The organism is Streptomyces sp. NPDC027663 (genome assembly GCF_055566415.1).
Window position 1 is genome coordinate 711151 of record NZ_JBVHSK010000002.1, and the last position, 54231, is coordinate 765381.

Genomic DNA, 54231 nt, shown 5'->3' on the forward strand with positions numbered 1-54231 from the left:
CAATGCCGTGCGGCGCGTCGCCCGTACCGGCCCGGTTCGGGCCCTGAAAGAGGCGCCCTACAGGTAGTCCTCGAGCCGTCCCACCGTCAGGCCCTGCTCCTGCGTGGTTCTCAGCACCCGTACCGTGCGCTCCCGCAGCGGCAGGCCCGGCGACTCGTCGGGGCCCACCAGGACGATGTCGCCGGGGCGGAGGTGGTGGGGGCCGTGGCGGTAGGTGAGGCCGTCGGGGGTGAGGGCCGCGCGCCAGAGGACGACCGCCGTGATGCCGCAGTCGGCCGCCGCGCGCAGGGTGGTGCGGTCGTACGAGCCGTACGGCGGGCGGAAGAGGCGGGGGCGGGCGCCGAGGCGGCCCCGGAGGCGGTCCTGCTGGCCGCAGATCCCGGCGCGCTGCCCGGTGTACGGCAGTCCGGCCGGCGCCCGGTGGCCGACGGTGTGGTTCTGGATGCCGGCGCCGAGGGCGCGCAGGCGGGCGAAGTGGCCGTGGCCGGGGCCGGCGACGCTGTCGGCGAGGAACAGGGTGACGGGCAGGCGGAGTTCGCGGACCATGTCGACGAAGCGGGGGTCGCGTTCGGCGCCGTCGTCGTAGGTGAGGAAGACGACCCGGTCGCGGGTGGGGACGCGGTCGACCACCGGGGGCAGGCCGTGGGCTCCCGGATGCACGGCGAGCGGCCGGGCGGGGTGCAGCGGGGAGCGGGCGAGCGGTTCGGTCAGGCCCCAGTGGCGGTAGCTGCGGTCGCGGGCAGGGTGCTGTGGGCGTACCCCTTCGGCGGCCTTCTTGCCGAGGCGTTCGATGGGGTCGACGGACTGGGCGCAGCCCGTGAGGAGCAGGGCCGAGGCGAGTACCACGGCCGTGCCCCGCACGCGCCTCACAGGTAGTCCTCCAGGCGGGCCACGGCGTAGCCCTCGCGCGTGACCTTGTCCAGGAAGCGCCGCATGTCGTCCACCATCGTGCCGTCCCAGTCGTCCCGGCCGCGGAAGTGGGTGAGGACGATGTCCCCGGGGTGCAGTTTGCGGTCCCAGTCGCGGTACTCCCAGTGGTCGACGAAGACCTCCTCGTCCCAGATCGGCGCGTATGTGATCCCGCAGGCCTTGGCGGCGCGCAGGGTGTCGCCGTTGTAGTTGCCGTACGGCGGCCGGAAGACGGTGGGCGCCTTGCCGAACTGCTCCTTCATGACGGCCTGCATGCCGCAGATCTCGTCCTTCTGCTCCTCGTAGGACAGGCCGGGCAGGTAGGGATGGGTCATGGTGTGGTTGTTCAGGGTGACGCCCTGCGCCTGCATCCTGCGGAAGTAGTCGTAGTCGTCCTTGACCAGGTAGTTGCTGAGGAAGGCCGAGTACGGGATCTTCAGCTCGTTCATCATGCGCAGGAACGCCGGGTCCTTCTCGGCGCCGTCGTCGATGGTGAGGAAGACGACCTTCTTCCTGGTGGGGACGGTGGTGAAGACCGGCGGGAGGTCTTCCTCCTCCTGGCCGTCGACCTCGAAGCCGTCCCGGGGGGTGATCACCGGCTTCTTCGCCGGCGGGGCCGGAGGTGTGAGCGGGACGCCGTCCAGGCCCCAGCGCCGGGCGGCGGCGACCAGCCGGGCGTGTTCGGCGGCCCGGCGGGCCTGCGGGTCCAGGGGGCGGTCGGGGCCGCCCTGGCCGGCGGCCGGGCCGGTGCCGCCGGAGCAGCCGGAGAGCAGGGTGGAAGCGGCCAGCGCGAGGGCTGCGGAGCCCGCGACCGCCTTCGCGATCCGCGCCCGCTTTTTGTCATTTTGTACTACTGCTCGCATGGTGCCGGATCCTCCCAGGCCCCGGCCCGCATCCCGGGCCGACACCGCCGCCGGAGGCGCACCATCCACCGACTGGCCCACAATGGCCCGGTGAACGACCTCGCCCTGCTCCTCACCCCCGAAGGCCGTGCCCTCCTCGACGAGGTGCGCGGCACGGCCCCGGCCGACGAACTCGCCGTCGCCACCCGGCTGCGCCGCGACCACCCGGCCGAGCTGGTGTCGGCCGCACTCGGCCAGGCCCGGCTGCGGCAGCGGGCGGCGGCGAAGTTCGGGGACGAGGACGCGGGACGGATGTTCTTCACGCCGAACGGGGTCGAGCAGTCCACGCGGGCCGGCGTGGCCGCGTACCGGGCACGGCGGTTCCGCGAGCTGGGCGTTGCCTCCGTCGCCGACCTGTGCTGCGGGATCGGCGGGGACGCGATCGCGCTCGCGCGGGCCGGGATCCGGGTGCTGGCCGTGGACCGGGACCCGCTGACGGCGGCGACGGCGCGGGCGAACGCCGAGGCTCTGGGGCTGGCCGGTCTGATCGAGGTGCGGGAGGCGGACGTCATGGACGTCGACGTCACCGGCTATGACGCCGTGTTCGTGGACCCGGCGCGCCGGGGCGGACGGTCAGGGGGGTCCGCGCGAAGCGCGTCGGTGAGGGGTGGCGGTCGGACGACGAGCGGGCGCATCTTCGATCCGGAGGCCTACTCGCCGCCGCTGTCCTGGGCGGTCGCAACGGCTCTCGGGGCACCCCACGCCGCCCTGAAGATCGCCCCGGGCATCCCGCACGAGACGGTCCCGGCCGAGGCCGAGGCCGAGTGGATCTCCGACGGCGGTGATGTGAAGGAGGCGGTGCTGTGGTTCGGGACCGGGACGCCGGGTGCCGTGCGGGCCACGCTGCTGCCCGGCCCGCGCACGCTGCCCGGCCGCGGGCTGCCCGACCCCGCGGTGCGACCGGTGGGACGGTACTTGTACGAGCCGGACGGAGCCGTGATCCGCGCGCACCTGGTCGCGGAGGTGGCCGAGGAGGTCGGCGGCGGGCTCCTGGACCCGACCATCGCGTACGTCACCGCCGACGAGCTGCGGCCCACGCCGTACGCCACGGCCTACGAGATCACCGACCGGCTTCCCTTCAACGTCAAGAAGCTCAGGGCCCTGCTGCGGGAGCGCGAGGTCGGCATCCTGACCGTGAAGAAGCGCGGGTCGGCGGTCGAGCCGGAGGAGCTGCGCCGGAAGGTCAAGCCGCAGGGCCCGAACGCGGCCACCGTGTTCCTCACCCGGGTGGCCGGGGCCCCGACGATGCTCATCGGGGGCCCGGTGCAGGCTCCGGCCGGAGCGTCTGCGCTCTGCTGAGCAGCAGTTCCCGCTCCTTGTCGTTGCGCGCCAGTGCGGCCGCCCGGAGGAACTCCGCGCGGGCCTCGGCGGTCCGCCCGAGCCGGGCCAGCAGATCGCCGCGGACGCTGGGCAGCAGGTGGTAGTCGCGCAGGGCCGGAGCACCGGCCACGGCGTCCACCAGCTTCAGGCCCTCCTCCGGGCCGTCGGCCATCGAGACGGCGACCGCACGGTTCAGCTCGACCACCGGCGACGGCGCACGGAGCGCCAGCAGGCCGTACAGCGTGGCGATGGCGCGCCAGTCCGTCTCCTCGTACGTGTACGCGCGCGCGTGGCAGCCGGCGATGGCCGCCTGGAGGACGTACGGGCCCGGCGGACCGGACGGGGATCCCCCACGACCGGGCGAGGCCGAGGGCTTGGCGGAGGCGGCCCCGGCGCGGTCGAGCGCGCGGACTCCGCGCGCGATGAGCATGCGGTTCCAGCGGCGCCGGTCCTGGTCCTGCAGCAGCACCGGTGAGCCGTCGGGGCCGGTGCGGGCGGCGATGCGGGAGGCCTGGAACTCCAGCAGCGCGGTCAGGCCGTGCACCTCGGGCTCCTGCGGCATCAGCGCGGACAGCACGCGGGCCAGCCGCAGGGCGTCCTCGCACAGGCCGGGGCGCAGCCAGTCGTCGCCCGCGGTCGCCGCGTACCCCTCGTTGAAGATCAGGTAGATGACGTCCAGGACGGAGCCGAGGCGGGCTTGGCGGTCGGGCCCGTGCGGCACCTCGAAGGCGATGTTCTTCGTCGCCAGGGTGCGTTTGGCGCGGACGATGCGCTGGGCGATCGTCGGCTCCGGCACCAGGTGGGCGCGGGCGATCTCGGCCGTGGTCAGACCGCCGAGCAGGCGCAGGGTGAGTGCGGTGCGGGCCTCGGCGGACAGCACCGGATGGCAGGTGGTGAAGACGAGCCTGAGCAGGTCGTCGTCGATGTCGTCCGGGTCGGCGGGCTCCTCCGGCGGGGCCGTCGTCTCCAGGTCGCGGCCGATCTCGGCGAGTTTGCGGGCGTAGGTCTCGCGGCGCCGGATCAGGTCGACGGCCCGGTGCCGGGCGGTGGCCATGAGCCAGGCGCCGGGGTTGTCGGGCACGCCGTCGCGGGGCCACCGCTCCAGGGCGGCGACCAGGGCGTCCTGCGCCAGTTCCTCGGCGATGCCGACGTCCCGGACGATCCGGGTGACGCCGGCGATCACGCGGGGCGACTCCAGGCGGAAAACGGTCTCGATCGCGTGTGCTGCCGTGGGCTGCGGTGGCATGGGCTGCGGTTCCACAGCCCACATGCAACACCCCGCGCGTGGCTACGCCAAGGCGACTCAGCCCTCCACGATCTCCCGCAGCTCACAGGCGACGTGCCACTCCGGGCCGTGGATCTTCAAGAAGCGCTGGGTCCACTCCAGCGCCTCGGCCCTGTCCTTGCACTGCATGAGTGCGTAGCCGCCGATGACCTCCTTGGACTCGGTGAACGGCCCGTCGGTGACGGAGGTCTTCTCGCCGTCCCAGTTCACCCGGGCGGCCTCGGCGGACGGGGTCAGCCCGGCGGTGTCGAGCAGGACGCCGGCCTTGGTCATCTCCTCGATCAGCTCACCCATCCGTTGCATCAGCTCCGCGCTGGGACCCTCGGCGGGGGCGGCGGACTCGTCGATGCGCACGAGCGACAGATAGCGGGGCATGGTGACTCCTTCGGAAGGGCGGCGGGACCGTTCCCCCGCCGCTCACCCCTACGTCGAACGGCGAGGGCACGGATCGACACGTCCGCGGAAAAATCTCCGGGACTTTTTTCCGGCCCTCGCCGGCGCCCCCGCTACCTCAGCTCGAAGCCGAACGACGCCTTCGCGTACGGCGCCTGCACCGCCTTCCCGCCGAAGGTCAGGGCCGCGTCCGTGGTCAGGCCCGACGGGCGTCCGCGCAGCACCCACACGGCGCCGTTGCCGCCGTCCTCGCCGGGAGCGTCGGCGACCAGGTCGGCGTGGCCGTTGCCGTTGATGTCGAGCAGCCGGACGACGTACCCGAAGGAGTCGTACTGCTCCGCGGTGCCGGGTACGCCCCTGGTGTTCTGGCCGAACGCCTGGGCGCCGGTGCCGGTCAGCCCGGAGCGGCTGCCGCGCAGCACGTCGACCACGCCCTCGCCGTTCTCGTCGGGCGCACCGACCGCCAGGTCGTCGATGCCGTCGCCGGTGATGTCCCCGACCGCGACCGACTGGCCGAACTTGTCGGTTCCCTCCCTGCTGCCGGGGACGCCGGGCGTGTCCTGCGTGACCTGCTTCCAGGTGTCCTGGCCGCCCAGCCCGGTGGCGCGGCCGTACATCACCCAGACCGAGTTGTCGTCCTGGTACCCGGTGACGAGATCGTCGTACCCGTCGCCGTTGAGGTCGCCGATCGCCGCCGCGCCGTCGCCGCCCGGGTGGTAGTCGTTGACGCGGGTCAGGCCGGCGGGGCCGCTCAGGTAGAGGACGCTGCAGTCGTTGCCGTCGCCGCAGTAGCCGGTCAGCACCAGGTCGGCGCGGCCGTCACGGTTGATGTCGCCGGTGTCGCCGTCGCGGATGTCGATGTACTGGAGATGGTCGGGGTCGAACGGGGTCCGCGCGGCCGGGGTGCCGGTGCGCTTCAGCGGGCCCTTCCACATGGTGGCGGTGGTGCCGGCCGGATCGTCGCCCCCGCCGAAGCCGGCGTCGAACAGGGCGAGGTCGAGCCGCCCGTCGCCGTCGAAGTCGGCTGTCTGGGTGTCGGTGGCCGGGACCGGCGTACCGCCGGCCAGCCCGCGCGGGCCGCCCCAGACCACGACCCCGCCGGCCCGCGCCGACGCGCTGCCGACGACGAGGTCCGCGTAACCGTCCCCGTCCAGGTCGCCCTTCGAGATCTGCAGCCCGAAGGCCTGCCCCCTGTCGGGGGAGCCGGGGATGCCGGTGGTGGCCCGGCTGAGGGTCGTGCGGTGGCCGGTGGACAGTCCGTGCGGGCCGCCGTACATCACGGTGACGTAGCCCGCCCTGGCCTGGCCGCCGACCGTGCCGTTCGGGGCCCCGACGGCCAGGTCGGCGTAGCCGTCGCCGTTGAAGTCGTCATGGACGGGTGCGCTCTTCGGCGGGGTGGCGGACGCGGCCGGGACGGCCAGGCCGAGAGCGGTCAGGCCCAGAGCCAGCGGGAGCGGCCAACGGACGTGCGAACGCGAGCGGAACAACGGAATACCCCCTGGTGTACAGCGAATCGGTCACCGCAGCAGACCGGCGGATCACCCGGAAGGTTGTACGGATCAGCGCAGGGGACGCCCGGAGTGCGCGCGCCTCCGGTTCCTGGGCGTTCACCCGGTCGGGGGCGGAGGGTGTCGTGACGACCGGCATGGTCACGGTCTTCACCCGGTCCACGGCCAGGCCCTTCGGCCTCCGGCCGAGACCGGGTGCCTCAACGCGAACACCCCGCCTCCGGAAACCCGGGGGCGGGGTGTCGAAACGGAGCGCCGGGCAGGCCTTGCACCTGCATCTCCCCGCAGGAAGCGGGACGTCTTTCCTTGGACCACCAACGCACTGCGTCCGGGCCGGGGTTCCGGCCGTTCGCTGTGTGATGATCATAGCGCAGACAGGGGGTGTTTCCGCAAGCTCAGTGGCCGGGCACCGCCTCGAACCGCCACCGGTGGACGGCCCGTGTCACCAACTCCGTGTCCGGCTCGGGCAGTTCGGGCAGTTCGGCGTCGTACGGCGCGTCCCACCACGTGATGACCAGCACCCGGTCCTGCGGCGCGCGGAAGGTCTCGCGCCGCAACGGCTCGGGGCCGAGCGGCTGCCGGCGGGCCCAGGCCAGCAGTTCCCCGCCCCGGCCCTCGGCCGCCCGGGCCTCCCACATCAGGGCGACGGTCACGAGTAGAGGTTCTCCTTGCTGACCTCGTGCACATGGTCGTGGTCGTGCCCGGGGACATGAGGGTCCGTCACCGGCAGGGAGGAGTCGGCGGACAGGTCCCAGCTGGAGGCGGCCCGGTTACGGGCGACCATCTCGGCGCCGAGGGCCGCGACCATCGCGCCGTTGTCCGTGCACAGCTTGGGGCGGGGCACCCGCAGCCGGATGCCGGCGGCCTCGCAGCGCTCCTGGGCGAGGGCCCGCAGCCGGGAGTTGGCGGCCACCCCGCCGCCGATCATCAGGTGGTCCACGCCCTCGTCCTTGCAGGCACGGACGGCCTTGCGGGTGAGCACGTCGACGACGGCCTCCTGGAAGGAAGCGGCCACGTCACGGACCGGGACCTCCTCACCGGCCGCGCGCCTGGCCTCGATCCAGCGGGCCACGGCGGTCTTCAGACCGGAGAAGGAGAAGTCGTACACCGGGTCGCGGGGGCCGGTCAGGCCGCGCGGGAAGGCGATCGCCTCCCGGTCGCCCTCCCGCGCGTACCGGTCGATGACCGGGCCGCCGGGGAAGCCCAGGTTCAGCACGCGGGCGATCTTGTCGAAGGCCTCGCCGGCCGCGTCGTCGATGGTCGAACCCATCGGGCGGACGTCGGAGGTGATGTCCTCCGACAGCAGCAGGGACGAGTGGCCGCCGGAGACCAGCAGGGCCATCGTCGGCTCGGGCAGCGGGCCGTGCTCCAGCTGGTCGACGCAGATGTGGGAGGCGAGGTGGTTGACGCCGTACAGGGGCTTGCCGAGGGCGTAGGCGTACGCCTTGGCCGCCGAGACGCCGACGAGCAGGGCGCCCGCGAGGCCGGGACCGGCGGTCACCGCGATGCCGTCCAGGTCCTTGGCGCTGATCCCCGCCTCCTTCAGCGCGCGGTCGATGGTCGGGACCATCGCCTCCAGGTGCGCCCGGGACGCCACCTCCGGCACGACGCCGCCGAAGCGGGCGTGCTCGTCGACGCTGGAGGCGACGGCGTCGGCCAGCAGGGTGGTGCCGCGGACGATGCCGACGCCGGTCTCGTCGCAGGAGGTCTCGATGCCGAGTACGAGAGGCTCGTCGCGTGAGTCAGTCATTGCTCTCGGTTCCTTGTACTGATGAGGCACCCGGTGCGGATCCGCTGTCGGATGCGACGGTCAGGCGCATCACCAGGGCGTCCACGTTGCCCGGCTGGTAGTAGCCGCGCCTGAATCCGATGGGGGCGAAGCCGAAACGCTCGTAGAGCTTCTGGGCGCGGATGTTGTCGACCCGGCATTCGAGCATCACCTCGTGGCACTCGAACGCGGTGGCGGCCCGCAGCAGCTCGGTCAGCAGACGGGCGCCGAGACCGGTGCCCTGGTGGGCGCGGGCCACGGCGATCGTCTGCACGTCGGCCAGCTCGCCGGAGGAGGCGAGGCCCGCATAACCGACGATCCGGCCGTCGGACTCGGCCACCAGATAGCGCCGGGTGGCCCCGGGACCCCGGGCGTGGGCGAGTTCGGACCAGAACATGCCCCGGGACCAGGCGTCCTCGGGGAACAGGTCCTTCTCCAGCTCCAGGACCGGGTCGATGTCCCACCAGCGCATCTCGCGCATTCGGGGGGTTGCCGGCTGTGTCACTTGGGGGTGACCACCTTGTAGTTCTTGGGGACCTGGGCGTCCGGCCGGCGCAGGTACTGCGGCCGGGGCGCCGGGAGTTCCTCACCCGCGGCCAGTTTCCCGGCGGCGAGCGAGGCGAGGGCGGCTGCGGACACGTGCTCGGGCTCGTGGGCGCCCGGGAACGTGTCGGGGTAGAGCAGCGCGCCCGCGCCGACCGCCGGGAGCCCTGCCACCCGCTCGGCGATGTCGGCGGGACGGTCGACGGCCGGGTTGGTGAGCCGGGTGCGGGAGTCGGCGTACGTCGCCCAGTAGACCTCCTTGCGCCGGGCGTCGGTCGCCACGACGAAGGGGCCCTTCTCGATGTCGGCGGCGTAGGCGAGGCCGTCCAGCGTGCACACGCCGTGCACGGGGACGCCGAGCGCGAGGCCGAAGGTGTCGGCCGTCATCAGGCCGACGCGCAGGCCGGTGTAGGGGCCGGGGCCGGTGCCGACGACGATGCCGGTGACCGCCGCCAGCTTCAGGCCGGCCTCGGCCAGGACCCGGTCGACGGCCGGCAGCAGCAGCTCTCCGTGCCGGCGCGCGTCCACCTGGCTCGACGAGGCGATGACGTCCGTGCCGTCGTGCAGGGCGACGGTGACGGCGGGTGTTGCGGTATCCAGAGCGAGCAAGAGCACGCGAACAGCCTACGGCGCCCGCGGCTCGCGCACGGCCGTCCGGGTCCGACGGTCACCGACTGCTACGGTCTGTACGAAGTACGACATATCCCCCGGAGCAGAGGTGGGCGCAGGTGGCAGGGACCAGCTCGGGAATCGTGGCCGGCCTCACCACGGCGGCCCTCGGAGCGGTCGGTTTCCTCGCCTACCAGGCACAGGCGACCGTTCCGGCGGGTCTGGGCGGCCGGCCCTCGGCGAGCGCCTCCGCCTCGGCGGCAGCGAAGAAGGCACCCCGGGACCGGCGCCACCCGACCGCGCTGCCGGCGGGTTCCGGTACGGGTGAACGGGTCGTGTACTCGGTGGACGACGACCGGGTGTGGCTGGTCTCCGCGGGAAACCGGGTGCAGCGCACCTTCACGGTGCACCCGGGATCCGTGGATCCGCCGCTCGGCCTGTACTGGGTCACCTCGCGGTCGAACACGGCCACCGGGACCGACGGCATCCCCGTCGAGCACGTGGTGCGCTTCACCAGCATCGAGGGGGTGGCGATCGGGTTCAGCGCGGCGGTGGGCGACGGCACGGGCACGATGGCCGACCCAAGTGTGAAGACGGGCGGCATCCGGGAGACCCGCACGGACGGGAACGCGACGTGGCAGTTCGCGACGATCGGCGTGCCGGTGGTCGTGATCCGCTGAACGCCCCGCTACGCGTTCGCGCGCGCCCCTTCCGGGCGCCGGCTCGCGGCTTCCGGGACCCGCGGGGGCCGGGAGACGGCGTCGGCCGCCGCGCACGACGCCAGCAGATCACGCACGGACACCCCGGCGGGCTTGGCGGGCCCGGGCCGGTCCGTGGGGCGGGCAGCGGTCATGGACGCCTCCTGAGCTGCGGGGGCGGGCGTAGTTAGGCATGCCTAACTACGGGCTGGGTACCCATGTCACCACGCCCGGGACGTCCTGCGCAATATGTTGCCGACGGCTTGTCGGAAAGTACCGGCGCTCAGCCGGCCAGCGTCTCCAGGGCCGCGTCGGACCAGCGCTCGCCCAGCCCGGTCACGGTCACGTGCCGCACCTCGTCCGTGGTGTCGCCGACGGCACGGTGGATGACGACCTGGAGCCGCTCCTCGGTCAGCTCCTCGACCTTGCCCTCGCCCCACTCCACGACGATCACCGAGTCGGGCAGCGAGACGTCGAGGTCCAGGTCCTCCATCTCGTCCAGGCCGCCGGAGAGCCGGTAGGCGTCCACGTGGACCAGGGGCGGCCCGTCGCCGAGCGAGGGGTGCACGCGGGCGATCACGAAGGTGGGCGAGGTGACCGCGCCGCGCACGCCCAGGCCCTCGCCGAGCCCGCGGGTCAGCGTGGTCTTGCCCGCGCCGAGTTCCCCGCTGAGCATCACCAGGTCTCCTGCGCGGAGCAGCTTCGCCAGCCGGCGGCCCAGCTCGCGCATCTGCTCGGGCGAGGTGATCGTCAGCCGGGTGTCAGCGGGGTGGTGCACTGCTGCGGGTGCTGCTGGTCGTTCCATAGCCACTTACGGTAGCCCCTGCGGGCACCGCACCCGCGCGGGTGAGCAGGTCGGCGAGGCGGTCGGTGACCACTTCCGGATGTTCCAGCATCACCAGGTGCCCGGCGTCCGGCACGAGCACCAGCTCGGCGTCGGGCAGCAGGTCGGCGATGGCCTCACTGTGCTCGCTGGGCGTGACCAGGTCCCGTACGCCGGCCAGCACGAGCACGGGCATGTCGCGGAAGCAGGAGAGCGCCTCGGTCTTGTCGTGGTCGGTGAAGGCCGGGTAGAACTCGGCGACCACGTCGATCGGTGTCGACTCGATCATCCGCTCGGCGAACCGCTCCACCGCCGGGTCGACGTCCCGCCCCGCGAACGAGTACCGCTTGATGATCCCGGCGAACAGGTCGGCGGTGGCCCGGCGCCCCTTCTCCACCAGCTCCGCCTGCTGCCCGAGCGCCTTCAGCACTCCGGGGAGGATCCGGCGCACCGCGTTGACGCCGGCCACCGGAAGGCCGAAGTTCACCTCGCCGAGCCGCCCGGACGACGTCCCCACGAACGCGGTGGCGACGACCCGGTCCCGGATCAGCTCGGGGAACTCGGCGGCGAGCGCCATCACGGTCATCCCGCCCATCGAGTGGCCCACCAGCACGATCGGCCCGTCCGGTACGGCGGCGTCGAGCACGGCCTTCAGATCGCGGCCGAGCTGGTCGATGGCGAGGGGCACCCGGTCCCGGGTCTGCGCCACGCCCCGCCCGGACCGGCCGTGGCTGCGCTGGTCCCAGTGCACGGTCCGCACGACCCCGCGCAGGGCCGCCCGCTGGAAGTGCCAGGAGTCCTGGCTGAGGCAGTAGCCGTGGCAGAAGACGACGGTCACCGGGGCGGGCGCCTTGCGGCCGAAGAGCCGGCGCCGGCGCGGCGAGAGGTTCGGCCCCGGATCGGGCTCGGCCTCGTCGACCTCGTAGTACAGCTCGGTGCCGTCGTCGGCGCAGGCCTTGCCGGGGGTGCCGCGCAGGGTGCCGTACGGCCCTGCCGAGTCCAGCGCCAGCCGGGCCCTGCGGCGCATGCCCCGCCCCACCGTCATCCGCTCGACGGCGACGCCGGCCGCCGCGCCCGCGGCGAGCACGCCTATCGCGGCACCGGCGATGCCGGTCGCCCTGCGCCAGCTCCCGGCCGCCCCCGCAGCGGAGACGGCGGCCGCCGAGGCGACGACGTCCGCCACGGCCTCCGCGCTGCTCTCGCTCACGTACCGCTCCTCTTCGCCGTACTGCAGTTCGCCTGGTGGGTGAAACGCATGGTGCCGCTGTGCTGTTGCGTGACGGATGTGACAGGTGATCCGGGTTGCCGTTCTCGAACGGCTTATCCGAGTTCTTTCCCGTTCACATAGACGCGAGGAACGCGCGTTCCGATGCGCGTGACGATTTCGTACGCGATCGTGCCGGAGGCCTGCGCCCAGTCCTCGGCGGTGGGCTCACCCCGGTCACCGGGTCCGAACAGCACCGCCTCGGTGCCCACCGGGGGCTCGTCGCCGCCCAGGTCCACCACGAACTGGTCCATGGCGACCCGGCCGGCGACCGTCCGCCACTTGCCGTCGACCAGCACCGGGCCGGTGCCGGAGGCGTGCCTCGGGATGCCGTCCGCGTAGCCGACCGGGATCAGGCCGAGGGTGGTCTCGCCGGGGGTGACGTAGTGATGGCCGTAGCTGACGCCGTGCCCGCCGGGGACGTGCTTGACCAGGGCCAGCGAGGCACTGAGCGTCATCACCGGGCGCAGCCCGAAGTCCGCCGGGGTGCCGACCTCCGGGCTCGGCGAGATGCCGTACACGGCGATGCCAGGGCGGACCAGGTCGAAGTACGTCTCCGGCAGGGTGAGGGTGGCCGGCGAGTTGGCGATGTGCCGCACCTCGGGCCGGGCACCCCGCTCCTCGGCGTACGCCACCATCTCGCGGAACCGGTCGAGCTGGGCGGTGATGGACGGGTGCCCCGGCTCGTCGGCGCACGCGAAGTGCGACCACAGGCCGGTGACCCGGACCAGCCCCTCGGCCTCGGCGCGCAGGGCCTCGCCGACCAGCTCGGCCCAGTCCGCGCCGGGCTGGCAGCCGTTGCGGCCCAGACCGGTGTCCGCCTTGAGCTGCACACGGGCGACCCGGCCGGCCTCGCGGGCGGCCGCGGTGACCTCCCGCAGGGCCCACATCCCGCTCAGTGACACGTCGATGCCGGCCTCGATCGCCTGCCGCCAGGGGCCGCCCGGCACCCAGAGCCAGCACAGCATGGGCCCGGGCAGCCCGGCCGCACGCAGCGCGAGGGCCTCGTCGGGCGTGGCCGTGCCGAGCCAGCTCGCGCCGGCCTCGAGCGCGGCGCGAGCACACGGCACCGCCCCGTGGCCGTACGCGTCGGACTTGACGACGGCCATCACGGCGGCACCCTTCGCCCGGGCGCGCAGGGTCCGCACGTTGGCACGCAGGGCACCGAGGTCGATCTCGGCGCGGGCGCGCAGGGCGGCGTTCGGCACAGCTGCAGTCTCACTCATCGCGCCCCCAGTCTCTCAGAGGCCGCCGACAGCCCTCCGGCGCCGCCCCCTGCACTCCCTCAGGTGCCCGGCCGGCGCCCCCATACGTACACCTTGTCGCCTTTCTTCAGCACGCTCCAGAGCTTGCGTGCGTCACCGAGCTTGAGGTTGACGCAGCCCATGGAGCCGACGGTGGTGTGGATGCTGCCGTAGACGGCGTGGAAGGCCTGGCCGCCGTCGAAGAACTGGGCGTACGGCATGGGCTGGTTGTACAGCGTCGACCAGTGGTTCTTGTGCCGCCAGTAGACGGTGTGCCAGCCCTTCCTGGTGACGTACCCCTTCCGTCCGCTGCGCATCGCGACGGGCCCGAACACCACCTTGCCGCCCTTCTGCACCCAGGTGAGCTGCCGGCCGAGATCGACGCAGGCGACCCGGTACGACTTCACCGGGCACTTCCCGGCCGCGTTCGGATTCTTCCTGGCGGACAGCAGCATCATGGTCGACCAGGTGACGGGGCCCGCGAAGCCGGAGGCGGGCTTGATCTTGTACTTGACCTGGAACGCCCGGATCGCCTTGCAGTCGGAGGCGGACTGCTTCCCGTCCACCGTCAGCTTCAGCCACCGTTCCACCTGGCTCTGGTAGGGGCCGGTCAGCTTGCTGCACGTCACCTTGGCGACGGCGTCCGCCAACGGCACGTACTCGATGAGGTCGTACGTCCCCGGCGGCGCGTCCCTGGGCTCAACGGCGTCCTCCGCCTTGCCGGGTGTGTACACCTCGGGCGGCAGCGCCTGGTCCGGGGTGTCGATCTGCCAGGGCTGGGCCGGGCCGGGGGGCACTCCGGGGACGAGATCGGAGAGGGGGACGGGAGACACCGGGGAATCGGGGGTCCCGGGAGCCGGGTCCCTGGGGGCGGGCGTCGCGGCTCCGGCGGCAGCTGCGGCGACACCGCCCACCGGAAAGACGGTCACCGCGGCGAGCACCACCGCGAGGCTCCGGCGAGCAACAACTCTGCTGATCATGCGATCAGCCAAACGCGGGGGGTATGCGGAAACGGGGTGGCGCGCGGGATGGGTCACCCATGGGGTGGAGGGGATGGGCCAGGGCGGAGCCGTCACGGCGAACCACCCCACAGCCCCGGCCCCCACACAGCCCACATCACAGCAACCCCCAGGGGCGCGGGGAACCGCGCGACCAGCCACCGCCGACCCGCACCCGGATCACAGCCGACACGAGACACAGCCCCCCACAGCCCACACCACGGCAATCCCCCAGGGGCGCGGGGAACCGCGCGACCAGCCACCGCCGACCCGCACCCGGGCCACGGCCGTGCCGCCAACGGCGGGACGCGAGGCCCGTCGGCCCCCTCACCCCCGCGTGTCCCTCCAGGCCTCGGGAATCCGTGCCGCCACGTCATGCGCGCCCGCCGGCGAGCCCGCCGCGGCGAACCGGCCCGCCAGGCCGTGCAGATACGCGCCCACGCTCCCCGCGTCCACCGCACTCAGCCCCGCCGCCAGCAACGACCCCGCCAGCCCGGACAGCACGTCCCCGCTCCCGGCCGTCGCCAGCCACGGCGTCCCCGTGGCGTTCACCCGCACCGCCCCGCCCTCGAAGCCGGCGACCAGCGTCGTCGAGCCCTTCAGCAGCACCGTCGCCCGGTACACCGCCGCCAGCTCCCGCACCGCGGCCAGCCGGGCTTCCTCGACCTCCTCGCGCCGCACGCCCAGCAGCGCAGCGGCCTCACCCGCGTGCGGGGTCATCAGTGTCGGCGCCGTACGCCCCCGGACCGCGTCCCGTGACGCCAGCCGCAGCCCGTCCGCGTCCAGCAGCACCGGCACGTCCGTCCCGAGCACCTCCGCCACGGTCGCCGCGTCGTCCCCGGCCCCCGGCCCGGCCACCCAGGCCTGCACGCGCCCGGCCCCGGCAGGTCCGGCGTCGGAGACCAGGGTCTCCGGGAAGCGCGCGACGACGGCCTGCGCGGCCGGCCCGACGTACCGCACGGCCCCCGCTCCGCCCCGCAGCGCCCCGGACACCGCCAGCACGGCGGCCCCCGGATACCGTGCCGACCCGGCGGCGATCCCGACGACCCCCCGCCGGTACTTGTCGCTCTCCGCCGCCGGCACCGGCAACAGCCGGGCCACGTCCGCGTGTTGCAGCGCCTCCAGTTCGGCGGTCCCGGCGGGCGGCTCCAGGCCGATGTCGACGAGCCGTACGACCCCGGCGTACTCCCGTGCGGGATCGACCAGCAGCCCCGGTTTGTACGTGCCGAAGGTGACGGTCAGGTCGGCCCGCAGCGCCGCACCCCGCACCTCGCCGGTGTCCGCGTCGACGCCGCTGGGGAGGTCGACGGCCACGACCGCGGCCCGGGAAGCCTCCACCGTCCCGGCGAGCCGTTCGGCACCGGGGCGCAGGCCGCCTTTGCCTCCGATGCCCACGATGCCGTCGACCACCAGGTCGGCCCGCTCGATCAGGGCCTCGGCGCGGTCCGTGGCCGCTGCCGTGCCGCCCGCCCGGCGCAGCGCCCGCAGGCCCCCGGCATGGGCCCGTTCCGGCGTCAGGAGGACGGCCGTCACGCCGGCCCCCCGCCGGGCCAGCCGCGCGCCCGCATACAGGGCGTCCCCGCCGTTGTCCCCGCTGCCGACGAGCAGCACCACCCGGCTGCCGTACACCCGGCCGAGCAGTTCGGCACAGGCGGCGGCCAGCCCGGCGGCGGCCCGCTGCATCAGCGCGCCCTCCGGCAGCCGCGCCATCAGCGCCCGCTCGGCCGCCCTTACTGTCTCCACGCTGTACGCAGTACGCATGGCACCGAGTCTGCCCCGGAACCCCCACCGCCCACACCCGGGCCGCCGGCGGGCCGGTCAGCCCTCGGCGATCACCACGGCCGAGGCGACACCCGCGTCATGACTCAGCGACACATGCCAGGACCGCACGCCCAGTTCCGAGGCGCGCGCGGCCACGGTCCCGGTCACCCGCAGCCGTGGCTGCCCGCTGTCCTCCACGTACACCTCGGCATCGGTCCAGTACAGCCCCGGCGGTGCCCCCAGGGCCTTCGCCAGCGCCTCCTTCGCGGCGAACCGGACCGCCAGCGAGGCGATGCCCCGCCGGTCCCCGCTGGGCAGCAGCAGCTCGCTCTCCAGGAAGAGCCGGTCGGCCAGTCCGGGCGTCCGCTCCAGGGACTCGCGGAACCGGTCGATCTCGGCGACGTCGATGCCCACCCCGATGATGCTCATGCCGAGCACCCTACGACCGGCACCGAGCAGGGATCAGGCGACACCACGTCGCCTACGCTTCCGGCATGACCTCTTCGGGTACCTACCTCTCCGGCCTGTTCTCCCTCGACGACCGGGTCGCCCTGGTGACCGGTGGAAGTTCCGGTATCGGGCGGGCCGTGGCGGGCGCGCTGGCGCGGGCCGGGGCGAGCGTCGTGGTCGTGGCGCGGAGGAAGGAGGAACTGGCGGAGACAGTCGCGGAGTTGACAGCCGACGGGTGCCGGGCGGCCTGGGTGAGCGGGGACCTGAGCAGCCGTGCGGGGGTGCGCACGGCGGCCGAGGAGGCCGCGGCCGTCTTCGGGGAGCCCGACATCCTCGTCAACTCCGCCGGGGTCAACCTCCGGCCGCCGCTCACCGAGTTGGGCGAGGACGTGTGGGACACCACCATGGCGGTGAACCTGGAGGCGCCCTTCCTTCTGGGGCAGCGGTTCGGACCGGGCATGGCCGAGCGGGGCTTCGGCCGGATCATCCACATCACCTCCCAGCAGGCGCACCGGGCGTTCGTGCAGAGCGGCGCGTACGGCGTCTCGAAGGGGGCGCTGGAGTCCCTGGCCCGCTCCCAGGCCGAGGCCTGGTCACCGTACGGCGTCACCTGCAACACGCTCGTGCCGGGTTTCGTGATGACCCCGCTCAACGCACGGCTGTCGTCCGACCCCGAGCGGGTGGCGGCCCTGGCCGCGCGCACGATGACCGGCCGCAACGGTCTGGCCGAGGACTTCGCGGGCGCGGCGGTGTTCCTGGCGAGCCGCGCCTCCGGCTACGTCACGGGCCAGTCGATCCATGTGGACGGCGGCTTCTCCGTCCACTGAACACCTTTCGCTGCGGCAACCCGAGATCAAGGCGAACTCCCGTTCGCAGTAGTCTTCCTGACGACCGGCGACCATTGCGCAACGGTCGCCATCGCACACAACGGGAGGACACAGCTTTGAAGTTCAGGTCTCTGGGTACTGCGCTCACCACCGCGGCCCTGATCGGTACGGCCCTCACCGGAGCCGTCGCCACGGCCGGCACCGCCGCCGCGGCGTCCCTGCCGCACGACTGCAGCAAGGCGCTCGTCAACGTTCCGGCCAAGGAAACCGTCAACGTGCGCACCTCGCCGAAGACGACGGCCACGGCGGTCGGCATCTGGGGCAAGGGCAAGAAGGGCACGGTCTGCAACGACGGCAAGGCCTACAAGGGCGGCTCGTACAAGGCCTGCGGCAAGAAGAGCAACCTGTGGTACTACGGCGGCGACAAGAAGATGGGCTGGGTCCCGAAGACCTGCATCAACTGGTGACCGTCTGACCGTCTGACCGGTGACCGAGGGGCGAACGGCATCCGGCCGTTCGCCCCTCGGTCTCATTCCACCGTCACCGACTTGGCCAGGTTCCGGGGCTGGTCCACCTCGTTGCCCCGTGCCGTCGCCAGCTCGCAGGCGAAGACCTGGAGCGGCACCGTGGCCACCAGCGGCTGCAGCAGCGTCGGCGTGGCCGGGATCCGGATCAGATGGTCGGCGTACGGCACGACCGTCTCGTCGCCCTCCTCGGCGATCACGATGGTGCGCGCGCCCCGGGCGCGGATCTCCTGGATGTTGGAGACGATCTTGTCGTGCAGGACCGACCGGCCGCGCGCGGACGGTACGACGACGACCACCGGCACGTCGTCCTCGATCAGCGCGATCGGCCCGTGCTTCAGCTCGCCCGCGGCGAAGCCCTCGGCGTGCATGTAGGCCAGTTCCTTCAGCTTCAGGGCGCCTTCGAGGGCGACCGGGTAGCCCACGTGCCGGCCGAGGAACAGCACCGTGTCCTTGGACGCCAGCGTCCGCGCCAGTGCCCGCACCGGCTCCATGGTCTCCAGGACCCGCTCGACCTCGACCGAGATGCGGGACAGGTCCTTGATGACCGCCTGGATCTCGTCGCCCCACTTGGTGCCGCGCACCTGGCCCAGGTACAGGGCCACCAGGTAGCACGCCACCAGCTGGGTCAGGAACGCCTTCGTGGAGGCGACGGCGACCTCGGGGCCCGCGTGCGTGTACAGCACCGCGTCCGACTCGCGGGGGATCGTCGAGCCGTTGGTGTTGCAGATCGCCAGCACCTTGGAGCCCTGCTCGCGGGCGTGCCGCAGCGCCATCAGGGTGTCCATGGTCTCGCCGGACTGGGAGATGGCGATCACCAGGGAGCGGCCGTCCAGGATCGGGTCCCGGTACCGGAACTCGCTCGCCAGCTCCACCTCGCACGGGATCCGCGTCCAGTGCTCGATGGCGTACTTGGCGATCAGACCGGCGTGGAAGGCCGTACCGCAGGCGACGATGACGACCTTGTCGATCTCACGCAGCTCGGAGGGGCTGATCCGCACCTCGTCCAGGGTCAGCGAGCCGGACGGGTCGATGCGCCCGAGGAGGGTGTCGGCGACCGCCTTGGGCTGCTCGGCGATCTCCTTGAGCATGAAGTAGTCGTAGCCGCCCTTCTCGGCCGCCGACGCGTCCCAGTCCACGTGGTACGAGCGGACCTCGGCCGGGCGGCCGTCGAAGCCGGTCACCGTGACGCCGTCGCGGCGCAGCTCCACCACCTGGTCCTGGCCCAGCTCGATCGCGGAGCGCGTGTGCTCGATGAACGCGGCGACGTCGGAGGCCAGGAACGCCTCGCCCTCGCCGACACCCACCACCAGCGGCGAGTTGCGCCGGGCACCGACCACCACGTCCGGCTCGTCGGCGTGCACCGCGACCAGGGTGAACGCACCCTCCAGCCGCCGGCACACCAGCCGCATCGCCTCCGCGAGGTCGGCGGTCACCGAGAACTCCTCGGCCAGCAGATGCGCGACGACCTCGGTGTCCGTCTCGGAGGTCAGCTCATGCCCCCGCTCGGCCAGCTCCGCGCGCAGCACCGCGAAGTTCTCGATGATGCCGTTGTGGACCACCGCGACCCGGCCCGCGTTGTCCAGGTGCGGGTGCGCGTTGGCGTCCGTGGGGCCACCGTGCGTGGCCCAGCGGGTGTGGCCGATGCCGGTCGAGCCCGCCGGGAGCGGCCGGTCGACCAGCTCCTTCTCCAGGTTCACCAGCTTCCCGGCCCGCTTCGCGGCGGCCAGCCCGCCGTCCGCCGGCACGGCGACGCCCGCCGAGTCGTAACCCCGGTACTCCAGCCTCTTCAGCCCGGCCATCACGACATCGAGCGCCGACTGCGACCCTACGTATCCCACGATTCCGCACATGGGCGGCAGCCTACGGGCAGGCGCCGACCGAAAACGGCCTCCCTGTGCCCGAAATCGGAAATTCCCACCGCCGTACGAAGCTCCCCCCGCGGCGGGCCGGCCCGCACGCGTGACGGACCCCACCCGCCGTCGCGTTCAAACTCCGTTAACAATGGACTGTGATCTCACCGGTCTCCTCGATGCCCCGGAGCGCCCACCGGCAAAGGCCGGAGGCGACTCCCTACGTCGATCTCACCCGCGCCGAGTGGAGTGCGCTGCGGGACAAGACACCGCTGCCGCTCACCGCCGAGGAGGTGGAGAAGCTCCGCGGTCTCGGCGACGTCATCGACCTGGACGAGGTGCGGGACATCTACCTCCCGCTCTCCCGGCTCCTCAACCTCTACGTCGGCGCCACGGACGGCCTCAGAGGCGCGCTGAACACCTTCCTGGGCGAACAGGGCTCCCAGTCCGGCACCCCGTTCGTCATAGGGGTCGCCGGCTCGGTCGCCGTCGGCAAGTCCACGGTCGCCCGCCTCCTGCAGGCCCTGCTCTCCCGCTGGCCCGAACACCCGCGCGTCGAGCTGGTGACCACCGACGGATTCCTGCTGCCGACCCGGGAGTTGGAGGCGCGCGGCCTGATGTCGCGCAAAGGATTCCCCGAGTCCTACGACCGCCGGGCCCTCACCCGCTTCGTCGCCGACATCAAGGCCGGCAAGGGCGAGGTGACGGCCCCCGTCTACTCCCACCTCATCTACGACATCGTGCCGGACGAGCGGCTCACCGTCCGCCGTCCCGACATCCTGATCGTCGAGGGCCTGAACGTGCTCCAGCCCGCCCTCCCGGGCAAGGACGGCCGCACCCGGGTCGGTCTCGCCGACTACTTCGACTTCAGCGTGTACGTCGACGCGAGCGGCGAGGACATCGAGCGCTGGTACCTCAACCGCTTCAAGAAGCTGCGCCAGACGGCCTTCCAGAACCCGAACTCGTACTTCCGCAAGTACACGCAGGTCTCCGAGGACGAGGCCCTGGACTACGCCCGCACCCTGTGGCGGACGATCAACAAGCCCAACCTGGTCGAGAACATCGCCCCGACCCGCGGCCGGGCCACGCTCATCCTGCGCAAGGGCCCGGACCACAAGGTGCAGCGCCTCAGGCTCCGCAAGCTGTAGGCGCGCCTGTTAGAAAGGCGCCATGCTGCATCTGCGCCTGATCACACCGGCGGACACGACCGACGACGCCGTCCGCCTGATCGAGAAGACGGTCGGTACGGCCCACCTGGTGGTGCTCCCGGGCGCCGCACGCAACCCCGTCGGGGACGTCGTGCTGTGCGACGTGGCGCGTGAGGCGGGTAACGAACTGATCGGCGGGCTGCGCCGGTTGGGCCTGGACGAGACCGGCTCGATCGCCGTGGAGGACATCGACCTCTCACTGTCCCGGCGGGCCGACAAGGCCGAGGAGGAGGCGCCGGGCGAGGGCGCGGACGCGGTGCTGTGGGAGGGTCTCACCGAGGCCACTCACGAGGAGTCGACGCTGACGGTCACCTACCTCGCCTTCATCACGCTGGCCACGATGATCGCCGCCTGCGGCGTCGTCCTGGACAACGCGATCCTGATCGTGGGCGCGATGGCGGTGGGCCCGGAGTTCGGACCGCTGGCCGGCATCTGCACGGCCCTCGTACGGCGCCACCCACGCCTGGCATGGCGCTCGCTGATCGCCCTGCTGGTGGGCTTCGCGGTGGCGATGGCGGTGACGGTCGGCTTCAGCCTGTTCATGGACGCCATCGGGCTGTTCCACCGGTCCCAGCTGGACGGCGAGCGGCCCAACACGGCGTTCGTGTACACGCCGGACGCCTTCTCGCTCATCGTGGCCGTGCTGGCCGGCATCGCCGGCACCCTGTCCCTGACCTCGGCGAAGTCGGGCGCACTGGTGGGCGTGGCCATCTCGGTGACCACGGTCCCGGCTGCCGCGAACGCCGCCGTGGCCCTGGCCTACGGCGACACCCCCCAGACGATCGGCTCGACGAACCAACTCCTGCTGAACCTCTTGGGCATCGTCCTGGCGGGCTCCCTCACCCTGCTGGCGCAGAAGTGGTTCTGGACGAAGCAGAAGGAGCGTCTGTCCTAGGGCGGCGCGGCCGGCCTCAAGAGGCGCGGGACTGTCTCCATGAACGGCTCCGCCGCGCAGGCGCGATCAACCACCTACGACCCGCGGCCGTGAGGCACAGCCCCCGCCCCCGGACCCGCCGCTATCCCAGCGCGGACTTGACCGCGTCGGCCAGCCGTCCGGCCACCGTCCGCGCCTGCTCGATGTCCGCGGCCTCGACCATGACCCGCACCAGCGGCTCGGTGCCGGAAGGCCGCAGCAGCACCCGTCCGGTCTCCCCCAGCTCCCGCTCGGCCTCGGCCACCGCGGCGGCGAGGTCGGCCGACGTCTTCACCCGGGACCTGTCCACGTCAGGAACGTTGATCAGGACCTGCGGCAGCCGCTCCATGACGGACGCCAGCTCCCGCAGCGTACGGCCGGTCTGCGCGACCCGTGCCGCCAGCAGCAGGCCGGTCAGGGTGCCGTCACCGGTGGTCGCGTGGTCGAGGATGATGACGTGCCCGGACTGCTCGCCACCGAGGGCGAAGCCGTGCGCCTTCATCTCCTCCAGGACGTACCGGTCACCGACGGCGGTCTGCACGAGCCGGATGCCCTCGCGCTCCATGGCCAGCTTGAAGCCGAGGTTGGACATCACCGTGGCGACCACGGTCCCGGATCGCAGCTCGGAGCGCTCCCGCATGGCCAGCGCGAGCACGGCGAGGACCTGGTCGCCGTCGATCTCGTCGCCGGTGTGGTCCACGGCCAGGCAGCGGTCGGCGTCGCCGTCGTGCGCGATGCCGAGGTCCGCGCCGTGCGCGACGACCGCGGCCTTGAGCTTGTCCAAGTGGGTCGAGCCGCAGCCGTCGTTGATGTTGAGCCCGTCCGGCTCGGCACCGATCGTGACGACCTCTGCACCCGCCCGGGAGAAAGCCTCCGGTGAGACCCCCGAGGCCGCGCCGTGCGCTTCGTCCAGGACGATCTTCAGCCCGTCGAGCCGGTTGGGGAGCACCGACAGCAGATGGCCCACGTACTGCTCGAAGCCCTCGTCGTAGGAGCGCACCCGCCCGACGCCGGCACCCGTCGGCCGCTCCCAGGGCTCACCGTGGCGGTGCGACTCGTAGACCGCCTCGATCTGGTCCTCCAGCTCGTCGGCGAGTTTGTGGCCGCCGCGGGCGAAGAACTTGATGCCGTTGTCCGGCATGGCGTTGTGGCTGGCGGAGAGCATCACGCCGAGGTCGGCGCCGAGTGCGCCGGTGAGGTGCGCCACCGCGGGCGTCGGCAGCACGCCGACCCGCAGGACGTCGACGCCCGCGCTGGCCAGCCCGGCCACCACCGCTGCTTCCAGGAACTCCCCCGACGCGCGCGGGTCCCGTCCGACCACCGCCGTCGGCTTGTGGCCCTCGAAGGTGCCCGCCTCGGCCAGCACGTGCGCCGCGGCGACGGAGAGGCCGAGCGCCATCTCGGCCGTCAGATCCGCATTGGCGACACCGCGCACGCCGTCCGTGCCGAAGAGTCGTCCCACTTGTCCTCCTGAGGAAGCGTCGGTGTCGGAAGCGGAGGGGCGCTGCGTCGGGTGGCAGGCGCTCCGGTATCCGATCACACAAGCCTTTGAGCGTCTTGTGTCGTTATACGCCCTTGGCTGGGATAAGCGAACGCCCCGGGGGCACATGTGGCGTGCCGCCGGGGCGTTCGGAGTACGTGGGGCCGAAGCCCGTACCACGTACGAGCAGGCAGCGAAGCTTAGCGCTTGCTGTACTGCGGAGCCTTGCGGGCCTTCTTCAGACCGGCCTTCTTGCGCTCGACCGCACGGTCGTCGCGCTTGAGGAAGCCGGCCTTCTTGAGCGGGCCGCGGTTGTTGTCGACGTCGGCCTCGTTCAGCGCACGGGCGACACCCAGACGGAGCGCACCGGCCTGACCGGAGACACCGCCACCCGCGATGCGGGCGATGACGTCGTAACGGCCCTCGAGCTCGAGCACCTTGAAGGGCTCGTTGACTTCCTGCTGGTGCACCTTGTTCGGGAAGTAGTCCTCGAGGGTGCGGCCGTTGATCTTCCACTTGCCGGTGCCCGGAACGATCCGGACGCGGGCGATGGCGTTCTTGCGGCGGCCCAGGCCGGCGGCCGGCTGGGGCTCGCCGAAGCGGGAGGCCAGGGACTCCGAGGTGTACTCGCCCTCGACGGGGACCTCGGACTCGGTGGTGTAGCTGTCGATGTCAAGCTCTTCGAGCGGCTGCTCGGCAGTGGTCTCGGCCACGGTTCTCCTCAGATTCTCTTCGGTCTTAGGGGGTGGCCGGACTTACTGCGCGACCTGGGTGATCTCGAACGGCACCGGCTGCTGGGCAGCGTGCGGGTGCTGGTCACCCTTGTAGACCTTCAGCTTCGAGAGCATCTGACGGCCCAGGGAGTTCTTGGGGAGCATGCCCTTGACGGCCTTCTCGATGGCCTTCTCGGGGTTCTTGTCCAGCAGCTCGTCGTAGCGGACGGAGCGCAGACCACCCGGGTAACCGGAGTGGCGGTACGCCATCTTCTGGGTCCGCTTGTTGCCGGACAGGTGCACCTTGTCGGCGTTGATGATGATGACGAAGTCACCAGCGTCGACGTGCGGCGCGTAGATCGGCTTGTGCTTGCCCCGGAGGAGGGTCGCTGCAGTGGTGGCGAGACGACCCAGGACGACGTCCTGAGCGTCGATGACGTGCCACTGGCGCGTCACATCGCCGGGCTTGGGGCTGTACGTACGCACGGTTCGTAGCCTTCGCTTCGAGTGAATGGTCCTGAACAGGTCACCGAAACGATCACGACAGCCCTTGACCCACGGCGGCGACGCATACCGCGTACGTGGGATCGCTGGTCATCGGCCCGGTGGACCGGTGTAAGGGCCCGTCCCGTGAGAATGAGCAAGCCAATACACAACGAAGAAGTAGGTTACCGGGCGGCCCCCGACCGGGTCAAAACGAGGCGGGCCGACCGATGGACTCCGCATCACCTGTCCCCCGTCTAAGATGCGCCCCATGAGTTACGGGCAGGGGGGACCCCAGTCTCAGTGGGATCCCTGGAAACCGAATTCCCAGCAGCCGTGGAACGGCGGGTCCGACGACGGGACCCCGGACTGGGCCGCGCTCGCCGAGGCCTCGGAGACGCGGAACAAGCGCCGCAGACTGCTGTTCATAGCCGGCGGCGCGCTCGCCACGATCGCGATAGGCACCGCGGTCGCCATGGCGGTCGTCTCCGCGGACGGCGGCGACCCCGAGGCGGGCCCCAGCAACCTGCCCGCCAGCGCCTCGCTGCCGGGCTCCGGCACCGCGACCCCGTCCTTCGCGCCCACCAGCGCGCCGCCGCCGCTGGACCCCAAGGACTTCATCTCCAGCGCCAAGAAGGACACCGCCCCGCTGAGCCCCGGCACCTTGTTCCCGGGCACCCGGCTGACCGTGGGGGGCACGGTGTACAAGAAGGGCGCCACGGCCGACACCGAGAGCTGCGCGACCGCCGCCGGCGGCAGCCTGCCGAAGGTGCTCACCGCCAACGGCTGCACCCGCCTGCTGCGCGCCACCTACACCAAGGGCGACGGCATCGCGATCACGGTCGGCGTCGCCGTCTTCGACACCGCGGCCCAGGCCACGAAGGCCAAGGCGCAGACCGACGACCGGAGCATCGTGCGCTCCCTGTCCGGCAAGGGCGTCAAGCCCTTCTGCGACGGGGCGTTCTGCCGCTCGACGCGAAACGCCTACGGCCGCTACGCCTACTTCACGGTCGCCGGCTTCACCAACGGCAAGGACGTCACCAACAAGGACACTCCGGTCTTCCGCGCCGGCAACGACCTCGCCCAGTTCGCCGTCAACCAGATCCACCGCCGCGGCCAGGCCCAGGCGTCGGCCGCGGCGAACCGGTAACCGGGCTGGCGCCGCTTCAGCCGCAGCCGCAGCGGCACCACCGCCGACTCCAGCTGGGTGCGCAGCGTCATCTTCGAGACACCCTCCGTGCGCTCGGCGAAGCGGATCGGGATCTCGACGGCCCGGTGCCCGGCCCCCACGGCCTTGTACTTCAGCTCCACCTGGAAGCTGTAGCCCGCGCTGTCCAGGGACGACAGGTCCACGTCCCGCAGGGTCGATGCCGACCAGAGGTTGAAGCCGGCGGTGATGTCGCGGATGTCGTCGGCTTCAGGAGGTCTTGACCCAGATCCGGTACGCGCCGGTGCCGCCGGAGCTGAGCCGGAACGGAATGCTGCCGACCATCCGGTAATGACCGCTGGCGGTGACCTGGCGCTCGAGGTAGGCGTCCAGGTCCGGTGTGCCGACACCGTCCAGGACGACCAGGTCGAACCAACCGTCCTTCAGGGCGAGGCGGTAGCCCTCCCTGCCGTGATGGACGACGCCCTTCCGGTCGGCGTAGCCGATGCCGTAGGTGGAGGTCCACTGCGAGTGGTCGGTCCTGTCCCGGAGGTAGTAGACGGGCACCTCGTACGTCTCGCCGAGGTAGTGGCCCTTCGGCTTCATGTGCGGCTCGATCGCCTTCACCATCGCCGAGGAGTCGGGCCACAGCCCGTAGCGCCACTCCGACTGCGAGACACCGAGACACAGCGCGGCGACCCAGAGCATGATGCCGAGCTGCGGATAGCGGAAGTGCTTGCCGACCAGACGGATCACGCCGATGCCCGCCATCGGCGCGGCGAACAGCAGACCGAAGTCGAGGTGCTTGTAGAGCGAGACCGAGGTGTGCAGGTGGATCTGGTACGCCGGGGCCAGCAGCGCGGTGCCGGTCAGCGTGATGCCGAGCAGGGTGCGCCAGCGCCAGCCGGGTCCGTGCAGCCCGTAGGACCGCGGTGACTCGTTCATCCGGCCGCGCAGCGCGTACGCGACGGTACCGGCGACCGCGATGGCGAACATCAGGCCACCCCACTCCAGCGACTTCTCCAGCAGCGCGGACGTCGTGTCGGTGCCGTGGGCCCGGTTGGTGGTGGTCTGCCGCACACCGGCGAGCACATCGGTGTACATCAGGCCGATCCCGGCCAGCACGGCGGTGCCGAGGGCCAGCAAGAACGCACGCGGCAGACACCTCCAGCCCCGGTGGTGCCAGGCGGTGAGCGCCGCGAGAGCGACCAGCGTGGGTACGTACAGCGCGGACGCGTACTTCACCGCCACCGCCAGCACCATGACCGGCGCGGCGAGCAGTACGGCGACGACGGGAGCGCGGCCGGTACGGACGATGATCCACGCGGACAGCGCCAGCAAGAAGATCGCCGGCGCGTCGTAGGTGGCGAACCAGCCGAGCACGATCGTCGGCTGGGTCACCGCGAACAGAGCGGCCGCCACCAGCGCCACCCGCTCGTTGAACAGCCGCCGGGTGAAGGAGTACAGCAGCACGGTGGACCCGAGGAGGCACAGGAGGCTGAGCGCCCGGGCCCCGGACAGGCCGGCGAGTCCGTCCACGAAGGCGGCCAGCACCGGGTACAGCATCGGTGAGCCGGAGAAGTACGACTCGTAGCCGCTGTGCAGCGGGGTGCCGTTCGCCCAGTGTTCGATGATGTTGTGACCGGCGGCCAGGTACAGCGCCTCGTCCTGGAAGGCCGTGTTGGACAGCCGCAGCGACAGCACCGTCTGGATCAGCAGCAGCACCGCCAGGACGCCCCGGCTGACCCAGGCCCGGCGGCGGCTCGGGGTGTCGTCCCAGCCCGCGTCCGGTGTCTCCGGCACGTGGTACCCCGGTTCGGCCGGTGTCTCCGGCACCTGGTACCCCGCCACGGCAGGCGTCTCCGCCTCCGGCACCGTGCGCAGGGCGTAGGTCGGCTGGTCGTCCAGCTGCTGGTACGGGTAGGTCCGGGGGTCGTAGTCGTACCCCTCGGGGATCTCGTAGGCCTCGGGGATGTCGTAGGGCTCGGGGACGTCGTAGGCCTGCGGCCGGCGCGGGACGTAGCCGTCGGAGTTGAACCAGGCGCCCTGGGGCTCGTCCTCGGCGTAGGGGTCGTACGGCTGCGGGATGTAGTACTCGGGTCGAGAGGTCATGACGGCTTCCGTACGTCGAAGCCGAAACGGTCGTCGGCGGCCAGGCGCTTGAACTCCTTCAGCGCCAGCGGGCTCGCCTCCAGCCGCCAGTCGGCGCGCTTCTTGTGGTCGAACCAGATGAAGCCGAGCATGCCGTCGTCCGCCTCGACGCCCGCGAACAGGTTGCGGATGTCGGCGCGCCGCCGCTCGCCGGGCACGGCGGCGGTCTCCAGCAGCAGCATGGGCTTCTTGGTGAAGGTGCGGATCTGGTCGCGGGTCGGCCCGAAGACGCTGTCGAAGGCGTTGTCCTCGCCTGCGGTGAAGTAGCCGATCAGGCCGATCCAGTCGACATAGGCGTCGCCCGGGTAGTACGGCTCGAGCCGCACGTTCCTGACCGGGTTGATGACGTTGGGCGACCAGGCCCAGATGACGTTGGTGGCGCCGGTGTCGACGAAGATCCGGTGGATGTGCCGCCAGGCGGCCACGTACTGGGCCGGGGTCACGTCGTTCGTGCCCCACTTCTCCCAGTGGCCGTTGAACTCGTCCGCGAAGTCGATCACCACGGGCAGGTTCAGCTTGCGGACCGCGGCCGCGTACTCCCTGATGTACGCGTCCGACCTGCCCGCCGCGATGTCGGCCACCGGGGTGTCGAAGGGCTCCCAGGACATCAGCGTCAGGGCGCCCTCGGCCCAGGCGTTGCGCACCCCGGTGGCGTCGAAGCCGTCGCCCCAGCCGGCGTAGTACTCGACGAGGTTCGGCCGCTTGCCGACCCTCTTCGTGTACGCGTCGACGCTCTTCATGGAGTTCGGGGCGCCCGCCACGGCCGCGCCGAAGTACTTCTTCGCCGGGCTCAGCAGCGGTGTGACGTCGTAGGGGACGGCCGGGTCGGCGCTCGCCCGGGAGCGCGGAGCCGACGGGCCGGTGCCGGAGGCCGACGAGCCGCCGGAGTCGTCGCCGAGCAGCGAGCAGCCGCTGAGCGCGAGGACGCCGACCAGCCCGCAGGTCAGGACGGCACGCACCGTGCGGAAACGTTCCTTCGGCCGCATCAGAAGGCCTCCGTCCCCGAGCGCGGCTGGACCAGGACCCGGCCCACGACCAGCGCGTAGAACAGCCCCGAGGACAGGATCAGGGCGAAGTCGGGGGCGTTCATGGTGAACGTCCGGTACACCGCCGCGGTGACCCAGACCAGCGCCGTGCCGCCGCTCCAGGCCCACATGCCGATCCAGAAGCGCCGGGTCTTGTTCTTCTTGGCACCGGAGGAGCCGGTCGGCTGCCAGCCCATGCGGTTCTTGCGCAGGATGTCCCAGATGGCGAAGACATGCGCCCAGCCGTACATCATGCGGGCCGCCCAGGCCTCCAGGCGGTACGGCGCCTTGTGCCACATCGGGAAGATGATCGTCGTGTAGAGGATGCTGGGCAGCACCAGGAGCAGATGCTCGACCCTGAGCTTCTCCGGCATCATCAGCAGCAGCACGATCGGGATGACAGGCGCCGCGAAGGTGAACAGCGCGGTGTGGATGTAGTAGAAGAACCCGGACATGTAGCACAGGCGACTGGAGAGCTTGATCTTGCGCTGCCAGAACTTGCGGCTGCCGAGCAGGCTCATCGAGCCCGAGCACCAGCGGTACTGCTGGTTGAAGAAGGCGCCCGCAGTGTCCGGGCACACACCGGTGGACACCGCGACCGGGACGTACCGCAGGTCCCAGCCGAGCCCGCGCAGGTCGAAGCCGGTGTGCACGTCCTCGGAGTGCTCGATCAGCGTGGTGCCGCCGTTGGTCTCCAGGGCCGCCCGCCGGTAGACCGCGCAGGAACCGACGCAGATCGCGCCGTCGCTGCCCTGCCGGGACACCTGCACGGAACGGTAGAACAGCTCCTGCACCGCACCCGCCCCGCGCTCGATCCAGTTCTGCGAGTCGAGGACGCGGAAGTACTGCGGGGACTGGACGATGCCGATCCGCGGATCGTCGTCCATGTAGGGCAGCAGCTCCTCCAGCAGGTCGGCGCGCGGGGTGAAGTCGGCGTCCAGGATCAGGACGAACTCGCCGTCCGACCGGCCGAAGCCGAAGTGCAGGTTGCCGGCCTTCTTGAACCAGCCCCGGTTCTCCCGGGTGCCGTAGCGGAACCCGAAGTCCCGGGCCATCGCCTCCAGCTCCGGGCTCGCGCCGTCGTCCAGGACGAACGGCACGCAGACCCCGGGATACCGGTCGGCCATCATCCGCACGTGCCGCCAGGTGTTGTGCAGCACCTCGATGGGCTCGCCGCACACCGGCAGGAACACGTCGACGGTCGGGTGGACCTCGGGCCGCCAGTTCTGCACCAGCCGCCGGTGGTGCGCGATGTCGAAGTCCCGGGTGAAACCGTTCACCCGCAGCGACACCAGGTAGTAGACGACCGTGAACACCAGCAGCGGTGTGTAGATCCACAGCACCGGCGTGGACTGCGCCAGCTTGAACTGGCTCACCACCAGGCAGCAGAAGCTGATCAGCGAGCTGATCGTCAGAATCCACAGATGCCGGCGCGCGTAGGAGTACTTCTCCCTGTCCGTCGGCGGCAGGGGCAGCAGACCCAGCGCGGCGTTTCCGCCGCGCACGGCCCGTCGCCGGCCACCGGTCTGGCGCGCAGCACGACGCCCCCCGGTCCGCACGGGACCCACTGAACTCATTCCGTTGTCCAACCCCGGGACGTAGCGACCCGTCGACCCCCCAGCCAATCCCAGCCACCCCTGTCGAACTTCCGGCCGGGCGGCGCAACCATAACCGAGAGGTATGAACCGCGTAAGGGTTGGTAAGACGGGTTACGCCCGGTAAGTACAGACATGGGGCATAAGCGCCGCGAAATGCAACGTAACTAACAGGTTTCGCAGCCCGCCGCCCCGGGAAGCGACCGCTTCCGCCGCGCCTCCTTGTTCCGGGCCGCCAGCAGCTCGTCGGCGGGATAGCCGACCTCCTCCAGCGTCAGCCCGTGCGGCCGTACGACATGCACGGCCGAGTCCCGCACGCCCGCGGCCAGCACCTTCCCCGGCCACTCCGGCCCGCGGTGCCCGTCGCCGACGAACAGCAGCGCGCCGATGAGCGACCGCACCATGTTGTGGCAGAAGGCGTCGGCGCGGACGGTGGCGGTGATGATCCCGTCCTCGCCCCGCACCAGGCTCAGCTCCTGGAGGGTCCGGATCGTCGTGGCCCCCTCGCGCTTCTTGCAGTAGGCGGCGAAGTCGTGCTCCCCGAGCAGCGCCTCGGCGGCCCGGTTCATCGCGTCCACGTCCAACGGCCAGTCGTGCCACAGGACGTGGTTGCGGAGGATGGGGTCGACGCCACCGGGGTTGTCGGTGACCCGGTAGGCGTACCGGCGCCAGACCGCGGAGAAACGGGCGTTGAAGCCGTGCGGTGCCGGCCTGAGGGCCCAGACCCGCACGTCCTTCGGCAACCGCCCTGCGAGCCGCTTCAGCAGTTTCTGGTTGTGCTCGCGCCAGACGTCCTCGGGCAGGTCGACATGCGCCACCTGACCGCGCGCGTGCACCCCGGCGTCGGTCCGCCCCGCGACGGTCAGCTCGTACGTCTCCCGGGACCGCGTCACCGTGCGCAGGGCGTCCTCGATCTCTCCCTGCACGGTCCGCCTGCCGCCGGCCTGCTTGGCCCACCCGTGGAAGTCGGTGCCGTCGTAGGAGACGTCGAGGCGGACACGGACGTGTCCGGGCTGTACTTCATCACTCACAGGGAGATCCTCTCAGGTACACGAAAGCGGGCCCGCTCCTGTGAAGGAACGGGCCCGCAACGCCCTCATGGGACGCGGGAACCGCGCGAGCGGCCACGACTGTGCCGCGGCCGCCGGTGCACAGCCCCCGGCAGAACGCTTACGCGTCCTTCGACTCCTCGGCAGCGGCCTCCTCGGCCGGCGCCTCGGTGGTCTCCGCAGCCTTGGCCTCGTCGGTCTCCTTGACCGCACGCTTGGTGGCGGCCTCGGCCTCACCCACGGCCTTCTGCTGCACCGTCAGCGCCTCGACCAGCTCGATGACGGCCATGGGCGCGTTGTCGCCACGGCGGTTACCGATCTTGGTGATGCGGGTGTAACCACCCGGACGGTTCTCGTAACGCGGGCCGATCTCGGTGAAGAGCGTGTGGACGATGCTCTTGTCCGTGATGACCTGGAGCACCTGACGGCGGTTGTGAAGGTCGCCCTTCTTCGCCTTGGTGATCAGACGCTCGGCGTACGGGCGCAGGCGGCGGGCCTTCGCCTCGGTGGTGGTGATACGGCCGTGCTCGAACAGCGACTTCGCGAGGTTCGCGAGGAGCAGCTTCTCGTGCGCGGCGCTGCCGCCCAGACGGGCACCCTTGGTGGGCTTCGGCATGGTTCTTCTCCTGTGTGTCTGCTCCGGCCGTGTCAGGTACCGGAGTCAGTATCCGAGCAGACGGTTGTCTGTCGGAGATCCGGGGCGTCCCCGAAGGGGCGCCCCGGAGGGGGCGCGGGGAACTGCGCGATCAGCACAGCGCACCCGCACCCGGGTACGGACCGTCGGTCCCGAGCCCTCAGTACTGCTCGGTCTCGACGAAGCCCGCGTCCGCGTCGTCGTCCGCGCCGAACGCGTCCGCCGCAGCGGTGGGGTCGAATCCGGGCGGGCTGTCCTTCAGGGCCAGGCCCATGCCGGCCAGCTTCGCCTTGACCTCGTCGATGGACTTCGCACCGAAGTTGCGGATGTCCAGGAGGTCGGCCTCGGAGCGGGCGACGAGCTCACCCACGGAGTGGATGCCCTCACGCTTGAGGCAGTTGTAGGAGCGGACCGTGAGCTCCAGCTCCTCGATCGGCAGCGCGAGGTCGGCCGCGAGCGCGGCGTCCGTCGGGGACGGACCCATGTCGATGCCCTCGGCGTCGATGTTCAGCTCGCGGGCGAGACCGAACAGCTCGACCAGCGTCTTGCCCGCGGAGGCCATGGCGTCACGGGGACGCATCGCCTGCTTGGTCTCGACGTCGACGATCAGCTTGTCGAAGTCGGTGCGCTGCTCGACACGCGTGGCCTCGACCTTGTACGTGACCTTGAGCACCGGCGAGTAGATGGAGTCGACCGGGATACGGCCGATCTCCTGGCCCACCTGCTTGTTCTGCACGGCGGAGACGTAGCCGCGACCGCGCTCGACGGTCAGCTCCATCTCCAGCTTGCCCTTGCCGTTGAGCGTGGCGAGGACCAGGTCGGGGTTGTGCACCTCGACACCGGCCGGGGGCGCGATGTCGGCGGCGGTGACCAGACCCGGGCCCTGCTTGCGCAGGTACATCACGACCGGCTCGTCGTGCTCCGAGGAGACGACCAGCTGCTTGATGTTGAGGATCAGGTCGGTGACGTCCTCCTTGACGCCCGGCACGGTGGTGAACTCGTGCAGCACGCCGTCGATCCGGATGCTGGTGACAGCAGCGCCGGGGATCGAGGACAGGAGGGTGCGGCGGAGGGAGTTGCCGAGGGTGTAGCCGAAGCCCGGCTCCAGCGGCTCGATCACGAACCGGGAGCGGAACTCGTCGACGACCTCTTCGGTCAACGAGGGACGCTGAGCGATCAGCATGTGTGGATCAGATCCTTCATTCGTGGACGCCCGCTATTTGACGTCCGACGGAAACCGCACCTGTGAAAAGTGCGGGTACTGCAAGGGTACGGGCGGTACGGCCCCTACGGAGCCGTACCGCCCGGAACCCGAAGCCGGTAAAAGCGGCCGTGCGTCAGACGCGGCGGCGCTTCGGCGGGCGGCAGCCGTTGTGCGGGGTCGGGGTGACGTCCTGGATGGAGCCGACCTCGAGGCCCGTGGCCTGCAGGGAGCGGATCGCGGTCTCACGACCGGCGCCCGGGCCCTTGACGAACACGTCGACGCGGCGCATGCCGTGCTCCTGGGCACGACGGGCGGCCGACTCGGCGGCCATCTGCGCGGCGAACGGCGTGGACTTCCGGGAACCCTTGAAGCCGACGTGGCCGGCGGAGGCCCAGGAGATCACGTTGCCCGACGGGTCCGTGATCGAGACGATCGTGTTGTTGAACGTGCTCTTGATGTAGGCGTGGCCGTGAGCGACGTTCTTCTTTTCCTTGCGGCGCACCTTCTTGACTGCGCCCTGACGTCCCTTGGGGGGCATCTACTAACTCCTACGGGAGGTGGTCGGTCCTACAGCGAAGACCGTGGACAGATGTCCGCTGCGGACTACTTCTTGCCCGGCTTCTTCTTGCCGGCGATGGCGCGACGCGGGCCCTTGCGGGTGCGGGCGTTGGTGCTGGTGCGCTGACCGCGGACGGGCAGACCGCGACGGTGACGGAGACCCTGGTAGCAACCGATCTCGACCTTGCGGCGGATGTCGGCCTGGATCTCGCGACGGAGGTCACCCTCGGTCTTGATGTTGTTGTCGACGTACTCGCGGATCGCGACCAGCTGCTCTTCGGTCAGGTCACGGACGCGGGTGTTCGGGTCGACGCCGGTCGCAGCCAGCGTCTCCTGCGAGAGGGTCCGGCCGATGCCGAACACGTAGGTGAGGGCGACCTCCACGCGCTTTTCGCGCGGGATGTCAACACCGGAAACGCGTGCCATTCAATGGCTCCTGGTGATCTTCGGAGGTCTTCCGCAGAACCGGCTCCCGGCCGCCGTACGAGGTACGAACCGGGTCCCCGGCCTCCGAACCGGGGGTGTCGAGCTGGGTGGCTCGGGCTCTGCGTATGAACATATTCAGCTCGCGTCGCGCGAATCTCTGCGATAGAGGTGCAGAGGGTTCAGGTCGTGCGTCAGCCCTGGCGCTGCTTGTGGCGCGGGTTCTCGCAGATGACCATGACCCGACCGTGACGGCGGATCACCCTGCACTTGTCGCAGATCTTCTTGACGCTCGGCTTGACCTTCATGGGATTGAGGTTCTCCGGGTCAGTGCCACCACCCCGCCGTCAGCGGGATGCGGGCAAGATCTACTTGTAGCGGTAGACGATCCGGCCACGCGTCAGGTCGTACGGAGACAGCTCCACCACGACCCGGTCGTCAGGGAGGATGCGGATGTAGTGCATACGCATCTTGCCGCTGATGTGTGCCAGGACCTGGTGGCCGTTCTGGAGCTCGACCTTGAACATGGCGTTCGGAAGAGACTCGACGACAGTGCCCTCGATCTCGATGGCACCTTGCTTCTTGGCCACGCTTCGCCCTTCGAATCGACTACCTTGATCGACTCTCAGCAAGTTCCCTGGGATTCCCTTGCGGGAGCATGCGGACATGCGGGTGCACGAGAGCCGACGAGTCAGTCTACGTCGGCGCACCCGGAAAGGCGAATCGAGGGAAGTCTGCCCCGTGCCCGTTGTGGTCATGCCAGGGGCCGGGAGGCTCATGCCGGAGGAGGGCCGGAGGCTCATGCCGGAGGAGGGCCGGAGGCTCATGCCGGAGGAGGGCCGGAGGCTCATGCCGGAGGAGCGGGAGGCTCACGCCGGCGGAGGCAGGGGGCTGACTCGGAGGAGGCCGCGAGGTCTCAGGCGAGGGGGTCGGGCGCTGCCGTGACGCCGTACTCGGCCAGCTTCGCCTTGCCGCCGTCGGGCGCCGTCAGCACCAGCGGGCCCTGCTCCGTGAGGGCGACCGAGTGCTCCCAGTGGGAGGACCAGGTGCCGTCCGTCGTGATGACGGTCCAGTCGTCCTCGAGAACCTCGGTGCGGGGGGTGCCGAGCGAGACCATCGGCTCGATCGCCAGGCAGAAGCCGGGGACCAGCTTGGGGCCCTTGCCGCGGCGCCGGTCGACGTAGTTCAGCAGGTGCGGGTCCATGTGCATCTCGGTGCCGATGCCGTGGCCGCCGTAGTCCTCGATGATCCCGTACTTGCCGCCGCCCGGCTTGGGCTGGCGCCGGATGTACGTCTCGATGGCACGCGAGACGTCGACCAGGCGGTTGCCCTGCTTCATGGCCGCGATGCCGGCCCACATCGACTCTTCCGTCACCCGGGACAGCTCGACCAGCTCCGGGGCGTGACCCGAGCCGACGAAGGCCGTGTAGGCCGCGTCACCGTGCCAGCCGTCCACGATCGCGCCGCAGTCGATGGAGATGACGTCGCCGTCCTTGAGGACGACCTCGTCGGAGGGGATGCCGTGGACGACCACGTCGTTCACTGAGGTGCAGATGGTGGCGGGGAAGCCGCCGTAACCCAGGAAGTTCGACTTGGCGCCGTGCTCGGCGAGGACCTTGCGGGCCACCTCGTCCAGGTCCTTGGTGGAGGCACCCGGCACCGCGGCCTCACGCGTGGCCGCGTGAATGGCGGCTACGACCAGGCCCGCCGCCCGCATCTTCGCGATCTGCTCGGGGGTCTTGATCTGCACCATGGGGGCCTGCGCTCTCCGTCACTCACGTCGACTGGGTTACGTACACAACAGTACGGCCGCGACGCCCTGGCAGTCCCCCCGGACGAGGTCCGGGGGGAGGGCACCGCGGCCGGAAGGGCCGGGATCTACTTGTCGGCCTTCTCGCGCTTGAGGGCCTCCATGGCCCGCTGCGTGATCTCGTCCACCGGGCCCAGGGAGGAGATCGTCACGACCAGGCCCTGCGCCTTGTAGTAGTCGATGATCGGCTCGGTCTGCGTGTGGTAGACCTCCAGCCGCTTGCGGACGGTCTCCTCGGAGTCGTCGTCGCGCTGGTACAGCTCGCCGCCGCAGACGTCGCAGACGCCCTCCTGCTTCGCCGGGCTGTACGTCACGTGGAAGACGTGCGAGGAGTCGTTGCGGCAGATGCGCCGGCCGGCGATCCGCTTGACGACCTCGTCCTCGGGGACCTCCAGGTCCAGGACCGCGTCCAGCGTGATGCCCTCGGTCTGCAGCAGCTCGTCCAGCGCCTCGGCCTGCGAGACGTTGCGCGGGAAGCCGTCCAGCAGGAAGCCGTTGGCCGCGTCCGGCTGCTCCATGCGGTCCTTGGCCATGGCGATGGTCACCTCGTCGGGGACGAGGTTGCCGGCGTCCATGTAGGACTTCGCGAGCCTGCCCAGCTCGGTCTGCTGGCTGATGTTGGCCCGGAACAGATCGCCTGTGGAGATGTGCGGAACGGCCAGCTTCTCAGCGAGTCGGACGGCTTGCGTTCCCTTACCGGCACCCGGCGGCCCGACGAGGACGATACGCATCAGCGGAGGAACCCTTCGTAATTGCGCTGCTGGAGCTGGCTCTCGATCTGCTTCACCGTCTCGAGGCCGACACCCACGATGATCAGGATGCTGGTCCCGCCGAACGGGAAGTTCTGGCTTGCCCCAAAGCCCACCAACGCCATTGTCGGCACGAGAGCGATCAGACCCAGATACAGCGAACCCGGCCAGGTGATCCGGTTGAGCACATAGCTGAGGTACTCAGCGGTCGGTCGGCCAGCCCGGATGCCCGGGATGAAGCCACCATACTTCTTCATGTTGTCGGCTACTTCCTCGGGGTTGAAGGAGATAGCGACGTAGAAGAACGCGAAGAAAACGATGAGCAAGAAGTACGAAGTGATGTAAATCGGGTGGTCGCCCTTGGTCAGATTCTGCTCGACCCAGGTCTTCCAGCCCGACTTGCTCCCCGAGAACTGCGCCACGAGCGCCGGAATGTAGAGCAGCGAGGAGGCGAAGATGACAGGAATCACACCTGCCTGATTCACCTTGAGCGGGATGTACGTGGACGTACCGCCGTAGGAACGCCGGCCGATCATCCGCTTCGCGTACTGCACCGGGATGCGGCGCTGCGCCTGCTCGACGAAGACGACGAGCGCGACCATGACCAGGCCCACGGCGATGACGGTGCCGAACTCGATCCAGCCGCCGCCCAGGGTGCCCTGCTTCTTGATCGCCCACAGCGCGGACGGGAAGGTCGCGGCGATCGAGATGAACATCAGGATCGACATGCCGTTGCCGATACCGCGGTCGGTGATCAGCTCACCGAGCCACATGACGACGGCGGTACCCGCGGTCATGCAGATGACCATGGTGATGGTGGTGAAGATCGCCTGGTCGGGGACGATCTGGTTCGCCACCGAGCACGTACCGAACAGCGCACCGCTGCGGGCGGTGGCCACCAGGCCGGTGCCCTGAAGGATGGCCAGCGCCACGGTCAGGTAGCGGGTGTACTGCGTGATCTTGGCAGTACCGGCCTGTCCTTCCTTCTTGAGCGCTTCCAGACGCGGGATCACGACCGTCAGCAGCTGCAGGATGATGCTGGCCGTGATGTACGGCATGATCCCGAGCGCGAAGATCGTAATCTGCAGCAGCGCACCACCGCTGAACATGTTGACCAGCCCGAAGAGACCCTGGTTACCGGAGGCCTCGCGGACACACTGCTGGACGTTCTTGTAGTTGACGCCCGGGATCGGGATGTGTGTGCCGACCCGGTACACCACGACGATGGCCAGCGTGAACAGCAGCTTCTTGCGCAGGTCGGGCGTCTTGAACGCCCGGGCGAACGCGGTGAGCACGGTGCCTCCTGCGACCCCCGCGCAACTGCGTCAAGGGTGACGGTCTTGAGGTTCGACGAATACGAAAAAGAACAGTGCAGGCCACCTTACCGGCGACACTGCCCCCTAGGAACGACCAACCGGGGATACCCCATTGTGAGGCATCCCCGGTCGGGATCGTCTACGTCATCGACGCGTCGCCTGAGGGACTCAGACGAGCTCGGTGACCGTACCGCCGGCGGCGGTGATCTTCTCCTTGGCGGAGCCGGAGACGGCGTCGACCGTCACCTGCAGCGCCACGGAGATCTCGCCCTGGCCGAGGACCTTGACGAGGCTGTTCTTGCGCACGGCACCCTTGGCCACCAGACCCTCGACCGTGACCTCGCCACCCTCGGGGTAGAGCGCGGCCAGCTTGTCGAGGTTCACGACCTGGTACTCGGTCTTGAACGGGTTCTTGAAGCCCTTCAGCTTCGGGAGGCGCATGTGCAGCGGCATCTGGCCACCCTCGAAGCGCTCCGGAACCTGGTAGCGGGCCTTGGTGCCCTTGGTACCACGACCGGCCGTCTTACCCTTCGACGCCTCACCACGACCCACACGGGTCTTGGCGGTCTTGGCGCCCGGGGCGGGACGGAGGTTGTGGATCTTAAGCGGGTTCTGCTCCGCCATGATCAGTCGACCTCCTCGACCGTCACGAGGTGGCGGACGGTGTGCACCATGCCGCGGAACTCGGGGCGGTCCTCCTTGACGACCTGCGTGTTGATGCCCTTGAGACCAAGGGAGCGCAGGGTGTCGCGGTGGTTCTGCTTGCTGCCGATGTAGGACTTGACCTGCGTGATCTTGAGCTGAGCCATTACGCAGCACCAGCCCCGGCACGCGCGCGCAGCAGAGCCGCGGGGGCGACGTCCTCGAGCGGCAGACCACGGCGGGCCGCGATCTCCTCGGGACGCTGCAGGCCCTTGAGGGCCTCCACGGTCGCGTGCACGATGTTGATCGCGTTCGACGAGCCGAGCGACTTCGACAGCACGTCGTGGATACCGGCGCACTCGAGCACGGCGCGCACCGGGCCACCGGCGATAACGCCGGTACCGGGGGACGCGGGCTTGAGCAGGACGACGCCGGCAGCCTTCTCACCCGTGATCGGGTGCGGGATGGTGCCCTGGATACGGGGGACCTTGAAGAAGTGCTTCTTGGCCTCCTCAACACCCTTGGCGATGGCGGCCGGCACCTCCTTGGCCTTGCCGTAACCGACACCCACGGTGCCGTCACCGTCGCCCACCACGACCAGCGCGGTGAAGCTGAAGCGACGACCACCCTTCACAACCTTGGCGACTCGGTTGATCGCGACGACGCGCTCGACGTACGCGGTCTTCTCGGCGGCAGCAGCGCCGCCGTCACGGCCCTTCCGGTCCCGCCGCTCGCCGCCACCGGCACCGCCACCGCGGCGCTGGGGTCCAGCCATTGGAATTACCTCTCTCTGTTTCCGCTAGCTACGGCAGGCTCAGAACTTGAGCCCGGCTTCGCGGGCGGCGTCCGCCAGGGCGGCGATGCGCCCGGCGTACTGGTTGCCACCACGGTCGAACACGACAGCCTCGACACCGGCGGCCTTGGCACGCTCGGCGACCAGGGCGCCGACCTGCTTGGCCTGCGCGGACTTGTCGCCCTCGCCACCGCGCACGGACGCGTCCAGGGTGGACGCGGACGCCAGGGTGTGGCCCTTGAGGTCGTCGATCACCTGCGCCACGATGTGGCGGTTGGAGCGGGTCACGACCAGACGGGGGCGCTCCGCCGTACCGGCGATCCGCTTGCGGATCCGGATGTGACGGCGCTTGATCGCGGCGCGCTTGTAGGCGTCGCCCTTGAGGATCTTCTGCCCGTATGCCATGGCTTACTTACCCGCCTTTCCGACCTTGCGGCGGATGACTTCGCCCTCGTACTTGACGCCCTTGGCCTTGTACGGGTCGGGCTTGCGCAGCTTGCGGATGTTGGCCGCAACCTCGCCGACCTTCTGCTTGTCGATGCCCTCGACCTGGAAGCGGGTCGGGGTCTCCACCTTGAAGGTGATGCCCTCGGGCGCCTCGACGACGATCGGGTGGCTGTAGCCGAGAGCGAACTCGAGGTTCGAACCCTTGGCCGTGACGCGGTAACCGACACCGCTGATCTCGAGCTTCTTCACGTAACCCTGGGTCACGCCGGTGATCATGTTCGCCACCAGCGTGCGGGACAGGCCGTGCAGGGCCTTGTTCTGACGCTCGTCGTTCGGGCGCGTCACCTGCAGGGTGCCGTCCTCGCCCTTAGCGATGTCGATCGGCGCGACGACGGTGTGGGTCAGCGAGCCCTTGGGGCCCTTGACCGAGACCGTACGGCCGTCGATGGTGACGTCCACGCCGGCGGGAACCGTGATGGGGAGCTTGCCAATACGCGACATAGCTGTTTCCTCCGTTCCCTTCCGTTACCAGACGTAGGCGAGGACTTCCCCACCCACGCCCTTCTTGCCGGCCTGCTTGTCGGTGAGGAGCCCGTGGGACGTGGAGATGATCGCCACGCCGAGGCCGCCGAGCACCTTCGGCAGGTTGGTGGACTTCGCGTACACCCGGAGACCGGGCTTCGAGATCCGCTTGATGCCCGCGATGGAGCGCTCACGGTTCGGGCCGAACTTCAGCTCGAGAACGAGGTTCTTGCCGACCTCGGCGTCCTCGATCTTCCAGCCCGTGATGAAGCCCTCCTGCTGGAGGATCTCCGCGATGTGCGACTTGATCTTCGATGCCGGCATCGTCACGGAGTCGTGGTATGCCGAGTTCGCGTTCCGCAGACGCGTAAGCATGTCTGCGATCGGATCAGTCATGGTCATGAATTGGCCTTCGGCCTCTCTCGCCGGGGTTTCCTGTTGCGCCATCCCTCTCCCCGATCCGAGACGGGACGGGTGCGGCGCGGTGGACCTACGGCGTAGTAAGTCGTACGGGCGCGGCAGGCGCCCAACCCCACAAGCCTACGGCATGTGGTGAAGGGCCCCTGCCGACCCAGATGCTTACCGAGAGCTTCAGGAATCCCCTATTACAGGGATTACCAGGAGCTCTTGGTCACGCCCGGCAGCTCGCCACGGTGAGCCATCTCACGAAGGCACACGCGGCACAGGCCGAACTTGCGGTACACGGAGTGCGGACGGCCGCAGCGCTGGCAGCGGGTGTAGCCACGCACACCGAACTTGGGCTTGCGAGCAGCCTTAGCGATCAGAGCCTTCTTCGCCATCTCGCTCACGCCTCCTTGAACGGGAAGCCGAGGTGACGAAGGAGCGCGCGGCCCTCAGCGTCGTTGGTCGCCGTGGTGACCACGGTGATGTCCATACCCCGGACGCGGTCGATCTTGTCCTGGTCGATCTCGTGGAACATGACCTGCTCCGTGAGACCGAAGGTGTAGTTGCCACGGCCGTCGAACTGCTTGGGGGACAGGCCGCGGAAGTCGCGGATGCGCGGGAGCGCGAGCGACAGGGTGCGGTCCAGGAACTCCCACATGCGGTCGCCACGGAGCGTGACGTGGGCACCGATCGGCTGGCCCTCACGCAGCTTGAACTGCGCGATGGACTTGCGGGCCTTGGTGACCTGCGGCTTCTGGCCGGTGATCGTGGTGAGGTCGCGGATGGCGCCCTCGATCAGCTTGGAGTCGCGGGCGGCGTCGCCCACACCCATGTTGACCACGATCTTGACGAGGCCGGGGATCTGCATGACGTTCTCGTACTTGAACTCGTCACGCAGCTTGCCCGCGATCTCCTCGCGGTACTTCTGCTTCAGACGCGGAGTGGTGGTGGTAGCCATCAGATGTCCTCACCCGTCCGCTTGGCAACGCGGATCTTGTTGCCTTCGTCGTCGAAGCGGTAACCGACGCGCGTGACGACCTTCTGGCCGTCCTTCTCCACGACGAGCTGAACGTTGCTCACGTGGATCGGGGCCTCGGTGGTCACGATGCCGCCGGCCTGGGAACCGCGAGCGGTCGGTCCGGCCTTGGTGTGCTTCTTGACCCGGTTGACACCCTCGACCAGGACGCGGTCCTCGCGGGGGTAGGCCGCGATGACCTTGCCCTGCTTGCCCTTGTCCTTACCGGTGATGACCTGGACCAGGTCGCCCTTCTTGATCTTCATGCTTACAGCACCTCCGGCGCGAGCGAGATGATCTTCATGAACTTCTTCTCGCGCAGCTCACGGCCGACCGGGCCGAAGATGCGGGTGCCGCGAGGGTCGCCGTCGTTCTTCAGAATGACGGCGGCGTTCTCGTCGAAGCGGATGTACGAGCCGTCCGGACGGCGGCGCTCCTTGACGGTGCGAACGATGACCGCCTTGACGACGTCACCCTTCTTCACGTTGCCACCGGGGATCGCGTCCTTGACGGTGGCGACGATGACGTCACCGATGCCCGCGTAGCGGCGACCGGAGCCACCGAGCACACGGATGCAAAGGATCTCCTTCGCACCAGTGTTGTCGGCGACGCGCAGTCGCGACTCCTGCTGGATCACGTCTATCTCCTGATCGTCTGCCGGTTCCCCGGGGGCCGTCTCTCAACGGCCCCCGGAGCCTGGCGGAACTGACCTGCGGGTTGGCCCGCAGGCATATCTGCTGGAATTCGCTTGCGCGAATTACCTACTTGGCCTTCTCGAGGATCTCGACGACGCGCCAGCGCTTCGTCGCGGACAGCGGCCGGGTCTCCATGAGGAGGACGCGGTCGCCGACACCCGCGGCGTTCTGCTCGTCGTGTGCCTTGAGCTTGTTGGTACGGCGGATGACCTTGCCGTACAGCGCGTGCTTGACGCGGTCCTCGACGGCGACGACGACGGTCTTGTCCATCTTGTCGCTGACGACGAGGCCCTCACGGGTCTTGCGGAAACCGCGCGCCTCAGTGTTCTCAGTCACGTTCTTCTCGCTCATCAGGCGTTCTCCACCGTCTCGATGCCGAGCTCACGCTCACGCATGAGGGTGTAGATCCGGGCGATGTCCTTGCGGACCGCCTTCAGACGGCCGTGGTTCTCGAGCTGACCGGTCGCCGCCTGGAAGCGGAGGTTGAACAGCTCTTCCTTGGCCTCGCGGAGCTTCGCCAGAAGCTCCTCGTTGCCCAGCTCGCGCAGCTCGGACGCCTTGGTACCGGCCGACATCACGCTTCACCTGCCTCGCGCTTGACGATCCGGCACTTCATCGGCAGCTTGTGGGCCGCACGAGTCAGCGCCTCACGGGCGATCTTCTCGTTGGGGTACGACAGCTCGAACATCACACGTCCGGGCTTGACGTTCGCGATCCACCACTCCGGAGAACCCTTACCGGAACCCATGCGGGTCTCGGCCGGCTTCTTGGTGAGGGGACGGTCCGGGTAGATGTTGATCCAGACCTTGCCGCCACGCTTGATGTGACGGGTCATCGCGATACGGGCCGCCTCGATCTGGCGGTTCGTGACGTAGGCCGGGGTCAGCGCCTGGATGCCGTACTCGCCGAACGCAACCTGCGTCCCACCCTTGGACATACCGTTGCGCTTCGGGTGGTGCTGCTTGCGGTGCTTGACCCTACGGGGGATCAGCATTTCGGTCAGGCCTCCGTTCCGGTGCTCTCAGCCGGAGCGGACGCGGGAGCCTCGGCCTTGGGGGCCTCGGCGCCGGCAGCCTGCTGCGGCTTGCGACCGCGCCGCTCGCCACCACGGCCACCACGGGCCGGGCGGTCGGCACCGCCACGGGCCGGGCGGTTACCCGCACGGGCCGCAGCGTTCTCGGCGCGGACCTCGGCGATGTTCTTCACGTCGCCCTTGTAGATCCAGACCTTCACACCGATGCGGCCGAAGGTCGTCTTGGCCTCGAAGAAGCCGTAGTCCACGTTCGCACGGAGCGTGTGCAGGGGCACGCGGCCCTCGCGGTAGAACTCCGAGCGGGACATCTCGGCGCCGCCGAGGCGGCCACCGCACTGGATCTTGATGCCCTTGGCGCCGGCCTTCATGGCGGACTGCATGCTCTTGCGCATGGCCCGACGGAAGGAGACGCGGGAGGAGAGCTGCTCGGCGACGGCCTGGGCAACCAGCTGAGCGTCGGTCTCGGGGTTCTTGACCTCGAGGATGTTCAGCTGGACCTGCTTGCCCGTGAGCTTCTCGAGGTCACCGCGGATGCGGTCGGCCTCGGCGCCACGGCGGCCGATGACGATGCCCGGACGAGCGGTGTGGATGTCCACACGCACGCGGTCACGGGTGCGCTCGATCTCAACCTTCGAGATGCCGGCGCGCTCCATGCCGGACGTCATCATCCGACGGATGGCGACGTCTTCCTTGACGTAGTCCTTGTACAGCTTGTCGGCGTACCAACGCGACTTGAAGTCGGTCGTGACACCGAGCCGGAACCCGTGCGGGTTTACCTTCTGGCCCATTACCGGGTTCCTTCCTTGCTGCTGACGACCACGGTGATGTGGCTGGTCCGCTTGCGGATCCGGTAGGCACGGCCCTGGGCACGCGGACGGAACCGCTTCAGGGTCGGGCCTTCGTCGACGTAGGCCTCGGAGATGTAGAGGCTGTCGGCGTCGGTGTGGTCGTAGTTGTGCGCGGCGTTGGCGATGGCGCTGTCGAGCACCTTGCCGACCGGCACGGAGGCTGCCTGCGGAGCGAATCGCAGAACAGCCTGGGCCTCCGTGGCATCCATGCCACGGATGAGGTCCACCACACGGCGGGCCTTCATGGGCGTGACGCGGATGTACCGCGCCTGGGCCCTGGCTTCCATGGTTGTCCCTTCAGAGTTACTTACGTGTCTGAATGCGATCCGCTACTAGCGGCGCTTCGACTTCCGGTCTTCCTTGACGTGGCCCCGGAAGGTGCGCGTCGGCGAGAACTCGCCGAGCTTGTGGCCGACCATCGACTCGGTGACGAACACCGGGATGTGGGTCTTGCCGTTGTGCACCGCCAGCGTGTGGCCGAGCATGGCCGGGACGATCATCGAGCGGCGGGACCAGGTCTTGATGACGTTCTTGGTGCCGGCTTCGTTCTGGGCGTCCACCTTCTTGATCAGGTGGTCGTCGACGAAGGGCCCCTTCTTCAGGCTACGAGGCATCTCAACCCGTCCTTAGCGCTTCTTGTTCGTCTTGCGGCGGCGGACGATGTACTTGTTCGACGCCTTCTTGGGCGAACGAGTACGGCCTTCCTTCTTGCCCCACGGGGACACGGGGTGACGACCACCGGAGGTCCGGCCCTCACCACCACCGTGCGGGTGGTCAACCGGGTTCATCACGACACCACGGACGGTCGGGCGAACGCCCAGCCACCGCTTACGGCCGGCCTTACCCCAGTTGATGTTGCTCTGCTCGGCGTTGCCGACCTCACCGACGGTGGCGCGGCAGCGGACGTCGACCAGGCGGATCTCGCCGGACGGCATGCGCAGGTGGGCGTAGGCGCCCTCCTTCGCGAGCAGCTGCACGGAGGCACCGGCGGAACGGGCGAACTTGGCACCGCCACCGGGACGGAGCTCGATCGCGTGGATCGTGGTACCGACCGGGATGTTGCGGATGGCCAGGTTGTTGCCCGGCTTGATGTCGGCCCCGGGGCCGTTCTCCACGGTGTCGCCCTGCTGCAGGTTGCGCGGGGCGAGGATGTAGCGCTTCTCGCCGTCGGCGTAGTGCAGCAGCGCGATGCGCGCGGTGCGGTTGGGGTCGTACTCGATGTGCGCGACCTTCGCCGGCACGCCGTCCTTGTCGTGACGACGGAAGTCGATCACGCGGTAGGCGCGCTTGTGTCCGCCACCCTGGTGGCGAACGGTCACACGACCGGTGTTGTTACGGCCGCCCTTGCTGTGCAGGGGACGGACCAGCGACTTCTCCGGCGTGGACCGCGTGACCTCGACGAAGTCGGCGACGCTGGCGCCACGACGGCCCGGCGTAGTCGGCTTGTACTTGCGGATTCCCATTTCTCAGTCCTCGTCCGATATCGGACGATCCGGACCGCCCTCAGGCGGTCGGACCGCCGAAGATGTCGATACGGTCGCCCTCGGCGAGGGTCACGATCGCGCGCTTGCTGCCGGCACGCTGACCGAAACCGGTCTTCGTGCGCTTGCGCTTGCCCTGGCGGTTGATCGTGTTGACCCCGGTGACCTTGACCGAGAAGACCGCCTGGACGGCCTGCTTGATCTGGGTCTTGTTGGCGTTCGGGTCGACGATGAACGTGTACTTGTTCTCGTCGAGGAGCGCGTAGCTCTTCTCGGAGACGACCGGCTTCAGCAGGACGTCACGGGGGTCCGTGTACGACTTGCTCAGCGGGGTCTCGACGGTGTTCTTGCCCTCGGTGGCGTGGCGACGCGCCTTGGCGACGCGCGCGGCCTTGGCGGCCTTGGCGGCCTTCGAGGCGATAGCGGGGTGACGGATGGCCATCAGACCTCGCTCCCTTCGGTGTCGTTGGCCTTCGGGCCGGCGACGAAGGACTCGAAAGCGGCCTGGGTGAAGACCACGTCGTCCGAGACGAGAACGTCGTACGTGTTCAGCTGGCCCGGCTCCAGGATGTGGACCTGGGGCAGGTTGCGGGCGGACAGCCACGCGGCCTCGTCGGCGCGGTCGACGATCAGGAGCAGGTTCTTGCGCTCCGAGATCTTGCCGAACAGCGACTTGGCGGCCTTGGTGCTGGGGGTCCCGCCCTCGACCACGCCGGAGACGACGTGGATGCGGTTGTGACGCGCCCGGTCGGTGAGGGCACCGCGCAGGGCGGCGGCCTTCATCTTCTTCGGGGTGCGCTGCGAGTAGTCACGCGGCACGGGACCGTGCACGACGCCACCACCGGCGAACTGCGGCGCGCGGGTCGAACCCTGACGGGCGCGACCGGTGCCCTTCTGGCGGTAAGGCTTCTTGCCACCACCACGGACCTCGCCACGGGTCTTGGTCTTGTGCGTGCCCTGACGGGCAGCGGCCAGCTGCGCGACGACGACCTGGTGGATCAGCGGAACGCTGACCTTGGCGTCGAAGATCTCCGCGGGGAGCTCGACGGAACCGGCCTTCTCGCCCGCCGGCGAAAGGATGTCAACAGTGCTCATCGGTTACCTCAGGCCCCCTTGGCCGCGGTGCGGACCAGGACGAGGCCGCCGTTCGGACCGGGAACCGCGCCCTTGATGAGCAGCAGACCCTTCTCCGCGTCAACGGCGTGGACGGTCAGGTTCTGGGTGGTGACCCGCTCGTTGCCCATGCGACCCGCCATGCGGAGGCCCTTGAACACGCGGCCCGGGGTGGCGCAGCCACCGATGGAACCGGGCGAGCGGTGCTTGCGCTGGGTGCCGTGTCCGGCGCCGAGGCCACGGAAGTTGTGGCGCTTCATGACACCGGCGAAGCCCTTGCCCTTGCTCTTGCCGGTGACGTCGACCTTGATGCCGGCCTCGAACACCTCGGCGGTGATCTCCTGGCCGAGGGTGTACTCGCTGGCGTCAGCGGTACGGATCTCGACGAGGTGGCGGCGCGGGGTGACGTCGGCCTTGGCGAAGTGGCCCTTGAGGGGCTTGTTCACCTTGCGCGGGTCGATCTCGCCGAAGGCGATCTGGACCGACTCGTAGCCGTCGACATCGTTCGTACGAACCTGGGTGACGACGTTGGGGCCGGCCTTGACGACGGTGACCGGAACAACGCGGTTGTTCTCGTCCCACACCTGCGTCATGCCGAGCTTCTCGCCCAGGATGCCCTTGATCTGCTTAGCCATTCTCAGCTCACCGACCCTCAGAGCTTGATCTCGATGTCGACACCGGCCGGGAGGTCGAGTCGCATCAGAGAGTCAACGGTCTTGGGGGTGGGGTCGAGAATGTCGATCAGGCGCTTGTGCGTGCGCATCTCGAAGTGCTCGCGCGAGTCCTTGTACTTGTGCGGCGACTTGATGACGCAGTACACGTTCTTCTCAGTGGGCAGCGGCACCGGGCCCGCGACCGACGCACCAGTGCGGGTCACCGTCTCGACGATCTTCTTCGCCGAGGAGTCGATGACCTCGTGGTCGTAGGCCTTGAGCCGGATGCGGATCTTCTGTCCCGCCATGGCTACTCAGTAGTCCTGTCTCTCTTACGCTCCGGAACCCGGCGGATTCCTTCTGCTGCCTTCGTTCCTCCGACCCACGCGGTCGGGCGTGTCGCGCTCCCGCTGACACGGATGTCCCTTGTTCGAACATCCCTGCGGGGAATGCACACGGCCCTTCCGGAACCGCAAGCCGGGGGCGGAAGGCCCACCGGGCGCCTGGCCGGTGCCGCGCTCACACTTCCCGGAAGATTCCCGTACGTCCGCCCCAGTGCTGCCCGTGGGCAGTTAGGACGACGAGTACTGTGGGACTCGCTTCCGGTCCTCCCGGCGGGAGGCGCGCAGCATCAACACTCGACCGAGCAACTCCGACAGTCTGCCATATGGGGCAGGGCCTCCGCCAATCGAGCCGAAGAGATTACCCCGAAGGTGACGTAGGTCAAACCGCGGCGCGGACGGCTCCGCTCACCGGCGGGCACGGGGCCGCCGCCACGCCGAAGCGGCATCCGGGGTGGTCACGGCGCCCGGCGAGCGGGTGCAGGCGGCTGTGATCGTCGGCGAGACACGGGCCGAGCGGCGCCGACGCGGAGCGCTTGAGGGTCGGCTTCGGAGACACGCCGTCCACAGATCGTCGCCATGCGGTTGAAGGAGCACGCGTCCTCACCTCACACCGACGCGCACACCATCCCCACGGCGACACAGCTCCGCGTTGCAGCCTCAGGAACACCCCAGGGTTCTGACGGTGGCGGGAAAGTAGACCCGCATGAACTTCTCGATGTCCTTGCGGTGAGACTGATCAGCGAGGCTGATCCGGGGGAGCTGGAGGGTGAGGGTGAAGTAGTTTCCGCGTTTGGTTTTGCATGGGGCCTGTGAGATGGCGCCATCGCTGCCGACGAGGGTCTTGTAGCGGAACTCCACAGGGTGCGGATCGGTGACGTGCGACACCGTGCCGGTGTTCGTGGCCAAGTACGTGAGGTCCGTCGGGTTTTCGTCCCATGAGAACCGAAACCCGAGCACCGCGCGATTGCCTGACAGGAGCATGCACGGAGCAGTGACGGCCGCAGCCCGATCGACCCGATTGAACTCATGCAGGTCTTCCACGGGCGTCACGAGCGGAGCGGTAAGCCTACGAGTGATGGACGTGCCGCAGATCTTCTCCGGGACCTCCTGCTCCTTGGTACAGGAGACCAGCAAGCACTGCGCCAGCGCTGTCAGGCCCAGTAGAACCATGAGGCGGCTCTTCTTCGTCACGACTGCTCTCCGGATACGCCACGGGCATGATCGATTCCGGCACCCGCAGACTCACTGATCTCGCCCTTCGGGTCGAAATACACGGAGTCCCTCACGGTATGCGTCTTCCGCCACTCGCCGGCAAGGGCCATCAGCTGGCCGTTCCTCCTGGCATAAGCCTGGAAGTTTTCGTCGGCCCGCTTGTCATCCAACCTCTTCTGCTCATCCTCCAACCACTGCTCCGTGACGTAATCGAACCCCTCCTGGACGTCTTCACCCGCCACCGGAATCAAGCTGATCGCCTTGTCGAAGAGGGGCTTGGCCTCGAATTCGGCTGTTTTCGGGTCGCCCTGTGCCTGGACTCGGGCCTCCTCCAGGAAGCCGACCGTGCGGCCCGCGCGGAGCAGGGACTCGTTCGAGTGGGAGTGGTCGCCGTGGATCGACGAGACCATTGCCTGGTTCAGCCCCCCGTTCAGGGTGCCGTACGCCTCCTTGTCCTTGGAGATCTGCTTGGCCACCTCGAAGAGCTGGTCCTGTTTCAGCGGGGAGTGTGCGATGTCGATCTCGCTCATGGACGCGTGGACCGTGGCGCCGTGATTGACGAGCACGTTGGCCATCGGCCGACGGAGCGACGGCGGGAAATCGTCGCCCTGTTCCGCCAGGTGCCGCAGGGCCGACCGGAGGACCGCGTTGTTCCGAGTGCCGTGCGCAACGTAGTGCGCGTGCTTGTCCGAAGGGTCGATCCCGGTCGCCGCCGCCTGGAGCGCCGCCCCGAACCCCGCCCGGTCGTCCGCGTCGGGCCCCGCCGTGTATCTGGCCGCCTTCGGCACGTCCTGCTCATGGAGGCTGACGTTCCAGTCCCTCTCCCTCATCAGGTACCGCATGTGCGCATCCGAGGAGAGATAGTGCGCCGCCGTCCCGGGGTCCCGGCTCATGAGACCCAGCGCTCCGTCCACCGGGTCGTTGGCGAACCAGCCGTCGTGCCGGCCGGCGTACTCGCCCTTCAGCTGCCAGATCCCCGGCTGCCGCTTCTCCGCCGCGATCATGTCGTCGGTCAGATCCTCCAGCATCGCGGGCGCGTATCCGTGTCCGGCCCGCATCAGGGTGACCAGTGACTGGTAGCCCACCGCCTGGCCCAGCCGTGCCCCCTGCGCGTCCGTGGCGTACCGCTCGACGCCGGCGTCCCGCATGTCCGCCCGCCACTGCCGGTACCAGTCCGAGTCCGTGTCCCGGGTCGCCGTGGCCAGCGTGTCCGCGAGGCCGGACTCGATCACCGAGTACGACCGCAGGACCGGCCCGCTCTGCCCGCCCCGCACGTGGAGGAGGTCGTTCAGCCGGTTGGTGAGTGCCAGGGTGCCCTCCGGGCCCAGGTCGTCCAGGAGGGTGCGGGAGAACACCTCGTCGTCGGCGTTGTCGCGGAACGCCCGCTCCAGTTCCGCGAGTTCCTTCCCCGACAGGTGTCCGCCCCGGCTCAGCCTCTCCAGGGTCTTCTCCGCGGCCAGCGCCTCGTACGTCTCGACGTCCCCCACCGCCCTGCCGTTGAAGCCTCGCCCTCCGGCCAACGGGTCGGCGTCGACGACCACCGCGGCCAGCGCGGTTCTGACGCCCTCGTCCGCGTCCGTGACGTCCCGGACCGCCTTGTCGATCCGGTCCTGCCAGCCCTGTACGGCCCTCTCGTCGGCGCCCTCCTCCGCCGACACCACACCACGGTCGGACACCCGCATGTCCGCCGCCAGTGCCTCCCGGCGCACCGCCTTCAGCCGGCCCCTCAGTTCCACGAACTGGGCGTGTGCGTCCCGCAGCAGGGAGGCGATCGCTTTCGCCTCCGTCTGTGCGGAGCCGAACTCCTGCAGCGTGACCGCGAAGCGCCCGTGCGCGGCCTCCGCGCTCATGCCCGCCCAGGCCACGGGGGCCGCCGACACGTCGTGGACATCCCGCCGGTACGTCTTCTGCTGCCTGGCGAACTTTTCCGCCATGCCGTCCCAGCGGTCCGCCGCGGTGGTGAGCGTGCCGAGGTCGGCGGCCATGATCTCGTGATACGTCGGCATGTCCGGCCGGCCCCTCAGTACCGGTCCAGGGCGGACAGCTTCCGCAGGGCGGCGCCGGTACCGAGGTCCGCGCCGGTCAGGACCATGTTCGTGGCCCGCAGCGCGTCCTTCTCGCCACCCAGCCGGTCCAGGAGGGTCTTCACCTGGCCGGACCAGGTGTCGTGGGCCGTGCGCAACGCCCCGGCGGCCGCCCAGCCGTCCCCGTCCCGCGCGCCGAGCGCCTTCACCGCCGCGGCGGTCTCGTCGTCGGCCCACTCGCCGGCCGTGCGTGTGCCCGGTTCGATGTGGTCCTCCAGTGCCCGGGCCGCCGCTCGCTTGCGGGCCGGGGCGGACACCAGATTTTTCGGCCCGTGGCCGCCCGACATGCCGTCCATCACCGCTCCTCGACCGCCGCAACCACCGACAGAACCTCAACCGGTCTACGCCGATCTACGTCACGGTGTGTTCGTCGTCGTCGCGTTGACGCCGCGATCTTCCGGGGAGGGGAACCCCCGGAAATGCGGAAGAGGCCCGTACGACCGAAGTCGTACGGGCCTCCTCTCAGGTCAGGTGGTGACCTTCAAGCAAGCGGAACTTACTTGACGATCTTGGTGACCTGGCCGGCGCCCACGGTGCGGCCACCCTCACGGATGGCGAACTTCAGGCCCTCTTCCATGGCGACGGGCTGGATGAGCGCAACGGTCATCTCGGTGTTGTCGCCCGGCATGACCATCTCGGTGCCCTCGGGGAGGGTCACGACGCCGGTCACGTCCGTGGTACGGAAGTAGAACTGCGGACGGTAGTTGTTGAAGAACGGCGTGTGGCGGCCACCCTCGTCCTTGGACAGGATGTAGGCCTGAGCCTCGAAGTCGGTGTGCGGGGTCACCGTGTTCGGCTTGATGATGACCTGGCCGCGCTCGACGTCCTCGCGCTTGATACCGCGGAGAAGCAGACCGACGTTCTCACCGGCCTGACCCTCGTCCAGCAGCTTACGGAACATCTCGATGCCCGTAACCGTGGTCTTGGTCTTCTCTTCCTTGATGCCGATGATCTCGACTTCTTCGTTCACCTTGAGCAGACCACGCTCGATACGACCGGTGACGACGGTGCCACGACCGGTGATCGTGAAGACGTCCTCGATCGGCATCAGGAACGGCTTGTCGACCTCGCGCTCCGGCTGCGGGATGGCCTCGTCGACAGCGTTCATCAGGCTGAGGACGGAGTCCACCCACTCCTTCTCGCCCTCGAGGGCCTTCAGGGCGGAGACCTTGACGACCGGAACGTCGTCGCCCGGGAACTCGTACTCGGAGAGGAGCTCACGGACCTCGAGCTCGACGAGCTCCAGGATCTCCTCGTCGTCCACCATGTCGGCCTTGTTCAGGGCGACGACGATGTACGGAACGCCGACCTGGCGGGCCAGGAGCACGTGCTCCTTGGTCTGCGGCATCGGGCCGTCGGTCGCGGCGACCACCAGGATCGCGCCGTCCATCTGGGCGGCACCGGTGATCATGTTCTTGATGTAGTCCGCGTGACCCGGGCAGTCGACGTGGGCGTAGTGACGCGCCTCGGTCTGGTACTCGACGTGCGCGATGGAGATGGTGATACCGCGCTGACGCTCCTCAGGAGCCTTGTCGATGTTGTCGAACGGGGTGGCCTCGTTCAGGTCCGGGTACGCGTCGTGCAGCACCTTGGTAATGGCGGCCGTGAGGGTCGTCTTACCGTGGTCGATGTGACCGATGGTGCCGATGTTGACGTGCGGCTTAGTCCGCTCGAACTTCGCCTTCGCCACTGGGGTCCTCCTGTGGAGTGGTTCTGTACGCCTTACTTCATCGGCGCCAGGTGATCTTTGCTGTTAAAGCCCGGAACCGGGGGCAAACATCCGTGTTTGCGGGTGTTTGCCCCACGAGGCTCCGGAGTCAAGCCTAAGGCGTTGAATCGCGGTGCGTTAAACGCGGTGCGTTACTCGCCCTTGGCCTTCGCGATGATCTCCTCGGCGACGTTCCGCGGAACCTCGGCGTAGGAGTCGAACTGCATGGAGTAGCTGGCGCGGCCGGACGTCTTGCTACGCAGGTCGCCGACGTAACCGAACATCTCCGAGAGGGGCACGAGGCCCTTCACGACGCGGGCACCGGCCCGCTCCTCCATGGCCTGGATCTGGCCACGGCGGGAGTTGATGTCGCCGATGACATCACCCATGTAGTCCTCGGGCGTGGTGACCTCGACGGCCATCATCGGCTCGAGCAGCACGGGGCTGGCCTTGCGCGCGGCCTCCTTGAAGGCCTGCGAACCGGCGATCTTGAAGGCGAGCTCGGAGGAGTCGACCTCGTGGTAGGCGCCGTCGTGCAGGATCACGCGGACACCGGTCATCTCGTAACCGGCGAGGATGCCGAACTGCATGGCCTCCTGCGCACCGGCGTCGACCGAAGGGATGTACTCCTTCGGGATACGGCCACCGGTCACCTTGTTCACGAACTCGTACGAGGTGTCGCCACCCTCGAGCGGCTCGATGCCGATCTGCACCTTCGCGAACTGACCGGTACCACCGGTCTGCTTCTTGTGGGTGTAGTCGACGCGCTCGACGGCCTTGCGGATCGTCTCGCGGTAGGCCACCTGCGGCTTGCCGACGTTGGCCTCGACCTTGAACTCACGGCGCATACGGTCGACCAGCACCTCGAGGTGCAGCTCGCCCATGCCGCCGATGATGGTCTGGCCGGTCTCCTCGTCCGAGTGGACCTGGAAGGACGGGTCCTCCTCGGCCAGGCGCTGGATCGCGACGCCGAGCTTCTCCTGGTCGCCCTTCGACTTGGGCTCGATGGCGACCTGGATGACCGGCGCCGGGAAGTCCATGGACTCCAGGATGACCGGGTTCTTGTCGTCGGCCAGCGTCTCACCGGTGGTGGTCTGCT

66 protein-coding genes and 1 pseudogene (1 of these 67 only partly in view) are annotated in these 54231 nt (G+C 69.6%); 7 read left to right on the forward strand and 60 right to left on the reverse strand.

Annotation, left to right across the window (positions count from 1 at the left end; all coding sequences use genetic code 11):
- Positions 1-57: 57 nt before the first annotated feature.
- Both ACZ4SF_RS08035 and ACZ4SF_RS08040 read right to left on the reverse strand, forming a co-directional pair.
- Positions 58-870, reverse strand: coding sequence for a polysaccharide deacetylase family protein (locus ACZ4SF_RS08035; protein WP_468379812.1), 813 nt, complete (start codon positions 868-870; stop codon positions 58-60).
- A complete protein-coding gene (locus tag ACZ4SF_RS08040) occupies positions 867-1772 on the reverse strand; it encodes a polysaccharide deacetylase family protein (protein ID WP_468379814.1) in 906 nt (301 codons plus the stop codon). The genes ACZ4SF_RS08035 and ACZ4SF_RS08040 overlap by 4 nt, the downstream gene beginning before the upstream one ends.
- A 90-nt stretch (positions 1773-1862) precedes the next feature.
- On the opposite strand from ACZ4SF_RS08040, the gene ACZ4SF_RS08045 reads away from it, so the two are divergent.
- Positions 1863-3110 carry a THUMP-like domain-containing protein gene (locus ACZ4SF_RS08045; RefSeq protein ID WP_468379817.1) on the forward strand — a complete coding sequence of 416 codons (1248 nt, stop codon included), beginning with the start codon at positions 1863-1865 and terminating at the stop codon, positions 3108-3110.
- Here the strand turns inward: ACZ4SF_RS08045 and ACZ4SF_RS08050 are convergent.
- The 7 genes from ACZ4SF_RS08050 to tsaB form a co-directional block, all read right to left on the reverse strand.
- The gene (locus ACZ4SF_RS08050; protein WP_468379820.1) at positions 3061-4377 is read right to left on the reverse strand and encodes an RNA polymerase sigma factor; all 1317 of its coding nucleotides are present in this window, start codon (positions 4375-4377) and stop codon (positions 3061-3063) included. The genes ACZ4SF_RS08045 and ACZ4SF_RS08050 overlap by 50 nt on opposite strands.
- Before the next feature lie 57 nt (positions 4378-4434).
- Entirely contained in the window at positions 4435-4791 is a 357-nt protein-coding gene (locus ACZ4SF_RS08055) for a YciI family protein (protein WP_468379823.1), read from the reverse strand.
- 131 nt (positions 4792-4922) lie between these two features.
- Positions 4923-6296, reverse strand: coding sequence for an FG-GAP-like repeat-containing protein (locus ACZ4SF_RS08060; protein ID WP_468379826.1), 1374 nt, complete (start codon positions 6294-6296; stop codon positions 4923-4925).
- 416 nt (positions 6297-6712) lie between these two features.
- On the reverse strand, positions 6713-6970 hold the full coding sequence (locus ACZ4SF_RS08065) for a hypothetical protein (RefSeq protein WP_468379828.1): 258 nt from the start codon (positions 6968-6970) through the stop codon (positions 6713-6715).
- Positions 6967-8067 carry a tRNA (adenosine(37)-N6)-threonylcarbamoyltransferase complex transferase subunit TsaD gene (gene tsaD / locus ACZ4SF_RS08070; protein WP_468379831.1) on the reverse strand — a complete coding sequence of 367 codons (1101 nt, stop codon included), beginning with the start codon at positions 8065-8067 and terminating at the stop codon, positions 6967-6969. The genes ACZ4SF_RS08065 and tsaD overlap by 4 nt, the downstream gene beginning before the upstream one ends.
- Positions 8060-8557 carry a ribosomal protein S18-alanine N-acetyltransferase gene (rimI, locus tag ACZ4SF_RS08075; RefSeq protein ID WP_468380439.1) on the reverse strand — a complete coding sequence of 166 codons (498 nt, stop codon included), beginning with the start codon at positions 8555-8557 and terminating at the stop codon, positions 8060-8062. The genes tsaD and rimI overlap by 8 nt, the downstream gene beginning before the upstream one ends.
- A 29-nt stretch (positions 8558-8586) precedes the next feature.
- Entirely contained in the window at positions 8587-9243 is a 657-nt protein-coding gene (gene tsaB, locus ACZ4SF_RS08080) for a tRNA (adenosine(37)-N6)-threonylcarbamoyltransferase complex dimerization subunit type 1 TsaB (RefSeq protein WP_468379834.1), read from the reverse strand.
- A 113-nt stretch (positions 9244-9356) separates the two neighbouring features.
- Between tsaB and ACZ4SF_RS08085 the strand changes: the two genes are divergently transcribed.
- Positions 9357-9917 (forward strand): hypothetical protein, encoded by a 561-nt coding sequence (locus tag ACZ4SF_RS08085; RefSeq protein WP_468379836.1) that lies wholly within the window; start codon positions 9357-9359, stop codon positions 9915-9917.
- A gap of 8 nt (positions 9918-9925) precedes the next feature.
- Here ACZ4SF_RS08085 and ACZ4SF_RS08090 read toward each other — a convergent pair whose 3' ends face one another.
- The 7 genes from ACZ4SF_RS08090 to ACZ4SF_RS08120 form a co-directional block, all read right to left on the reverse strand.
- Positions 9926-10090 (reverse strand): hypothetical protein, encoded by a 165-nt coding sequence (locus tag ACZ4SF_RS08090; protein WP_468379838.1) that lies wholly within the window; start codon positions 10088-10090, stop codon positions 9926-9928.
- A 128-nt stretch (positions 10091-10218) separates the two neighbouring features.
- Positions 10219-10740, reverse strand: a complete 522-nt coding sequence (tsaE, locus tag ACZ4SF_RS08095) for a tRNA (adenosine(37)-N6)-threonylcarbamoyltransferase complex ATPase subunit type 1 TsaE (protein ID WP_468379841.1) — start codon at positions 10738-10740, stop codon at positions 10219-10221.
- Entirely contained in the window at positions 10697-11965 is a 1269-nt protein-coding gene (locus ACZ4SF_RS08100) for an alpha/beta fold hydrolase (RefSeq protein WP_468379844.1), read from the reverse strand. Before ACZ4SF_RS08100 ends, tsaE begins: the two co-directional genes overlap by 44 nt.
- 113 nt (positions 11966-12078) lie before the next feature.
- Positions 12079-13248, reverse strand: a complete 1170-nt coding sequence (gene alr, locus ACZ4SF_RS08105; RefSeq protein WP_468379847.1) for an alanine racemase — start codon at positions 13246-13248, stop codon at positions 12079-12081.
- A 59-nt stretch (positions 13249-13307) separates the two neighbouring features.
- Positions 13308-14246: a L,D-transpeptidase gene (locus ACZ4SF_RS08110; protein WP_468379850.1), complete on the reverse strand. Its 939-nt coding sequence runs from the start codon at positions 14244-14246 to the stop codon at positions 13308-13310.
- A 345-nt stretch (positions 14247-14591) separates the two neighbouring features.
- Positions 14592-16025, reverse strand: a complete 1434-nt coding sequence (locus ACZ4SF_RS08115) for an NAD(P)H-hydrate dehydratase (RefSeq protein ID WP_468379853.1) — start codon at positions 16023-16025, stop codon at positions 14592-14594.
- 57 nt (positions 16026-16082) lie between these two features.
- Positions 16083-16454, reverse strand: coding sequence for a holo-ACP synthase (locus tag ACZ4SF_RS08120; protein ID WP_468379856.1), 372 nt, complete (start codon positions 16452-16454; stop codon positions 16083-16085).
- A 65-nt stretch (positions 16455-16519) separates the two neighbouring features.
- Here ACZ4SF_RS08120 and ACZ4SF_RS08125 point away from each other — a divergent pair, with 65 nt between their 5' ends.
- Both ACZ4SF_RS08125 and ACZ4SF_RS08130 read left to right on the forward strand, forming a co-directional pair.
- Entirely contained in the window at positions 16520-17302 is a 783-nt protein-coding gene (locus ACZ4SF_RS08125; RefSeq protein ID WP_468379859.1) for an SDR family NAD(P)-dependent oxidoreductase, read from the forward strand.
- A 116-nt stretch (positions 17303-17418) separates the two neighbouring features.
- Entirely contained in the window at positions 17419-17769 is a 351-nt protein-coding gene (locus ACZ4SF_RS08130) for a hypothetical protein (protein WP_468379862.1), read from the forward strand.
- A gap of 62 nt (positions 17770-17831) precedes the next feature.
- On the opposite strand, the gene glmS is transcribed toward ACZ4SF_RS08130, so the two are convergent.
- The gene (glmS, locus tag ACZ4SF_RS08135) at positions 17832-19679 is read right to left on the reverse strand and encodes a glutamine--fructose-6-phosphate transaminase (isomerizing) (RefSeq protein ID WP_468379865.1); all 1848 of its coding nucleotides are present in this window, start codon (positions 19677-19679) and stop codon (positions 17832-17834) included.
- A gap of 179 nt (positions 19680-19858) precedes the next feature.
- Between glmS and coaA the strand changes: the two genes are divergently transcribed.
- Positions 19859-20827 carry a type I pantothenate kinase gene (gene coaA / locus ACZ4SF_RS08140; protein WP_468380442.1) on the forward strand — a complete coding sequence of 323 codons (969 nt, stop codon included), beginning with the start codon at positions 19859-19861 and terminating at the stop codon, positions 20825-20827.
- A gap of 22 nt (positions 20828-20849) precedes the next feature.
- A complete protein-coding gene (locus ACZ4SF_RS08145; RefSeq protein WP_468379867.1) occupies positions 20850-21782 on the forward strand; it encodes a DUF389 domain-containing protein in 933 nt (310 codons plus the stop codon).
- Between the two features lie 121 nt (positions 21783-21903).
- Here ACZ4SF_RS08145 and glmM read toward each other — a convergent pair whose 3' ends face one another.
- From glmM to rplM, 3 genes are all read right to left on the reverse strand, one after another.
- The gene (gene glmM / locus ACZ4SF_RS08150; protein ID WP_468379870.1) at positions 21904-23262 is read right to left on the reverse strand and encodes a phosphoglucosamine mutase; all 1359 of its coding nucleotides are present in this window, start codon (positions 23260-23262) and stop codon (positions 21904-21906) included.
- Positions 23263-23480: 218 nt separating this feature from the next.
- Positions 23481-23993 carry a 30S ribosomal protein S9 gene (gene rpsI / locus ACZ4SF_RS08155; RefSeq protein WP_103812805.1) on the reverse strand — a complete coding sequence of 171 codons (513 nt, stop codon included), beginning with the start codon at positions 23991-23993 and terminating at the stop codon, positions 23481-23483.
- A 42-nt stretch (positions 23994-24035) separates the two neighbouring features.
- Positions 24036-24479: a 50S ribosomal protein L13 gene (gene rplM, locus ACZ4SF_RS08160; RefSeq protein ID WP_014674395.1), complete on the reverse strand. Its 444-nt coding sequence runs from the start codon at positions 24477-24479 to the stop codon at positions 24036-24038.
- A gap of 268 nt (positions 24480-24747) precedes the next feature.
- Between rplM and ACZ4SF_RS08165 the strand changes: the two genes are divergently transcribed.
- The gene (locus ACZ4SF_RS08165; RefSeq protein ID WP_468379873.1) at positions 24748-25626 is read left to right on the forward strand and encodes a hypothetical protein; all 879 of its coding nucleotides are present in this window, start codon (positions 24748-24750) and stop codon (positions 25624-25626) included.
- 14 nt (positions 25627-25640) lie between these two features.
- On the opposite strand, the pseudogene ACZ4SF_RS08170 reads toward ACZ4SF_RS08165, so the two are convergent.
- From ACZ4SF_RS08170 to fusA, 40 genes and pseudogenes are all read right to left on the reverse strand, one after another.
- Positions 25641-25886: pseudogene (locus ACZ4SF_RS08170) on the reverse strand (polyprenol monophosphomannose synthase); the annotation flags it as partial.
- A 7-nt stretch (positions 25887-25893) separates the two neighbouring features.
- Positions 25894-27735, reverse strand: coding sequence for an ArnT family glycosyltransferase (locus ACZ4SF_RS08175; protein ID WP_468379876.1), 1842 nt, complete (start codon positions 27733-27735; stop codon positions 25894-25896).
- Positions 27732-28760 (reverse strand): glycoside hydrolase family 26 protein, encoded by a 1029-nt coding sequence (locus tag ACZ4SF_RS08180; protein ID WP_468379879.1) that lies wholly within the window; start codon positions 28758-28760, stop codon positions 27732-27734. The genes ACZ4SF_RS08175 and ACZ4SF_RS08180 overlap by 4 nt, the downstream gene beginning before the upstream one ends.
- Positions 28760-30178: a glycosyltransferase family 2 protein gene (locus ACZ4SF_RS08185; protein ID WP_468380445.1), complete on the reverse strand. Its 1419-nt coding sequence runs from the start codon at positions 30176-30178 to the stop codon at positions 28760-28762. The genes ACZ4SF_RS08180 and ACZ4SF_RS08185 overlap by 1 nt, the downstream gene beginning before the upstream one ends.
- A 383-nt stretch (positions 30179-30561) precedes the next feature.
- Complete coding sequence (gene truA / locus ACZ4SF_RS08190; RefSeq protein WP_468379882.1) at positions 30562-31425, reverse strand: tRNA pseudouridine(38-40) synthase TruA; 864 nt, start codon at positions 31423-31425, stop codon at positions 30562-30564.
- Between the two features lie 139 nt (positions 31426-31564).
- The gene (gene rplQ, locus ACZ4SF_RS08195) at positions 31565-32059 is read right to left on the reverse strand and encodes a 50S ribosomal protein L17 (RefSeq protein WP_468379885.1); all 495 of its coding nucleotides are present in this window, start codon (positions 32057-32059) and stop codon (positions 31565-31567) included.
- Between the two features lie 178 nt (positions 32060-32237).
- Positions 32238-33260: a DNA-directed RNA polymerase subunit alpha gene (locus tag ACZ4SF_RS08200; protein ID WP_003966937.1), complete on the reverse strand. Its 1023-nt coding sequence runs from the start codon at positions 33258-33260 to the stop codon at positions 32238-32240.
- Between the two features lie 154 nt (positions 33261-33414).
- Entirely contained in the window at positions 33415-33819 is a 405-nt protein-coding gene (rpsK, locus tag ACZ4SF_RS08205) for a 30S ribosomal protein S11 (RefSeq protein ID WP_201832311.1), read from the reverse strand.
- A 65-nt stretch (positions 33820-33884) separates the two neighbouring features.
- On the reverse strand, positions 33885-34265 hold the full coding sequence (rpsM, locus tag ACZ4SF_RS08210; RefSeq protein WP_116148529.1) for a 30S ribosomal protein S13: 381 nt from the start codon (positions 34263-34265) through the stop codon (positions 33885-33887).
- A 191-nt stretch (positions 34266-34456) separates the two neighbouring features.
- Positions 34457-34570 (reverse strand): 50S ribosomal protein L36, encoded by a 114-nt coding sequence (rpmJ, locus tag ACZ4SF_RS08215; RefSeq protein ID WP_003998809.1) that lies wholly within the window; start codon positions 34568-34570, stop codon positions 34457-34459.
- 60 nt (positions 34571-34630) lie between these two features.
- Entirely contained in the window at positions 34631-34852 is a 222-nt protein-coding gene (gene infA / locus ACZ4SF_RS08220; protein ID WP_003948620.1) for a translation initiation factor IF-1, read from the reverse strand.
- A 326-nt stretch (positions 34853-35178) separates the two neighbouring features.
- Positions 35179-36015, reverse strand: coding sequence for a type I methionyl aminopeptidase (gene map, locus ACZ4SF_RS08225; RefSeq protein ID WP_468379889.1), 837 nt, complete (start codon positions 36013-36015; stop codon positions 35179-35181).
- A gap of 125 nt (positions 36016-36140) precedes the next feature.
- A complete protein-coding gene (locus ACZ4SF_RS08230; protein WP_468379891.1) occupies positions 36141-36803 on the reverse strand; it encodes an adenylate kinase in 663 nt (220 codons plus the stop codon).
- A complete protein-coding gene (secY, locus tag ACZ4SF_RS08235; protein WP_468379894.1) occupies positions 36803-38116 on the reverse strand; it encodes a preprotein translocase subunit SecY in 1314 nt (437 codons plus the stop codon). Before secY ends, ACZ4SF_RS08230 begins: the two co-directional genes overlap by 1 nt.
- 189 nt (positions 38117-38305) lie before the next feature.
- Entirely contained in the window at positions 38306-38761 is a 456-nt protein-coding gene (rplO, locus tag ACZ4SF_RS08240; protein WP_014674382.1) for a 50S ribosomal protein L15, read from the reverse strand.
- 2 nt (positions 38762-38763) lie between these two features.
- Entirely contained in the window at positions 38764-38946 is a 183-nt protein-coding gene (gene rpmD / locus ACZ4SF_RS08245; protein WP_003974250.1) for a 50S ribosomal protein L30, read from the reverse strand.
- Positions 38946-39554: a 30S ribosomal protein S5 gene (rpsE, locus tag ACZ4SF_RS08250; RefSeq protein WP_030671799.1), complete on the reverse strand. Its 609-nt coding sequence runs from the start codon at positions 39552-39554 to the stop codon at positions 38946-38948. Before rpsE ends, rpmD begins: the two co-directional genes overlap by 1 nt.
- A gap of 39 nt (positions 39555-39593) precedes the next feature.
- The gene (gene rplR, locus ACZ4SF_RS08255; RefSeq protein ID WP_030860987.1) at positions 39594-39977 is read right to left on the reverse strand and encodes a 50S ribosomal protein L18; all 384 of its coding nucleotides are present in this window, start codon (positions 39975-39977) and stop codon (positions 39594-39596) included.
- Between the two features lie 3 nt (positions 39978-39980).
- The gene (gene rplF / locus ACZ4SF_RS08260; RefSeq protein WP_359064307.1) at positions 39981-40520 is read right to left on the reverse strand and encodes a 50S ribosomal protein L6; all 540 of its coding nucleotides are present in this window, start codon (positions 40518-40520) and stop codon (positions 39981-39983) included.
- Positions 40521-40544: 24 nt separating this feature from the next.
- Positions 40545-40943: a 30S ribosomal protein S8 gene (rpsH, locus tag ACZ4SF_RS08265; RefSeq protein WP_007494756.1), complete on the reverse strand. Its 399-nt coding sequence runs from the start codon at positions 40941-40943 to the stop codon at positions 40545-40547.
- 212 nt (positions 40944-41155) lie between these two features.
- The gene (locus tag ACZ4SF_RS08270) at positions 41156-41341 is read right to left on the reverse strand and encodes a type Z 30S ribosomal protein S14 (RefSeq protein WP_003948630.1); all 186 of its coding nucleotides are present in this window, start codon (positions 41339-41341) and stop codon (positions 41156-41158) included.
- Positions 41342-41346: 5 nt separating this feature from the next.
- Entirely contained in the window at positions 41347-41904 is a 558-nt protein-coding gene (rplE, locus tag ACZ4SF_RS08275; RefSeq protein ID WP_097252926.1) for a 50S ribosomal protein L5, read from the reverse strand.
- A complete protein-coding gene (rplX, locus tag ACZ4SF_RS08280) occupies positions 41904-42227 on the reverse strand; it encodes a 50S ribosomal protein L24 (protein WP_069779212.1) in 324 nt (107 codons plus the stop codon). The genes rplE and rplX overlap by 1 nt, the downstream gene beginning before the upstream one ends.
- Before the next feature lie 2 nt (positions 42228-42229).
- The gene (rplN, locus tag ACZ4SF_RS08285; protein ID WP_003998823.1) at positions 42230-42598 is read right to left on the reverse strand and encodes a 50S ribosomal protein L14; all 369 of its coding nucleotides are present in this window, start codon (positions 42596-42598) and stop codon (positions 42230-42232) included.
- Positions 42599-42722: 124 nt separating this feature from the next.
- Positions 42723-43007 (reverse strand): 30S ribosomal protein S17, encoded by a 285-nt coding sequence (gene rpsQ, locus ACZ4SF_RS08290; RefSeq protein ID WP_153539280.1) that lies wholly within the window; start codon positions 43005-43007, stop codon positions 42723-42725.
- A complete protein-coding gene (gene rpmC / locus ACZ4SF_RS08295; RefSeq protein WP_007494763.1) occupies positions 43007-43231 on the reverse strand; it encodes a 50S ribosomal protein L29 in 225 nt (74 codons plus the stop codon). Before rpmC ends, rpsQ begins: the two co-directional genes overlap by 1 nt.
- On the reverse strand, positions 43231-43650 hold the full coding sequence (gene rplP / locus ACZ4SF_RS08300) for a 50S ribosomal protein L16 (protein WP_009190136.1): 420 nt from the start codon (positions 43648-43650) through the stop codon (positions 43231-43233). The genes rpmC and rplP overlap by 1 nt, the downstream gene beginning before the upstream one ends.
- 5 nt (positions 43651-43655) lie before the next feature.
- Positions 43656-44477, reverse strand: a complete 822-nt coding sequence (rpsC, locus tag ACZ4SF_RS08305; RefSeq protein WP_003998826.1) for a 30S ribosomal protein S3 — start codon at positions 44475-44477, stop codon at positions 43656-43658.
- Positions 44477-44824: a 50S ribosomal protein L22 gene (rplV, locus tag ACZ4SF_RS08310; protein ID WP_019329637.1), complete on the reverse strand. Its 348-nt coding sequence runs from the start codon at positions 44822-44824 to the stop codon at positions 44477-44479. Before rplV ends, rpsC begins: the two co-directional genes overlap by 1 nt.
- Positions 44825-44869: 45 nt before the next feature.
- Complete coding sequence (gene rpsS / locus ACZ4SF_RS08315; RefSeq protein ID WP_023547380.1) at positions 44870-45151, reverse strand: 30S ribosomal protein S19; 282 nt, start codon at positions 45149-45151, stop codon at positions 44870-44872.
- A gap of 12 nt (positions 45152-45163) precedes the next feature.
- Positions 45164-46000, reverse strand: coding sequence for a 50S ribosomal protein L2 (gene rplB, locus ACZ4SF_RS08320; protein ID WP_468379898.1), 837 nt, complete (start codon positions 45998-46000; stop codon positions 45164-45166).
- A 40-nt stretch (positions 46001-46040) separates the two neighbouring features.
- A complete protein-coding gene (gene rplW, locus ACZ4SF_RS08325) occupies positions 46041-46460 on the reverse strand; it encodes a 50S ribosomal protein L23 (protein WP_190045803.1) in 420 nt (139 codons plus the stop codon).
- Positions 46460-47113, reverse strand: coding sequence for a 50S ribosomal protein L4 (gene rplD, locus ACZ4SF_RS08330; RefSeq protein ID WP_468379901.1), 654 nt, complete (start codon positions 47111-47113; stop codon positions 46460-46462). The genes rplW and rplD overlap by 1 nt, the downstream gene beginning before the upstream one ends.
- Positions 47114-47121: 8 nt before the next feature.
- The gene (gene rplC, locus ACZ4SF_RS08335; RefSeq protein ID WP_279548913.1) at positions 47122-47766 is read right to left on the reverse strand and encodes a 50S ribosomal protein L3; all 645 of its coding nucleotides are present in this window, start codon (positions 47764-47766) and stop codon (positions 47122-47124) included.
- 17 nt (positions 47767-47783) lie between these two features.
- The gene (gene rpsJ / locus ACZ4SF_RS08340) at positions 47784-48092 is read right to left on the reverse strand and encodes a 30S ribosomal protein S10 (RefSeq protein WP_003948644.1); all 309 of its coding nucleotides are present in this window, start codon (positions 48090-48092) and stop codon (positions 47784-47786) included.
- Positions 48093-48785: 693 nt separating this feature from the next.
- A complete protein-coding gene (locus tag ACZ4SF_RS08345; protein WP_468379904.1) occupies positions 48786-49319 on the reverse strand; it encodes a hypothetical protein in 534 nt (177 codons plus the stop codon).
- Positions 49316-51346, reverse strand: a complete 2031-nt coding sequence (locus ACZ4SF_RS08350; RefSeq protein WP_468379907.1) for a hypothetical protein — start codon at positions 51344-51346, stop codon at positions 49316-49318. Before ACZ4SF_RS08350 ends, ACZ4SF_RS08345 begins: the two co-directional genes overlap by 4 nt.
- 14 nt (positions 51347-51360) lie before the next feature.
- The gene (locus ACZ4SF_RS08355) at positions 51361-51720 is read right to left on the reverse strand and encodes a hypothetical protein (protein WP_468379910.1); all 360 of its coding nucleotides are present in this window, start codon (positions 51718-51720) and stop codon (positions 51361-51363) included.
- A gap of 200 nt (positions 51721-51920) precedes the next feature.
- Positions 51921-53114, reverse strand: coding sequence for an elongation factor Tu (gene tuf / locus ACZ4SF_RS08360; protein ID WP_468379913.1), 1194 nt, complete (start codon positions 53112-53114; stop codon positions 51921-51923).
- A gap of 170 nt (positions 53115-53284) precedes the next feature.
- On the reverse strand, positions 53285-54231 hold the end of the coding sequence (fusA, locus tag ACZ4SF_RS08365; protein ID WP_468379916.1) for an elongation factor G. Its footprint extends 1180 nt past the window's final position; the window shows 947 of its 2127 coding nt (coding positions 1181-2127); its start codon lies off the right edge, out of view — the gene reads right to left on this strand; the stop codon is at positions 53285-53287.

Excerpts from the sequence above, each read along its gene's own strand:
- rpsK (WP_201832311.1), bottom strand. The coding sequence starts at position 33,819 with ATGCCCCCCAAGGGACGTCAGGGCGCAGTCAAGAAGGTGCGCCGCAAG.
- ACZ4SF_RS08050 (WP_468379820.1), bottom strand. The coding sequence starts at position 4,377 with ATGCCACCGCAGCCCACGGCAGCACACGCGATCGAGACCGTTTTCCGC.
- rpsJ (WP_003948644.1), bottom strand. The coding sequence starts at position 48,092 with ATGGCGGGACAGAAGATCCGCATCCGGCTCAAGGCCTACGACCACGAG.
- ACZ4SF_RS08180 (WP_468379879.1), bottom strand. The coding sequence starts at position 28,760 with ATGCGGCCGAAGGAACGTTTCCGCACGGTGCGTGCCGTCCTGACCTGC.
- ACZ4SF_RS08125 (WP_468379859.1), top strand. The coding sequence starts at position 16,520 with ATGACCTCTTCGGGTACCTACCTCTCCGGCCTGTTCTCCCTCGACGAC.
- rplV (WP_019329637.1), bottom strand. The coding sequence starts at position 44,824 with ATGGAAGCCAGGGCCCAGGCGCGGTACATCCGCGTCACGCCCATGAAG.
- rplR (WP_030860987.1), bottom strand. The coding sequence starts at position 39,977 with ATGGCATACGGGCAGAAGATCCTCAAGGGCGACGCCTACAAGCGCGCC.
- ACZ4SF_RS08110 (WP_468379850.1), bottom strand. The coding sequence starts at position 14,246 with ATGATCAGCAGAGTTGTTGCTCGCCGGAGCCTCGCGGTGGTGCTCGCC.
- ACZ4SF_RS08230 (WP_468379891.1), bottom strand. The coding sequence starts at position 36,803 with ATGCGTATCGTCCTCGTCGGGCCGCCGGGTGCCGGTAAGGGAACGCAA.
- rpsC (WP_003998826.1), bottom strand. The coding sequence starts at position 44,477 with ATGGGCCAGAAGGTAAACCCGCACGGGTTCCGGCTCGGTGTCACGACC.
- ACZ4SF_RS08350 (WP_468379907.1), bottom strand. The coding sequence starts at position 51,346 with ATGCCGACGTATCACGAGATCATGGCCGCCGACCTCGGCACGCTCACC.
- ACZ4SF_RS08040 (WP_468379814.1), bottom strand. The coding sequence starts at position 1,772 with ATGCGAGCAGTAGTACAAAATGACAAAAAGCGGGCGCGGATCGCGAAG.
- rplO (WP_014674382.1), bottom strand. The coding sequence starts at position 38,761 with ATGGCGGAGCAGAACCCGCTTAAGATCCACAACCTCCGTCCCGCCCCG.
- ACZ4SF_RS08270 (WP_003948630.1), bottom strand. The coding sequence starts at position 41,341 with ATGGCGAAGAAGGCTCTGATCGCTAAGGCTGCTCGCAAGCCCAAGTTC.
- tsaE (WP_468379841.1), bottom strand. The coding sequence starts at position 10,740 with ATGGAACGACCAGCAGCACCCGCAGCAGTGCACCACCCCGCTGACACC.
- rplB (WP_468379898.1), bottom strand. The coding sequence starts at position 46,000 with ATGGGAATCCGCAAGTACAAGCCGACTACGCCGGGCCGTCGTGGCGCC.
- ACZ4SF_RS08115 (WP_468379853.1), bottom strand. The coding sequence starts at position 16,025 with ATGCGTACTGCGTACAGCGTGGAGACAGTAAGGGCGGCCGAGCGGGCG.
- rpsH (WP_007494756.1), bottom strand. The coding sequence starts at position 40,943 with ATGACCATGACTGATCCGATCGCAGACATGCTTACGCGTCTGCGGAAC.
- rimI (WP_468380439.1), bottom strand. The coding sequence starts at position 8,557 with ATGCGCTGGTGGGACATCGACCCGGTCCTGGAGCTGGAGAAGGACCTG.
- map (WP_468379889.1), bottom strand. The coding sequence starts at position 36,015 with ATGGTGCAGATCAAGACCCCCGAGCAGATCGCGAAGATGCGGGCGGCG.
- rplW (WP_190045803.1), bottom strand. The coding sequence starts at position 46,460 with ATGGCCATCCGTCACCCCGCTATCGCCTCGAAGGCCGCCAAGGCCGCC.
- ACZ4SF_RS08055 (WP_468379823.1), bottom strand. The coding sequence starts at position 4,791 with ATGCCCCGCTATCTGTCGCTCGTGCGCATCGACGAGTCCGCCGCCCCC.
- rpmJ (WP_003998809.1), bottom strand. The coding sequence starts at position 34,570 with ATGAAGGTCAAGCCGAGCGTCAAGAAGATCTGCGACAAGTGCAGGGTG.
- ACZ4SF_RS08175 (WP_468379876.1), bottom strand. The coding sequence starts at position 27,735 with ATGACCTCTCGACCCGAGTACTACATCCCGCAGCCGTACGACCCCTAC.
- rpsM (WP_116148529.1), bottom strand. The coding sequence starts at position 34,265 with ATGGCACGCGTTTCCGGTGTTGACATCCCGCGCGAAAAGCGCGTGGAG.
- rplQ (WP_468379885.1), bottom strand. The coding sequence starts at position 32,059 with ATGCCGAAGCCCACCAAGGGTGCCCGTCTGGGCGGCAGCGCCGCGCAC.
- ACZ4SF_RS08120 (WP_468379856.1), bottom strand. The coding sequence starts at position 16,454 with ATGAGCATCATCGGGGTGGGCATCGACGTCGCCGAGATCGACCGGTTC.
- rpmC (WP_007494763.1), bottom strand. The coding sequence starts at position 43,231 with ATGTCGGCCGGTACCAAGGCGTCCGAGCTGCGCGAGCTGGGCAACGAG.
- rplP (WP_009190136.1), bottom strand. The coding sequence starts at position 43,650 with ATGCTGATCCCCCGTAGGGTCAAGCACCGCAAGCAGCACCACCCGAAG.
- rpmD (WP_003974250.1), bottom strand. The coding sequence starts at position 38,946 with ATGGCTCAGCTCAAGATCACGCAGGTCAAGTCCTACATCGGCAGCAAG.
- ACZ4SF_RS08145 (WP_468379867.1), top strand. The coding sequence starts at position 20,850 with ATGCTGCATCTGCGCCTGATCACACCGGCGGACACGACCGACGACGCC.
- ACZ4SF_RS08200 (WP_003966937.1), bottom strand. The coding sequence starts at position 33,260 with ATGCTGATCGCTCAGCGTCCCTCGTTGACCGAAGAGGTCGTCGACGAG.
- rpsQ (WP_153539280.1), bottom strand. The coding sequence starts at position 43,007 with ATGAGCGAGAAGAACGTGACTGAGAACACTGAGGCGCGCGGTTTCCGC.
- tsaD (WP_468379831.1), bottom strand. The coding sequence starts at position 8,067 with ATGACTGACTCACGCGACGAGCCTCTCGTACTCGGCATCGAGACCTCC.
- rplD (WP_468379901.1), bottom strand. The coding sequence starts at position 47,113 with ATGAGCACTGTTGACATCCTTTCGCCGGCGGGCGAGAAGGCCGGTTCC.
- coaA (WP_468380442.1), top strand. The coding sequence starts at position 19,859 with ATGCCCCGGAGCGCCCACCGGCAAAGGCCGGAGGCGACTCCCTACGTC.
- rpsE (WP_030671799.1), bottom strand. The coding sequence starts at position 39,554 with ATGGCTGGACCCCAGCGCCGCGGTGGCGGTGCCGGTGGCGGCGAGCGG.
- glmS (WP_468379865.1), bottom strand. The coding sequence starts at position 19,679 with ATGTGCGGAATCGTGGGATACGTAGGGTCGCAGTCGGCGCTCGATGTC.
- alr (WP_468379847.1), bottom strand. The coding sequence starts at position 13,248 with ATGAGTGAGACTGCAGCTGTGCCGAACGCCGCCCTGCGCGCCCGCGCC.
- rplX (WP_069779212.1), bottom strand. The coding sequence starts at position 42,227 with ATGAAGATCAAGAAGGGCGACCTGGTCCAGGTCATCACCGGTAAGGAC.
- rplE (WP_097252926.1), bottom strand. The coding sequence starts at position 41,904 with ATGGCTACCACCACCACTCCGCGTCTGAAGCAGAAGTACCGCGAGGAG.
- rplF (WP_359064307.1), bottom strand. The coding sequence starts at position 40,520 with ATGTCGCGTATTGGCAAGCTCCCCATCACGGTTCCCGCCGGCGTGGAC.
- ACZ4SF_RS08090 (WP_468379838.1), bottom strand. The coding sequence starts at position 10,090 with ATGACCGCTGCCCGCCCCACGGACCGGCCCGGGCCCGCCAAGCCCGCC.
- ACZ4SF_RS08165 (WP_468379873.1), top strand. The coding sequence starts at position 24,748 with ATGAGTTACGGGCAGGGGGGACCCCAGTCTCAGTGGGATCCCTGGAAA.
- rplC (WP_279548913.1), bottom strand. The coding sequence starts at position 47,766 with ATGGCTAAGCAGATCAAGGGCATCCTGGGCGAGAAGCTCGGCATGACG.
- ACZ4SF_RS08355 (WP_468379910.1), bottom strand. The coding sequence starts at position 51,720 with ATGGACGGCATGTCGGGCGGCCACGGGCCGAAAAATCTGGTGTCCGCC.
- rpsS (WP_023547380.1), bottom strand. The coding sequence starts at position 45,151 with ATGCCTCGTAGCCTGAAGAAGGGGCCCTTCGTCGACGACCACCTGATC.